Here is a 57,671-nt window from a genome sequence, read left to right as displayed (position 1 = left end):
ACGGGAACGTGCTCGGCGTAGGAGCCGGCCGTTGCGTTAATAGCGGAAAGCTCACCCACCCCGTAGGTGGTCACCAGGGCACCAATACCGCCCACGCGGGCGTAACCGTCCGCCGCATACCCGGCGTTGAGCTCATTCGCGTTACCTACCCAAGTCAGCTGCTCGTGGGCAATCACATGGTCAAGGAACTGCAGGTTAAAGTCGCCGGGCACACCGAAAATATCGGTAGCGCCCAGGGAAACAAGACGGTCAAGCAGGTAGTCGCTAACGGTGTAGGTCATGGGTGGTGTCCTTATAAATCTAAGAAGAGGAGCAAGGGGTCTTTTGCATGAGATACCTGCGGGGTGTTGCGGGTATCACTTCTATAAGAATGTTAGCGGTGAATGGCTCTATGCCTCTACATTCCATGTTTGAGAGCTGAACGGTGGAACCGAAATCATGTATTCACCCAGGCCAACACGGCGGCACGGATAGCTTCTGAACGGTTAAGATGCTCAACCTCAGCCTTATGTAAGAGGGCTGCAAGGAGCTCCTCCTCCATACGGACGGGAATGACCGATGCAGGAGCGCTCCCGAGGCTTGGGCGTCCGCGTTTCTTAAATTTTTCTACTGCGTAGCCTGCTTCAGCCTCGTCAGCCCAGGCTTGAATCTGCTCTTCTGTTACCGGGGTGCCGTTGATAGTTTCCATATAAATATCGTAATACGAAAATGCGCGCGAGAGTATAGTGGGTTTTATGACACAGCCAGACATTCTCGGTGCCCCCTACACCGCCGAAACCATCGACCTGGGCCACGACACAGAAGGCCCCCTCGTCGCCACCCTCGTCCACCGGCCCGCAGATATCAGCGGGGCGGACGCGGCTCCCCAGCTACCGTCGTCCGCGCAGGGGCAAGACGGGGCAGGCAAGCCCGCCGTTCTCTACCTCCACGGCTTCGTAGACTACTTCTTCCAAAAAGACCTCGGCGACTGGTGGGCTGAGCGCGGCCACGACTTCTACGCCCTTGACCTGCGCAAATACGGCCGCTCCCTGCGTCCGGGCCAAACCCCCAACTACACCGAAAACCTCAACGACTACTTCGATGACCTTTCAGCTGCCTGGCAACTCATCACCGGCCGCGACGGCCACCGGCAGGTCATCCTCATGGCCCACTCCACCGGCGGGCTCATCGCCTCCCTCTGGGCTGACCGCACCGCCCCGCCCGAGCTGACCGCCCTCGTCCTCAATTCCCCCTGGCTTGACCACTTCAACAACCCCCTCGAACGCGCCCTCATGACCAGCGCCGTCACCGCGCTCGCCCGCCTCAAGCCCCGCGCGATTGTGCAAAAGGAGCAGGCAGACGCCTACGCCCGCTCCCTCCATGCCGACCACGCAGGCACCTGGCAGTTCAACACCGACTGGAAAACCCTCAACTTCCCGCCCATCTACGCAGGCTGGCTAGCGGCAGTACGCCGGGCCCACCGGCAACTCCAGCGCGGCCTCGATATCCAGGCCCCCGTCCTGGTGCTCACCTCAGCCCGCTCCGGCACACTCAAAAACCCCACCGACCGCCACGACTTCGACGCCGTCCTCAACGTGCAGGGCATCCGCCGCTGGTCCCCGGGGTTGGGAAAGCACGTCACCAGCCGGGTTATCGAAGGAGCCACCCACGACGTCTTCCTCTCACCCGAACCCGCCCGCACAGCCGCCTACCGGGCCATGGGCGAGTTCCTCGACCGCCTCTAGGTAGCCCAGCCTAGCCTCACCCGCCGGTTAAGCCCCGCCGAACATGGGGTAACTGGGTACTCGCTAGAAAGCACCCGCGAGCCGGTCTAGAGTAAAGGCATGACGAACCAAGCGAAGGAAACCGCACCCCACTCCCACACCGGTGAAGCCCACGACATGGGCGGTGCCTACCAAGAGAAACTGAACCGCCTACGGGCCGCCGTCCTCGGCGCTAATGACGGTATTGTTTCGGTGGCCGCCACTGTGGTCGGTGTTGCCGGTGCAACTACCAGCACCTCGGCTATTGGCGTGGCCGCAGCGGCCGCCGTGGTCGGTGGTGCCATTTCTATGGCCCTGGGTGAGTACGTTTCAGTCTCCTCCCAGGTAGACAGCCAGGAAGCCCTGATTGCCAAGGAAAAGGCTGAACTGCGCGACATGCCCGAGCATGAGCTGGATGAGCTGACCGAAATCCTAGAAGAGCGCGGCATCTCCCCGGAAACCGCCCGCAAGGCGGCTATCGAAATGACCGAGAAGAACGCCCTCAAAACCCACCTGCACTTCGAGCTGGGTATCGACGATGAGGATATTCCCTCCCCCTGGTCAGCGGCCTTCGCGTCAGCCGGTGCCTTCCTGGTCGGCGCCCTGCTACCCACCCTGCTGATTCTGGTTTTCCCCGAGTCGATTCGTATTCCGGTGACCTTCGCCGGTGTGCTGATCGCCCTGGCTGTCACCGGGTCGCTGGGCGCTCGGTGGGGTGGCTCCCCGCACTACGGCAAGGCGGCTCTGCGCGTCGTCGTCGGTGGCGCCCTGGCCCTGGCCGTTACCTTCGCTGTGGGCTCCCTGCTGGGGGCAAGCGGCGTCGTCTAGGCCAACGAGGCTTCGCGAGTTGCGGGGTTTCTTTCGAAATGCGGTGATTCTATCCGCAGTTCGAAAGAAACCCCGCATTTCGTTTAAGCGGTCCCCTGAACGAGGCTGACGACCTCCCAGCTGAAGGCGGGGGCGTCGTCCTTACCGCAGGACGCCGGACGCGGCGCTAACTCGGTGCGGCGGGCAGTTGCCACCCAGAAGCGGCCGTCGCGGTGGGCGACGTGGGCGGCATACAGGTCAGGCTCAGTGGCGGTCATTTCACCGGGGTTCAGGTCGTCGGGGCCGGGGCGCTCGCCGACGTCGGCAAGGAGGGTGCGGACGGCTACCTCGGCTACCTGCTCCATGGGGGAGTGGGAGGAGCGTCCGCGCAGGCCAGTGAGTTCTACCTGGCCGGCTTGGGCCTCCTGGGCCAGGGTGAGGGCCTGCTCAAAGGTCAGACGCCCGTAGGTGTAGCCGGTGGGTAGGCTGATGGCAACCGGGGCGAAGCGGTGCCCGCCGGTGTGGGAGCACTCCCAGACGCTGCCGTCCGCGAGTTGCTCTGCCAGAAAGGACGCGATGGGGCGGCCCCGCACCGCGCAGCAGCGGTCACGCTTGGAGTGGGTGCAGACCAGGGTCAATGTTTCACGTGAAACAACTGCCCCGGGTATGTTTTCAGGGGTTTCGAGGGGGAGGGAGAGTAAATCCTCTGCGCCGGTTACCTCAAAGGAGTAGAGCCGGGCGGGTGAAAAATCCCGGCCCCCGGTGGCGGCTAGAAGGGCACGACGGCGGGCACCGGCGTCCTTGATTTTTTGCCCCTCACGGCCGGGCTGGCGGATCAGGAGTAGGCGGGCACCGAGCTGCGCCATCTTCTCCTTGAGGGCGGTGGAGAGATCGGGGCCAAAGACGGTGCCATCGAGAATGTCGCGGCCCCAGCCGCCGGGGTGTTCCAGCAGAACCCAGAGTGTCTCGCGGGCGGCGGTGCCCGGCAGGTTTTCATCGACCGGCAGGGAGCAGGAATCGGTGGGAATGGCAGGCGCAACAGGGGTCATCATGGGCACCAGTGTACGGGAGAAAAAGCAGGGTAGCCCAGGGGTGTCTCAGGGGTAGAAGGGGCCTCCCACTAAAATAATGTTGGGCCAGAAATTAAATAATCTTCTGCGGCGACTCGAAGGAATATAGGTTTCACAAGGGGAAATGGTCGGTCAGACTTAAATAATGAAAAGTGGCCTCTTAAATAATGGTGCATAGTGCAGAAGGTGAACCCCTGCGAAGATTGCTTGTCTCTAGAACATATATTCGCACAAAAATCGAAACTTTGTACTATATTTAAAGCATGAAAGCCGTACTCGTAGGCCAGCTGCACCCCGGGGCGCCCTGGCCTCTACGCACCAGCCCCACCAGAATCCCAGCGGGTTTCCCCTCGCCTGCCCAAGATTATTCGGCCACCCACATCGACCTCAACGAGGTGCTTATAGCTGACCGCAACTCCACCTACATTTTGCGGGTGACGGGTTCGTCCATGATCGACGCGGGTATCGCTGACGGCGACGAAATCATCGTCGACCGCGCCCGGCGCCCCACTGAGGGGTCTGTTGTTGTGGCGGCTATCGACGGTGAATTTACCGTCAAACGCTTCCACATTGACCGTTCGGGGGCTGGTTGGTTGCTCCCCGAAAACTCCGACTACCCGCCCATTCCCATTCCGGCTGAATCAGACTTCATGATTTTCGGGGTCGTCACCCGCTGCCTGCACAAGGTGTAGAAAAGGGCGCGGGGTTGGGGAGGGTCCAGCGGGTTGTGCTCGGCCAGATTCAGTGAAAGGAGGATCCATGAGCGGAAGGCAGATTGTTCACGTTGATATCAATTCCTGCTATGTCTCGTGCGAACGAATTTTTGACCCTCGGCTTGAGGGGCGCCCGGTGGTGGTGCTCTCAAACAATGACGGCTGCGTAGTGGCCCTCTCGGCCGAGGCCAAGGCCCTGGGTTACCACATGGGCGATCCCTGGTTCATGATTGAGCACCGGGCCCGAACCCAGGGCGTCATTGCGCGGTCGTCTAACTACGAGCTCTACGGGGAAATCTCAGCGCGGGTGATGCGGGTGCTGGCCGCCCGCGCCGCTGACTTCGAGCAGTATTCCATTGACGAAGCCTTCCTCACCGTGCCCCTGGAACCTGACCGGGCGCGTCCTTTTGCCCGCAGTATTAAGGCTGAACTGGCCCGTACCGTAGGCGTACCCGTCTGCGTCGGCGTGGCGTCCACGAAAACCCTCGCCAAGCTGGCCAATAAAACTGCCAAGAAAATACCTGCCTTGGGCGGGGTGTGCGTCTGGGGGGCCCTGCCCCCTGAACGCAAGGACGCCCTGCTGGCAGCCCTGCCGGTCTCAGAAGTCTGGGGTATAGGAGGGCAAACCACCAAGAAACTAGCTGGCATGGGCATCGTCTCGATTGCTGATTTAGCTGCTGTTCGGCCGGATGTCATCCGCAAGAAGTTCTCGGTCGTCCTCATGCGTACAGTTTTGGAATTACAAGAAATTCCGGCCCTCGACCTTGAAGAGCAGCGCCGCTTCAAAGACCAGCTGATTTACTCCCGGGCCTTCTCCCAGCCGGTGGCAGACCAGGATTCTTTACGCCAGGTGCTTAGCATCTACGCCCAAAAGGCCGCCTCCCGGCTAGCCCGGCACGGCCAGCTAGCTGGCCTGCTCACCGCCTTCTGCGGAACGGCAGTGTTCGGGGGCGGGCAACAGCACCACCCCGCCCTGCAGGTGCGCCTGCCGGGGTATACGTCCGACCCCGTCATTCTCACCAGGGCCGCCCACCAGCTTCTAGGGCAGGTCGATTTCTCGACCGTCTCCTACGCCCGGGCGGGCATTATGCTCACCGACCTGCGGCCGTCAGGAGGGCAGGAGCCCCTCATAGGGTTGGAGTACCGTCACGAATCCCGCGATATCGCCGGGCTCCTAGCCCGGGTGCAGGAACACTGCGGGGAAGGCTCCCTGGGCCTGGGCTACGCCGGGCTAGCCCGCCCACCAGAATGGCAGATGAAACGGGCCATGCTCTCCCCCCGGGCGACCACCCACTGGGACGAACTCGTGACAGTGCAGGTGGGCTCATGAGGCACGGTAGCCTAGAAACATGACCTCCCCAGTAGAGAGCCCCCAGACAGAGCCCCAGGTGCCCGTCCGGCTGGACGCCTGGCTCTGGGCCGTGCGCGTCTTCAAAACCCGCTCCCTCGCCTCCACCGAAGTCAAGGCCGGGCACATCAGACTCAACGGCGACCACACCAAACCCTCCCAAAAAATCAAACCCGGCGACACCGTCACCGTCCGCTATCCCGGGTGGGAACGCGTCCTGATCGTCCGAAAAACCATCGCCAAACGCGTCGGTGCCCCCATTGCCGTCACCTGCTACGAGGACATCTCAGCCCCCAAGCCCGCCTACCTCACCAGCGGCGTCCTGCCCAAACGTGACCGCGGAACCGGCCGCCCCACCAAAACTGAACGCCGCGCCCTCAACAAACTCCGCGGCTATGAAAAGGAATAAGCATGACCTACACAATCCGCCCCGCCACCAGTAGCGACGCCGCCGCCCTCGCTCAGCTTGCCGCTGCGACCTTCCCCGACGCCGCCCCACCCGTCATTCCGGTTGAAGCCGTCCAAGAGTTCATCGCTACCCAGCTCACCGACAAAGCCTTTGGCCGATACCTGCGCCCCGGAGTCTGGGCAATCACCGTTGCCCAGGATTCCGACGGCCACCTCGTTGGCTACACCGCCCTCGACCAGCAAGAACCCCAGCCCGAGTCCGTCCCCGGGGAAGCTATCTACCTCAGCAAGTTCTACCTGCGCCCCGAAACCCGGGGAACCAGCTTGGCCGCCGACCTACTCGCAGCAACCCAGGCCCTGGCCCGCACCCTCGGCAAAACTGCCCTGCACCTGGCAACCCACGAAGACAACATTCGGGCCCAGAAGTTCTACGAAAAGAACGGCTTCACCCGCTACGGCACCCGGGATTTTCAGCTCACCCCTGAAATCGTCGGCCACGACTACACCTACTACCTGCCCCTCAGCTAAAATCTCCTTGTCAGGGCAACATTTGGGCCTGCCTGCCTAAATTCACAGTGTGGTCCCTTTAGTTACAAGGAGGTGCAGGAGTATCATTGCCCTAAGTAGACCCGGCTGTCCCTCGCTTCACTCGCACAGGGCCGGGGCACAAGGAGAATCATGAATTACGAGATTCGCCCACCCCTGCCTGAGGAGGCCCTGGAGTGGGAGAAGCTACGGATGGTGTCGTGGCGGGAGGCCTACGCTGGCACCTTCACCCCCGAAATGTTTGCTAAACAGGACGCTCAACTTCAGGCTCGCGCCACCGGCTTCGCCGAATGGATTGACGGGACAGGAGGCACTGGGGAGGACGTCCAACCCCGACTAGGCCAGCGTCGTCGCGCCCTGGTTGCGGCCCGTCCGGCCCTAGCCCTACCCACCTTGGCTGAATCACCTGCCGCCCTTGAGGAGGACTCAGCCCTGCTCGCCGCTGGGGGTACCGCCCTGGCGGCACCACCTGAAACCTCCCCCCTGTTGGGCCTGGCCTTTGCCTCCCAAATGCCCTACGACGTGCAGAAACTTGAAATGCTTTACCTGCATCCTGAGGCTTTTGGTACCGGGGTCGCCCAGGCCCTGCTCGGCCAGATTCTGGACGCAGGACCAGCCGAACTTGAGGTGCTCACCACCAACGCCCGCGCCATTCGCTTCTATGAAAAAGAGGGCTTCACTATTGCCAGCACTGACGAATTCGCCGGCCGTAAAACCTACATTATGACCCGCCCCTAGCGGTCCGTCCGCCAGGATGCCGGTAGGGTGGTTTTATGCCCTCCACACCGTCTTCTTCGTCCCGGCAGCCTTCGCTTAACCGCCAGATTCTTGCCCTGGCGGTGCCCGCCTTTGGTGCCCTCATCGCTGAGCCCCTGCTGGTGCTGGCCGATTCTGCCATCGTGGGCCACCTAGGGAGCGCCCCGCTGGCTGGTCTGACGCTGGGTTCAACCGTGGTGCAGACCCTGGTGGGCTTCATGGTTTTTCTGGCCTACTCCACCACCCCGGCGGTGGCCCGGGCCGTGGGGGCAGGCGATACCCCCAGCGCTTTCGCTGCCGCCCGCAATGGCCTGTGGGTGGCGGCTGGCCTGGGCCTTTTCTTCGCAGCCCTGCTGGCCCTGACCGCCGACCCCCTGCTGCGGGTGCTGGGGGCGGGCGGGGACGTCCTGACCCATGCCACCGCCTACCTGCTGCCCTCCCTGGCGGGCCTGCCCGGCATGCTCCTGGTGCTGGCGGCGACCGGTGCCCTGCGCGGGTTCCAGGACGCCACAACCCCCCTCTACGTTGCTACCACCGGCGCTGCCCTCAATGTGCCGCTGAGCTGGGCCCTGGTCTACCCGGCAGGCTGGGGTGTGGCTGGCTCGGCGGTGGCGACGGCGGTGGTGCAGTGGGGCATGGCCCTGGTGCTGACCTGGGCTGTTATCGGTAAAACCCGCACCCAAGCCGGGGCGGGGGCGTCCTTACCCGGCAGCTCAGCCCGCCGGATCTGGCTGCCCGACCTCGCCGGTCTTAAGGCGGTCTTTAGGGTGGGGGCCTGGCTGATGGTGCGGGCCGCCTGCCTGCGCCTTGCCTTGCTGGCTACTGTCTTTGTTGTGACCAGCCAGGGGGAGAAAAACCTGGCCGCCTACCAGCTGACGATGGCTTTCTTTAACCTGCTGGCTTTCGCCCTGGACGCCCTGGCCATTGCCGCCCAGGCCCTGCTGGGTAAGGAGATGGGTGCGCAGGATCTTTCAACCCGGCAGGGGCAGGGCGCTGTGGTTCAGCTCAAAAACCGCCTGGTGCGGTGGAGCCTGGCCTTTGGCCTGGTTACGGCCCTGGTTTGCCCGGCGGTCGGGTTTGGCCTGGCCTGGGTCTTTACCCCCGACCCCGAGGTGCAGCGCCTCTTTGCCCTGTCGTTGCTGGTGCTGGCGGTGGGCCAGCCCCTGGCGGCCTACGTTTTCATTCTGGACGGCGTGCTCATCGGTGCCCAGGACGTCCGCTATCTGGGTCTGGCGGGGCTCTTCACCCTGGTGGCCTACCTGCCGGTGCTGGCTGGTCTGTACCTCTGGTTCGGTGCCGGTGCGGACGCTCCCGCCCCGCTTGCCGGGGGCACCTCCTGGGGCGGTCTGTTCGGTGGCCCGACCCTGGCCTACCTGCTGCTGTGGTGCTCCTACGCCCTGTGGTACATGGGCGCCCGCGCCCTCACCCTAGGTCTGCGCGCCCGCAGTGGGGTTTGGGTGGCTTAGGGAGACTTGAGTTATAAGAAGATGACCGATAAATCCCCAGGTTGGTTATAAAATCAGCTCTATGGAACTAAAGAATTTGGAATGGTGGTGTAAAAACTCTAATAAGTCAAAATTTCAACAAATAACCCATGGTGAAGTGACTATTAATGGAAAGACCATAAGAACTGTTGTGCAGGCGGCGAAAAAATGAAAACTGCGACTACTGATATTTCAGATTTTATCTACATAGTTTTGCATATCCCTTTTGGGGATGTATCAGTTGCAGCTGTATATTCCAGCTACCAGAAGGCAGAGAAATACTGTCAGGTCTATCGTGAGACAGAAAAATCTGTGGCCCCCTGGATTATCTGTGCACCTAAAAGAACCAGGCTCTATAATCTTTACCCCCAGACCATGGGGCAGATGGGAGCAATACGGGAAAAAATATCGGCAAACCCTTACTCTCAGGAAGGGGTGGATTCTGATGTCTCTCCCGGAGAAGTTGTCCATGATGGTTACATTCTCTTAGTGGAAGGTGGCCCTAATGCCCCTCACATCTTGGGTGTTTCCCCCAGTGCAAGTTGGGGGGAGGCTGACCTCTATACGGATGAATACCTTGCTGTCCACCCTAAACAGGTTATTGAATTTTGGGATTACACTATAGATACTATCTATTTTCCTTTATTGGAATATGATGATGAGAGAAAAGTTTTCATCAATAAAATAGATGGAAGTATTTGTTAAGGTCAAGACGTAGAAATTTATCGCCAAAATAAAATTTAGGCTCAGAAAGAGGATTGCTCATAAGGGGTGCCCAGTACATATCAGATAGTGCGAATAACCTGATGGTTGAGAGATATGGTAGAACCCTGCTAGTAGTTCTTCAGTCAGGTTATGTCGGTGGTAGGTCAGTGTTAGGGCTCCATGAGCTCAGCCAGCAGGGCTTCGACGCGGTGTTCCTGGCCGGTGGCCCGCAGGGTTTCCAGGGCTGAGTCCAGGGCGGCGGCCGCTGAAGTGGGCAGGTGGGCGTCCTTGAAGATGTCCCGGGCGGTCAGAAAAGCCTGGATCGCGGCCTCAAAGTTGCCCCGCTCCTGCTCCACCTCGCCGATGAGGACGCGCAGGGCCCCGGCCCGGCGCGGGGAGCCCAGCTCAAGGTAGGTGGTGGCAAGCTCCCCCAGCAGGGCCTCCACCGGTTCTCCTGCGGGGTCGCCGGCCGCAATGAGGCGCCCGGTCAGCTCCTGGGCCGTCAAAAAGAGAAGCAGGCTCGCCTGGTTTTGCGGGCCAGAGTCAGTCACCGTGAGGGCCTGTTCGGCCCGTTCCAGGGCCAGGGAGGCGGCGTCCACTACCTCATCGAGTCGCCCGGTTTTTTCGGCAGCCAGGCACCAGAGCCGCACCGTCTCTACCAGGTAGGCCGGGTCGGCGTCCTGCCCTGCCAGCAGGGTGAAAGCCCCGGCAAAATCCCCGGCCCCCAGCAGGTTTTCGGCCTCGGCGAGTACAGGGTCGGCGGGTTCTGAAAGGACGGCCGCGCCCCCGGTGAGGGGCTGGGGTGAGGACGGCGCGGGGGCGGCGCTGGTGCCAGGGCCACCTGCCCCGCTGGGAAGGACCAGGGGGGCCAGGGCTGGGGCCCCGGTGGCGTCGTCGAGGTTCTCGGTGAAGCGGGTGTTCTCGGCCCGGCGGTCAAAGGCCTCTGATAGGGGGCGGGCTTCGGTCAGGGCCCAGTCGTAGAGCTCCCGTAGGGTTTCACGTGAAACATCGGTTTTCGGGTTGTTTTTCTGGCTTCCACCCGGCCCCTTTCCCTGGGCCCGGTAGGGCGGCAGGCCGGTGGGCATATCCCCGTGCTCCTCTAAAGCCCAGGCCAGGCCTGCAACAAGGTAGCGCAAGAAGTTCCGGTTATCGCCGGGGTCCCCGCCCAGGGCCAGGGCCCGTCGCCCCTGCTCAGCCAGCAGGGCAAAGGCCCGCTCCAGCAGGCCGCCGCGGGCCAGGATCTCAAACTCAACCCCCAGGTCGTCCGGGTCGTACTGGTCAGAGGTGGCCTGGGCCCGCAGGAGGTGCCGCCCAGCCTCCTCTCCCCGGCCCAGGTGCAGGTAGGCGATCGCCAGCTGTCGGTGGGACGAGGACGGCTCCCGGTTGCAGAGGTCCTCGGTGGGCGGGCCCATCTCAACAGCCCGCTCAAAGTCCCCGTCAGAAACGTAGTCGCGCAGGATCCCGCCGTGCTTGCAGGAGCCGCAGTCCATCTCGTCCTCCCCGTGGGAGAGCCAGCGGGCCCGCCATTCTTCTGCCTCCTCGTCGCGGCCCAGGTGGGCTGCCCACATGTATTCGGCCCGGTCGGGGGCGGTGTCCCCCAGCCCGGCTAGGCGGTAGCGTCGACGCATTTCGTCGAGCAGGCCCCGGGCCTGGGCCTGGGAAATCTGGGGGTAGGCGGCCATGTCACCGGCGATCCACTTGAACTGCCAGAAGAGCACGTTGGTGGTTTCGGCATCAAAGTATTCAGGGTGGGCATCCCACAGGCGCAGGAGCTTAGAGAAGACGGCAAAGGAGGCCGGGCTGGGCTGCCCAAAGACGTAGGCCTCGATCAGGGCCAGATAGGCGGCGGGGAGGGCCGGGGCCGGGCCTTCCTTTTCGAGGGTGCGGACGATGTGTTCGGCAGCGGCGGTACGGGCGGTACCCAGGGGCATACCGCGCACGGTGTCAATTTTCTGGTGGGCTTCGTCAATGGACCACACAGTGTTCTCCCTTGTAGTTCTAGGATTCTGCGCGGAGGGCGCTGTCGAGTAGGGTAGCGAGGCTGTCGCTGAGGAGGCGGGTTTCAGCCCCGTGCAGGCCCTCCCCGGCCAGCATGAGGGCCGAGAGGTAGAGGGTGGTGAGCCCCGGTTCGAAGGCAGGGTTGTGGGGCTGGTGGAGCAGGCGGCGAACGTTATCGTTGGTGTCGTTGAGCACCAGGGTGCGGGTCGGCTCTGCCCGCTCCTCGGTGAAGGCCCCGAGCAGGCCGCTAAAGACGTCGTCGGCAGCTTCAGCTTCGGTGGCCAGGTCGCGGGCCCGTTCCGCCTCGGCGTCGCGGAGGAGGACGGCGGGCACGTCGGCCGGATCAAAGGCCCGCAAGAGAACGCCGCAGTCGTGCTCAGCCAGGACGGCGCGGGCCCGGTCCAGCCCGGCCAACACCTCGAACTCACGGGCCATATCGACCGGGGTGAGGGTCTGGGAGACGTCAGAGCTGGTGAGCTCAGCGACCTCCCAGGACGGGCGGGTAGCCAGCTTAGCGAGGAGGTCAGCGTCGTAGACGTAGCCGCCGTTGACGACCCAGAGCCCCTGGGCGCGGGCAACCGGGGCAATCCGCCGGTAGGCCTCGGTGGTGGGGGTGTAGAGGATACGACCGGCCTGTTCGGCCACGTCAGCGAGGGTTGCTGGCCCGCCGGTGGTTTCAAAGGGCAGGGCGCGGGCTACGACGTCGAGCATGTCATCGCTGGCGAGGGCGACGGCGCGTAGGGCCAGGGAGTGAGTCTCGATAAAGCGCAGGCTTTCGGGGCTGGGTTCGGCCAGGGTGGCGGTAATCCAGGCTTTGAGCTGGTCGCCGATAGCTTCGCGGGTCAGCAGGAGGATTTCATCCTCCCGCAGCTGCTCGCGGGAAGCCGTGGGGGTCAGGGCCTCGGAGTTGACGACGGCCCGCACGAAGAAGGCCCAGTCGGGCAGGAGGGTGTCTTCACGGGTATTGACCAGCATGTTCTTGACGTAGACGCGGTGGCGGCCAGAGCCGGGTGACACCGCCTGGGGCAGGACGTAGGCGACCCCGCTGGTGCCGGTAGCCGGTACGTCCAGGTCAATGGTGGCCAGGGGGTTTAGCCCCAGGGTTTTGTCGGCGTAGGTTGCCAGGGCCAGGGCGCGTTCGTGCTGGTTGGGCTGGCCGGGTTCGGTTCCGGACGCCGCCCAGGGCAGGGTATGGTGGGAGATCCGGCGGGGCACGCGGCGGCTGCCTGCCGTGACCATGACCGACACCTCTACCGGCAGCATGTCAGCGTAGTCCCTAGCCAGGGTCAAGATGGTTTCTTCAGCCACCCAGTGCTCAGCGTCGCGGCGGGCCTTGAGGCGGATAGTGGTGCCAACCTCGGTGCCGGGGCCGGTGCCGTCCTGCTGGGGGGCCAGCTCTTTCACCTCAAAGGTGCCGTCGGCGTGGCCCACCCACCGCACCGGAGAGGAGCCGGGCCGGGCGCTCAGGGAGGTCACCTCAATCTGGTCAGCAATGAGGAAGCAGGCCAGCAGGCCAATACCGAACTGGCCCAGGTACTCAGCCCGGCCCTCGTTCAGCACCTCATCCCGCTTGGAGGTGCGGCCAATCGTGGCCAGGAACTCTTCAGCCTGCTCGGCTGTCAAACCCACCCCGGTGTCGGTAATGGTGACGCCGCTGCCGTCCTCCCAGGGGTCAAGGACGACGCGCTCCGGCGCCTGGGGGTCAAGCTCCCGGCGGGCGGTGATAGCGTCCACCCCGTTTTGAATGGCCTCACGCAGGTAGACCTGCGGCCCGGAGTAAAGGTTCTTTGACAGAAGCTCAACCAGGCCACCCAAATCAACCTTAAACCGCTCTGACATGCGCCTATTCCCCCTCGTCGCCGAAGGCTGCGGCCACTGCGTCAAAGTATTCCAGGGAGGTCTGCACCGCTGCTTTCAGGTGCTCCTCAAGCTGGTTGTTGGTCACCCCACCTGCATAAACCATGGACAGCTCGGTGGGGAGCACCAGGAACCCACCCTGATCCCCCTCACGCACCGCATGAACAAGGACCTTGGGGAAGAGATTCTGCTGGTTCCAGTAGTTGGTGAACTCAGCCAGCGGCCCCGCCATATCCAGGGGGAAGGTGCCCCGATAACTGCCCCGGACACTAAAAAGGCAACCGGTGGGAAGCTCCGTGAGGGTGTAGTAGAGGTAACCCCGCGCAAAATGCACGACGGCGGTGCCTGCCTCGTCAAGTTCAGGGTTCAGCTCTAAGCGGTTGAGGGCTTCAAGGACGCGGTCGTCCGTCAGCGGGGCAGGGGCAGTAGCCAGGGGCTGCACGGTATCAAAGTAGCCCATGTTTCCTCTTTCGACGGTGGAAGGTAACGGCAGGGACTTCTCTATCCTATAGGTTCAGCCCCACCCCCGGCCTGCCCCGGCAGGTGCGGCGGATAGAAGTGAACTGCGGGGTTCCTTTCGAGATGCGGATAGAATCACCGCAGTTCGAAAGAAACCCCGCAGTTCGCAGAAGGACGGACGACGGCGTCGGGCGGCGCTTAGGCGCCAGCTAGGGCGGCGCGTCGGGCCTGACGCTCGGCCTCGGCCTTGTCCTCGCGGCGGTGGCGGATCCAGATGCTCAGGGCAGTGCCCGCAACAGCCAGGGCAATCCAGCCCAGCAGCCAGACGATACCCGCTGCAATACCGATGGAGCCACCGGCAATCAGGGAGCGGAAAGCCTCCAGAGCGTGAGTCAGCGGCAGCCAGGGGTGGATAGCCTGCAGGAAGGCCGGGGCCGTCTCAATCGGGTAGGTGCCACCCGCCGCACCGATTTGAACCACGGTCAGAATCAGGGCGATGAAACGGCCGGGGGCATCCAGCAGGGCGATGAGGGCCTGGTTGATAGCCAGGAAGGTGATAGAGGTCAGAATAGCGAAGCCGGTCAGGCCCCAGAAGTTCACCTCTTCAATGCCCACCCAGTAGTGGATGATGAGCGACATGACGGTTCCCTGCAGAATACCCATGAAGAGTACCGGCACCAGGGCCCCGCGCAGGGTCCGCAGGCCGGAGTGGCCGCCACGGGCGAACTTGCTGGAGATCGCCGGGTACATCATGAAGTAGGCGATAGCACCGACCCACAGGCCCAGGGTCATGAAGTAGGGGGCCAGGCCGTGGCCGTAGGTGGCCACCTCATTCAGGCGGGTTTTCTCAATGGTGACGGGGTCGCTGGTGACCGCGCTGAGTTCACTGGCCTGGTTGGTGGTATAGCTGGGAACCTGCCCCACGGCCTCCCCCAGGGAGGTCGCTAGCTGGGTGTTGCCGTCCTCTAGCTCGCCCAGACCGCTGGCCAGGGAGGACGCCCCGTCCACGGCTGAGCCGGCCCCCTCATCGAGGGTTGCGGCGCCGCTGGCAAGTGTTCCTGCGCCGGACGCCAGGGAGTTGGTGCCGTCGGCCAGGGTGCCTGCACCGGTGGCGAGGTCATTCGCACCGGACGCCAGGGTGCTGGTTCCACCTGCGAGGGTTTCTGCGCCGGAGGCCAGGGTGCTGGTTCCGTCAGCCAGGGTTCCCGCACCCGAAGCCAGAGTGCTGGTTCCGTTAGCCAGGGTTCCTGCACCCGAAGCCAGGGTGCTGGTTCCATCAGCGAGTGCCCCCGCACCGTCCGCCAGTGTGCCCGCACCGTCAGCGAGCGTCCCCGCGCCGGTAGCCAGGGTGCTGGTTCCATCCGCGAGGCTGTGCGCTCCAGAAGCCAAAGTGCCCGTACCATCTGCCAGGGCAGAGGCGCCATCATTAGCCTGAGAAATTGCAGTGGCCAGAGAGCTCAACCCGCCCGCCATAGAACCGGCCTTGTCATTGAGGGTGGCAGCCCCATCGGCCAGGGCGTCGGCCCCGTCAGAGAGGGAGGTCGCACCAGAGGCGAGCTGCCCGGCTCCGCTTTCAAGAGCGGCAGCGCCGGCGGCAAGCTTAGTCAACCCGCCCGATTCGTTGCCGACGAGCGAGGTCGCACCGGTAGAGAGGTCGCCCGATGCGGTATCCACTGCGCTCGCACCCTCAGAGAGGGTGGTGGCGCCGTCGTGAATCTGTTGGAGCGCGGCAAGCTTTTGAGCGTCACTGAGGGAACCCCAGTTATCGATGAGCTGCTGGGAGCTGCTGGCCAGGTCACCCGCGCCAGATGCGAGGGTGCCGGTGGCGGTATGGAGAGCCTGCGCCCCGTCGGCAAGGGCCTGTGCACCCTTGACCGCGGTGTCGGCGCCGTCAGAGACGGCGGTGCTTCCAGTGGCGAGCTGCCCGGCGGCGTCCTCAAGGCTCTGAGCGCCGGTAGCGAGGCTGTTCGCGCCGGACGCCAGGGAGCCCGTTCCGTCGGTGAGGGCCGGTAGCTGGGAGGGTAGGGCAGAGACGCCGTCGTTGATCTGGTTCAGGCCGTTGGCGAGGGTTGCGGCTCCGCTGGCGGCTCTGTCGGCACCGTCCGCCAGGGAGGTCGCCCCATCATTGACCCGGGTTGCGCCGGACGCCAGGGAGGACGCGCCGTCCTTGACCTGGGTTGCACCGGACGCGAGAGATGAGGCTCCGTCGTTCACCTGGGTTGCGCCGGACGCCAGGGAGAAGGCGCCGTCGTTCACCTGGGTTGCGCCGGACGCCAGGGAGAAGGCTCCGTCCTTGGCCTGGGCTGCACCGGATGCGAGAGATGAGGCTCCGTCGTTCACCTGGGTTGCGCCGTCCGACAGGGACGCTGCACCCGAGGCGAGGGAGGTTGCGCCATCATTAACCTGGGTCGCACCGTCCGCCAAAGAGGTCGCGCCCGAGCTCAACTCGCTCGTACCGGACTTCAAATCGTTCAGGCCAACCACCAGCTCATTCGAGCCATCCTTGGCGCTGGTGGAGCCATCGGCGAGCTGGCTGGCACCGTCCGCCGCCTGCCCCAGGGAGTCATGGATATCGGTGAAGCCTGCGTAAATATTGTTGAGGTACTCGGTTGATACCTTGCTGGCTAGGGTATCGGTGACCGCCGTACCCAGGGAGCTGGCGATATTGCCCGAGATGATATTTGAACCGTCATTGGTGGTGATATTTAGCTTGGCGGTCTGGGCTGCCGCCGCATCGTTTTCAGACACTGACGCGACGTTCGCAGAGAAGTCAGACGGAATCGTCAAAATAGCCTGGATGTCACCGTTTTCGAGCTTGGTCTGCGCTTCGCCGGCGCTCATGGTCGACCAGTCAAAATTCTGTTTGCTGTCGTTGCTCAGCAGCTCGTCGGTGAGGTCTTGACCCAGGTTAAGGGTGCTGCCGGTGGAGGTTGTTGCCGGTGAATCTTCGTTCACAATGGCAGCCGGAACGGCGTCGATGGTGCCCGTGGGGTCATAGTTAGCCCAGGTTAGAATGCCTGAGTAAATCGAGGGGATGATAATGACGGCCAGCAGCACCAGGTACTTCATGGGGCTGAAGCGATGCGGGTGCAGTTTGGGGCGTTTAGCGCGTGTTGAGGGCACGGGATTTCACCTGCTTTCAGATCGTAGGGTCAGTATAAGTCAAAGGGGGCGGGCTAGGAGATAGCTGCCCGCATCATCTGGGCCAGGCGCTCGCCGGTGGCTTCTGCGGTGTTTTCGCCGGTGAAGTCGGTGGCCAGCCAGCGGACGGCCAGCCAGGCAACTCCGGCAGCAACGAACTGGGTGTAGTCGCTGGTTAGATCGGGGTTCTTGGTGATGAAACGTTCGGCAACGGCCGGTCGGCTGAGAAAACGGTGGCTGAGGAAGTCGATGAGTTCGGCGACCAGGGAGGAGTTGCCCGAGATAGCCAGCACGTTGCGGTAGAAATCCGCGTCGACCTGCAGCTGCTTGAGTAGGTTGGTGCTGACCTCGCTGGTAAAGACAGCGACGGACGCGGCGGGGTCGGTGGGCAGTAAGGCGTCGAAGGCGGCGCTGAGCTTGGTGAGAGCCGCGGCGTGAATGAGCTCGTGCACGTCGGTGAAGTGCTGGTAGAAGGTGGGGCGGCTGACCCCTGCGGCCTTGACGAGGGCGGTGATGTTGAGGTTGCCGGGGTCGCCGGTGCCCAGGGCCTCGGTGGCTGCGTCGATGAGGGCTGCGCGGGAGCGGGCCGGACGCGGGTCGGCGGCTCGTGCATCCTCGGCGGTGGGTGCCAGGGTGGTAGACACAGCGGGGTTTCCTTTCGCTCTTCATTTTTCTTACAGATGTAAAGTTTACGCCTGTAAGAAAAATTGGCAAGCAGGGGTGTGAAAAACGAACTGCGGGGTTTCTTTCGAGATGCGGATAGAATCACCGCAGTTCGAAAGAAACCCTGCAGTTCGCAGAAGGACGGACGACGGCACCGTCCGGCACAATGAGCTGGGCGTCGCCGTCCTGAGGGAAAGAAAATGGAAGTGGTGCGTTTCTACCAGTTCATCACTTCGGACTCAACGCCCATGATGATGCGGTCAGCGTCGCGTCCTTCGCGCAGGAACTGGGTCATGCGGTCAGGGGCGATCGCGATACAACCCCAGGACTGGTAGGCAGCCACACTCGCGGCGGCCCCGGAGTAGGGGATGGTGTGCAGCATGATAGCGAAACCGGCGGTACCTGAGGGGACGGATCCGTCCAGGTTGCGGTTGTAGTTAATCATGAGGCCCTGGCGGTAGTCGCCACGGGTCATGTAATTCCACATGTTTTCGTTGGGGTAGCCCAGGGCGCCGTTTTCGATGTACCTGTTGTAGTACCAGGTGTTGCGGTCGCCGCCCCAGCGGGAGTTACGGTTGATGGTCTTGTAATCGCTGAAGCCGCTACCGGGGTTGGCTACCCCGAAGGGGGTGGAGAGGCTGAAGGAGCCGGTGGGGCTGTAGGCGCCGGCGGTATTGCCGGTGACGCCAGCGGGCAGGAGCTCACCGGTCTCGTAGTCGCGGATGCGCTTCCAAGGGGCGAGGAAACCGCTTTCACCGAAGGCGGCGGGGGTGCTCCACTTGAGGGTGTACATGCCGTGGGTGTTCTGGCAGGAGTAGAACATGCCGTGTGAGCCGACCGGGTCGTTGCGGTAGGCGGAGTAGCGCGGGGCAAGGGCCAGGGCTACCTGACGGGCTCCCTGGGCTGAGTACTTGGAGCGTCCGTTGTTGAGGGCGTGGCACTTCTGGGCCTGGTGGCCGTGGGTGCCGCCGCCGTAGTTGTCCCAGGTTATGACGCCGAATTCGTACTTTTGGTAGCAGCGGCCATTGGAGCAGGTTTCGGCTGAGGTGGGGAAGCCGTAGCGGCGAGGCGTGTCTACCCCGCCCGCACGGAAGTTACCGTTGGACGCCCAGTAGCTGCCGATGGCGCCACCGAAGTAGACGTAGTGGGTGCCGGTACCCCAGGCCGTCCAGTAGATGCCGCCGTCCTGACGGGTGGGGCTGTAGAAGAGCTGTTCTGCGGCCTGCCCGTTGTGGTGGGAGATTTCGTCGCTGACAGGAATGCCGTAGCTAGATTTCATGCCGCCTGCGGCTTTCCAGGTAGCGCGGATGGCACCGAAGAGGCCGTGGGTGCCGTAGCCCGGTGACCAGACCACCGTGCCGTGCTGGAAGTCCTGGTAGCAGGAGTTGTGGATGAAGCCGCACTGTTCGTCGCTGGTGGGGTAGCCGTAGGAGCTGCCGGTGGCGCCGAGGCGGTTCCAGAGTCCGCCGATGGCTCCGCCCAGGTTGACGTAGTGGGTGCCGGTGCCCCAGTTGGTCCAGTAGAAAGCGCTGATTCGGCCGTGGGGGTTGAGGAAGTATTGTTCGACGGCTTGACCGCCGGAGCGGGCAATTTCTTCGGTGGTGGGGATTCCGTAGCCGGAGGTCATGCCGCCAGCTGCCAGCCAGGTGCTACGAATGGCGCCAACGAGGAGGCGGGTTCCGGTGGAGGGTGACCAGACGAGGGTGCCTCGCTCGAAGTCCTGGTAGCAGGAATTGTGCATGAATCCGCACTGTTCGTTGCTGGTGGGGTTGCCGTAGACAGCCTTGGTGAGGCCGCCGTCTGCCTTGTAGCGTTGGCCGATGGCCCCTGTCCAGTGGACGGTGTAGGTGGGGTTGGCGGCGGCTGCTGCTACCGGGGTTTCGGTTGCTGGGGCCGGGGCGGTAGGTGCCTGGTCAGTAGCTGGTTCGCTGGTTTGCTCTTCAACTGGGGCTGCCGTCGGGGTAGGGGTGGGGGCGCTGCCCTGTTCTGTGGGCGCGGGGGTTGCTTGCTCAGTGGGTGAAACGCTTGACGTGGCACCTGTGGCCTCAGCTTCAGTCGGGCTGGTGCTGATGGTCTGTGCCGCCGGGGTGGCGGGCGTGCCGTCCTGGGCGGTAGCGGGTGTTGCAGCCCAGCTGAGCCCTGTGAGCAGGGCGAGGGAGAGGGCGAGTCCCTGGGAGAGTTTCATGGGTGTTCTTTCTCTGGGGTGCGTGTGTGATGTGGTTAGAAATCTGTTTCGACGGTGAGGGTTTGGGTGGGCTCAAGGGGGTTGAGCAGGGTGATGGACAGGACGCTGGGGGTTTGGTCGGTGGGGAAGAAGATGGTGAGCTCTTCGCTGGCGCCGGGTTCTATGAGGCCGTAGGTGGTTTCGGCTCCGTCGCTGGTCATGGCGAAGCCGGTGACCTCGGTGCCGTCGTCAAGACCGAGGGTGGGGAAGCTGAGGGGGGCGGCGTCGATGGCCTGCTCGGAGGTGTTGGTGATGTCGAGGTTGACCTGGATGCCTGCGGTGCCTGCTAGGGTGCGGCCGGTGGTGCGGCTGAGTTCAGTTTTTTGGGCGTTGGTGATGTCGATGCTGACGGCGTCGATGCTGAGGGTGGTGGGGGTTGCTGTGGCGCTGGTGTCGGTAGCCTCTGCCGTGCTCTCGGAGGTAGCGCTTTCGCTGGCGCTTGTGCTTGAACTGGCACTCGCGCTGGTGGACGTGCTGGAGCTGGGGGTGGAGGGGGCAGCGCTCGACGTGCTGCCGCAGGCGCTGAGAGCTAGTAAGAGTGCTGTGGCTAGGGTAGCCCGTAGGGTGTGGGTGTGCATGGCTGCCTTGGGTGGTGCGTGTGTTTTTCTTATTCTAGGACGTGAGCTACGAGATAGTTTCGAGTACACGCGAGTTGCGGGGTTTCCTTCGAGATACGGATAGAATCACCGCAGTTCGAAAGAAACCCCGCAGTTCGCAGAAGGACGGACGTCGCCACCAGGTCAATCAGTAGGCTTGCTATACTGGTGGTAGGGGCAGGCAAGGGCGCCTACCCTATTACCTTAAGAAAGGACGCAGCCGTGAACCCGCACACTGACGCCACACGCCCCCAGTGCCAGACCAAGAAGTCACCCCGCAGGTTCGCTACCCTGCCCGCACTCGTGGCGGCGGGCGTCCTCACCCTCGCACCCCTGACCCTAACGGCAGCTGCAGCAGCAGACCTACCTGCCGCCCCGGCGTCCGGCAACATTCGCGACGACGCCAACCTGCTCACCGACGCCCAAGAGAACACCCTCAACGGCCTCATCGACCAGAAAAACCGGGGCACCGACCGCGCCCGCTTCGCCATCTACACCACCGACCAAAGCCCCGGTGACCTGCCCGACTACGCCACTGACCTGGGCAACACCTGGGGTGTCGGCGACCAAGGCAAAGATAACGGGGCTGTGCTGGTCATCGACATGGAGGGCCGTGAAACCTTCATCGCGGTCGCCGACGGCGCCGGGGCCTACATCAGCGATTCCGAGGCAGAAACCATCGCCAACGACGTCCTAGGCCCCTACCTCACCGACGGCAACTACAGCGCCGGGCTTGAGGCTACTATCAACGAAATCTACGCGGCAGCAGAAACCGAAAGTGCCGACAACAGCCTTGTGATCTGGGGTATTGCAGGAACCCTGGGCACTGTTGCCGCGATAATCGTCGGGTGGCTTAGCCTGGACTACCGCAAGGTCAAGCGGGCCGCCGAGGACGAGATGCGCCGGGCTCAAGAGGAAAACCCCGGCCTGAGCATTCCCGACGATATGCGCCGTGACTACATCAAATACCGCTACGCCAACCGCACCGCCCCGGCAGACCCCGACCAGCGCGAGGCCGAGCTGGCCGAGCAGGAGGCGGAGAACCAGGAAACCTACACCCGCTACGCCCCCACCTTTAACACCTGGCTACCCCTCTATATCGCCATGCCCCACCTGTATGCGGGCAGTAACTATGTGCCGGAAAGCTCAGCTGCGTCGAGTAGTTTCTCAGGCGGCTCCTCCTTCGGGGGCGGCGGGGGCTTTAGCGGCGGCGGGGGAGGCGGCCGCTTCTAACCAGCCTCAGCACACGGAAAACTTCACCTGCATGTTCTGTGAACGCGCAGGTGAAGTTTTTACTGTTTTATAAGGGGTAGGTTTAGGACGCCCCCGCCCGGCTGGCTAGGTCCAGCAGGGCCTCGTGGACGGTGGTGTCGCCGGTGAGCTCCGGGTGGAAGGAGATACCCAGCAGGTGGCCCTGTTGCACCCCGACCACCTGCCCGTCGTGGTGGGCTAGGACGGCGACGCCCTCACCCACCCGGGTCACAATAGGGGCGCGGATGAAGGCAGCCCGAACCGGCACCTGCTCGTCTGCCTCGGCAGGCCGACCGAAGCCGTCCGCCCCGGCAGAACCCCAGGCCAGCTCGGTTTCCGCCGAATCAACCTGGGAACCAAAGGCGTTACGGCGCACGGTCACATCGAGCAGGCCCAGGGTCTGCTGGCCGGCGGCCGGGTCCTCAATCTCACGGGCCAGAAGAATCAGCCCGGCGCAGGTGCCCAGGGTCGGCAGGCCACCCGCAATAGCGTCAATTAGGGGCTGGCGCAGGCCAAAAATCCTGGTCAACCGGTCAATAGTCGTCGACTCCCCACCAGGAAGAACCAGGGCATCCAACCCCACCAACTGCTCAGGACGCTTAACCAAAACCACCTGCGCCCCCAGCCCCTCCAGCAAGGACGCATGCTCAGCCACCCCACCCTGCAGGGCAAGAACACCAACAATGGGGCAGTATCCAATCATGGAAATCCTATCTCTCAAAAGGTCTAGAGGAGCTCGCTACGCTCGCCCTGTCCTCGGCTCGCCGCTGCGCTATGCTCGCCGGTAACAATGATTTTTTGATTCGCCTGGGGACGGTAGGAGCTCGCTACGCTCGCGCACTTCTCGCCTCGCCGCTACGCTCGCGCACTTCTCGCCTCGCCGCTACGCTCGCGCACTTCTCGCCTCGCCGCTACGCTATGCTCGGCGCTGGTAGTGAATTTTTATTTCCTCGCTCGCGCTGTCCTCGGCTCGCCGCTACGCTATGCTCGCCGGTAACAATGATTTTTTGATTCGCCTGGGGGCGAAAAATCATTGTTACCAGCCTCGCTCCGCCAAACGGTGAGGGGCGGGCAGGTCTGCCACGTTGATACCGACCATAGCCTCGCCCAGGCCGCGGGAAGCATCCGCAACAGCAGCCGGATCATTGTAAAAAGCAGTCGCCTTGACAATAGCCTTCGCACGGGCCTCGGGATTACCCGACTTGAAAATACCCGAGCCCACAAAAACACCGTCCGCACCCAGCTGCATCATCATGGCAGCGTCAGCCGGAGTTGCCACACCACCAGCAGTGAAAAGCACCACGGGCAGCTTGCCAGTCTCAGCAACCTCACGCACCAGCTCATAAGGGGCAGCAAGCTCCTTAGCCTTGACATAAAGCAAATCCGGGGCGGTAGCGTGCAGGGCCTGCAGTTCAGCAATCTGGGTCTTGATAGTACGAATATGCTTGGTGGCTTCAGAGACGTCACCGGTACCAGCCTCGCCCTTGGAACGAATCATGGCAGCGCCCTCGGTGATACGGCGCAGGGCCTCACCCAGGTTGGTGGCACCGCAGACAAAAGGCACCTTAAAGGCGTGCTTATCGATGTGATTGACGTAGTCAGCGGGGGAAAGAACCTCAGACTCGTCGATGTAGTCCACTTTGAGGTGTTCGAGAATCTGGGCTTCCACAAAGTGGCCGATGCGGGCCTTGGCCATGACGGGAATAGAGACAGCGTCGATGATTCCCTCGATCATGTCGGGGTCGCTCATGCGGGCTACGCCGCCCTGGGCGCGGATATCGGCGGGGATACGTTCGAGGGCCATGACGGCCACGGCGCCGGCGTCCTCGGCGATTTTGGCTTGTTCGGGGGTGACGACGTCCATGATGACGCCGCCCTTGAGCATGTCGGCCAGGCCGCGCTTGACGAGGGGGGATCCGGTGATGGTCTTGTTTTCAGTCATGGTTTCTAGGGTGCCCCACCTAAGTGGTCTAAGAATAGAGCCACTTTTGAGCAAAGTTTTTAGACCATAGGCGGCTGCTGGTTTGTGGGCTGGTGGGTGGAAAGGGTGGACGCCCGCCTGTCGGTTTGGGGGACACAATAGGGGACAAGGCCACAGGATGGGGACTGATGGGGGATATTTTTGTGGTCTTGTAGCAGTTTTGGGGGACAAAACCACCAGCTTGTTCTTGAAAAATACCGTAAAAAAGACCAAATAAGGCCCTTTGGGGGACATGAGTAAAAATTAATCCAAAAATTTTTTCCACCCAACAACCCACACATGACAAGGCAAAATGAAAACACTTTCACATGAAAGCATCAATTTTGTCCCCAAACTGACTTGTTTTGTCCCCCAAACGTCCGTAAAGTTTTCTACCGAAGCACGACGGGCTCCCCAAGCCCGGGTTCCTCCCCAAGGAATCAGATCCTCCCCAAGGATCACAAACACCCCAGGGTTCTCCCCAAGAACTCACCGCCCAAACAACACATACGAAACACGAAAGAGACCCAAACAATGCTTTCCGTATCACGCCGCAACTTCCTGTCCCTGACTGCCGCAACCGCAGTTGCAACCGCGCTGTCCACCCAGGCTGCCCAGGCCGCCACCGTCGTTACCCCCATGAACGGTGCCAACCTCAAGTCAGGCGTCCTGCGCGTTATGCCCCTGACCGACGTGAACTACACTTCACCTTTCGCTCAGGCTTTCACCAACGCCGGTTCCTTTACCCCCTCCGGCGTCAAGACCTCCGACGCACTCGTTGAGGCCACCTTCACCACCTCCATCCCCGCCACCGGCGCCATCTACACCCGTGTTCTGGCTCGTCGTTCAGCTAACGGCCGCGACTTCTACGCTGGCCTGCTGGAAATCACCAACACCGGCCGCCTGCGCATCGTCATCGAGCGCGTAATCAACCACCGCACCGTTGTTGTTGCTCAGAAGTTCCTCACCATCAAGGCACCCGCTGGCACCTTCTCCTTCGACCTGGCCCTCTCCGTCCGCGCCACCCGCCTCGTTGCCCAGGTCCTGGTTCCCGGCGCAGCCGCTGAGACCCTTGTTTTTGACGACGTCAACGTCCCCCTCGCTTCTACCCCCGCAGGTGTTGGCACCGCAGCTTCTGTCTACGCCGGTCGCACCGCTCCTGCCGCTCACGCTATTGAGCTGACCGCCGCTAAGGCTGACAACTGGGGCGAGCACCGTGGTGCCCTGACCGCCGCTGGCTGGGGCAAGATGATTTTCGAGGACGACTTCAACAACGGCGCCATCGACGGCACCAAGTGGAACGTCCGCGATAAGAAGTACCTGAGCTACGACTCCGGTGTGAACCTCAAGGAAGCTGTCACCATGGGTGACTCCTCCACCAAGATTTGGCTCAAGAAGCTGGCTACCCCCGTCACCTACAAGGACGGCAAGGTTCGCGAGTGGGCTACCGGTTACATCGACACCATCGGCAAGTTCTCCTCTGAGTACTTCCGCCTGGAATACCGCGCCAAGCAGCCTGCCTCAACTCCCGAGCACATCGGCGCCTGGGGCGGCATCTGGATGCGCCCCGACAAGACCTCCCTGCTGGGCGAGATCGACATCTCTGAGTCCTACGGTTACACCTCCGGCAAGCAGAAGATTGACATCTCCAACCGCTCTGAAGGTACCGTCCACTACGGTCAGCAGCAGGGCAATACTGCCAAGAAGAACGCTCTGATCCCTGTTCTGGGTCAGAACCTGGCAGATGAATACCACACCTGGGCTATCGAGAAGACCCCTGCTGGTATCAAGTTCTTCTTCGACGGTGTTGAGTACCTCTTCGTGTCCTCCACCGATCCTCGCTACCAGGCCGCTCTGCCGGTCGGCGAGAAGTTCAACATCCGCCTGTGCATGCAAGCAGGCAACGCGTACTGGGGCGGTCTGGCTTCCACCACCGCTGACTGCGCGATTGAAGTTGACTACGTACGTGTTTGGGAGTACGTAGGCTAGTCAGATTCCCTGGGAAGAATCTGGTGCAAGTGAGGCGTCGGAGCCAGCAGCTCGGCGCCCCGCTTGTTTAATAATTGAATATATTGGGTGAAGATGTCTACCGCTGTTTGGGTGCGGTAGGCATCTTCGTTTGTGTGGGGTGGTTGTTTGGGGTGAGGCGGTAGTATCAGGGGTAGGACGCTGGCTGGCCTGCTGGTTGCGATGAGAAGGAGGGGCTTGTGGCTGGTTTTGTGCGGGGGGACGGGCTGCCGGTGAGGGTGGTTCGGTCGGCGCCTGGGTCTTTGCCGTCGCAGATTGCGGAGCAGGTGAGGTCCCTGATTACGGATGGTTTTTTGGTGGCTGGTGATGTGCTGCCTTCGACCCGTTCCCTGGCTGAGAGGCTCGATGTTTCACGTGGAACGGTTGTTTTTGCGTATGAGCAGTTGGTGGGGGAGGGGTACCTGGTCACGGCCCGTGGGGGGACGCGCGTCGCCGAGGGTCTAACCTTCGGGGCTGGTACCAGCCCGGTTCGTCCAAGCCAGGACGGCCCCGTCCTGCCCCGGGGGGATAGCCAGCCCTACCCTGCCAAGGCTCGGGCTACCCGCCCCCAGCCTGAGCGACAGACCCAGTCCACCCAAGCCCTGCCTGTCCAGGCCGGGGCCCAGAACCCCCTCATTGATTTACGGCCTGGTGCCCCCGATACCTCCCTGGTGGCTTCAGCTACCTGGCGGGCTGCCTGGCGGGAGGCTGCCGCAACCCCCGGCCCGGCCTACCCGCCAGCTGGCTCCCCAGCCCTGCGGGTGCAGCTGGCTGACCACCTGCGTCTGATGAGGTCGGTGCTCCGCAGCCCCGACGACCTGATCGTCACCGCCGGTGCCCGCGACGGCTTCCGCCTGATCCTGACGGCCCTGCGGCAACGGGTGCGGTCCCGGCCCCTGCGGGTAGCTGTTGAAAACCCCGGCTACCCTTCCCTACACCGAATCCCGCTGGCCTTTGGGCACGAGCTGGTGCCCGTTCCCGTCGATGAGCACGGCCTGAACCCGGCCTACCTGCCCACCGGGGCGTCGCGTCCGGATCTTGTGCTGGTCGCCCCCAGCCACCAGTACCCCCTGGGGGCTTCTATGCCGGTGGCCCGCCGCCTGGAATTGCTTGCCTGGGCGCGGGAGCACGACTCCCTCATCGTTGAGGACGACTACGATTCCGAGCTGCGGTACACCGGCGACCCCCTACCCGCCTTGGCCTCCCTGGACCGGGCCGGGGGGCCGGGTGCGGAGGACTTTGACCGGGTTTTGACCCTGGGGTCCCTGTCGAAGACGGTGACGGGGGGCCTGAACCTGGGGTTTGTGGTGGCCCCCCGGCACCTGCGGGCTGACCTGCTCGATTTGCGGGCTGACCTGGGTAATCCTGTGTCCTCCCTGGTGCAGGACGCCATGACCTCCTACCTAGCTGTGGGTGGTTTGCGCCGCCATACAGCCCGCATGAGGCGTATCTACCGGGGCCGCCGGGAGCGGGTGGTTGAGGCGCTGACCGGCCTGCCGGGCGTCCAGGTGTTGCCTATGGACGGGGGGTTGCACGCCGTGGTTCACCTGCCTGCGCTTGCCCCGGCCGATGAGGACGCCCTGGTTGCCCGCGCTGAGGCCGCCGGGGTGCTGGTAGCGCCCTTGGGAGCCTACTGGTCGGCCTCGTCCGTGACTCCTGCGGCCGCCGGGGCCGCCGGGGCCGCCGGGGCTGCCGGAGCCGGGGCATCCCCAACCCGCCCGCGTCCCCTCACTGGCCTGGTGCTTGGTTTTGGTGGGGTGCCAGACCGCAAACTTGACCTGGGGCTGGACCTGGTGCGGACGGTGCTCCAGGGCTAGGAGCGCACCCGGCCTGTTTCCTGGGCTTAGGCGCTTCATACGGTGGGCTGGCCCTGCTGGTGTGGTTAGACTGGTGGGGTGACTTCTCAAGATCAGTTCCCCGAATCTGCCCGCCCTAGCTCCCTTGAGGGGGGCGGGGCCCTGGCTGGCGCCCTGGTGCGTCCGACCCTGCTTCATACCCTGGTTTTCCTCGCCTTTGGTTTGACGACGGTGTTTTGGCAGGAGCCAACCCTGGGCGTTATCACCGTGATGTTGGGCCTCTACCTGCTGGGGTATGCGGGGGCGTCCTATCTGACGTCGGTGACCTGGCGACGGGCTACCGGGGATGGAGCTACTGCCCAGGCCTTGATGTCGATCGCTATGGTGCAGGCTGCCGGTGGTGCGCTTGCCTTGATTGCTGCGCGTAGTGAGTTCTGGCTGACGGTGATTGCCTCGTGTGCCTTGGGTGTGGCCGGGGTGCTGAAACTCTTGGCTGGTATGCGAACTAAGGACGCGAACCCGGCAGCCCGTGACTGGCAGCTGGAGGGTGCCGTGGTGACCTTGTCGGCTGCTGCCCTGCCGGTGGTTTCTGAGATTGGTGATAAGGCGATTATGGGGACGGCCGCTGGTGGCGCCCTGATTGCCGGTATTTTCCTCCTTATCGGGGCCCTGTCCCTGCGGGGAGAGGCCCGGCGCTCCTAGTTGTTGAAGAGTTGTTTAAGGGTTGTTTCTCTTTCTCATCCGACCTTGACCTGGGTAAATGATCCTTGTGGGTGGTTTTTGCGCCCTTGGGTTGCAGGGAGTTGTTTAATAGTTGTTTTCATATACTTGCTCATAAAACTTAAAACAACTCTTCTATACTGATAGGTATGACCCTCGTCGATACAGCTTCTGAGAACGTACCAGATCATATTTACCAGGCTCTTGAACGTGTCTGGGAAGGGGCATCTGGGGAATCTGTCGAATCTGACATCTTGGAACTTAAAGAAGACCCTTCCTGCATACCTGCTTCACCGAAGGGTGCTCGTGCTGGGCTCATCGAAAAACTCATTGACGAGTCCATCTGTTTTGCTAATAGTGATGTGTCAGAGGGGTATATCCTCATCGGGGTGAGCGACAGGCAACGGGGCCCAGAGGCTTTTACAGGAACCAATTTAGAAACTGATGACCTTGAGAAGAAAATCTACCAAGGTACTGTTCCCAACCTTCGGGTAGAAGTTTCTGTGGTGGTATATCGTGGGGTGCGGTTGCTGTGTATCCGTATCCCTGAAGGTTTAGCCTTATACGCGCGTACCAGAGGTCAGGCTGGTCGCAGGGTGAAAACTAGTTGTGTTCCTCTGAGTGAAGAAGAGCGCCGGTATATTGCCTCGAACCGGGCTAATCCGGATTACTCAAATTCTTTATCGTGTGTGTCAGTGGATCAGGTTCCTGCGGAATCTATTGCTGAGCTAGCCAGGCTTTTGAATTCTCGTAAAGGCGCAGAGGGTAGAGGTGTTTCCTCTTTCACCCGCCATGAAATTTTGCGGGAACTAGGCCTTCTTGATCAGCGCACTGGTTATGTGAGGCGGGCTGGAGAAATTTTACTCTTGCCTGCTGAGGGGGCAAACATCACCATTCGGCACTTGTGGAGGCCCATGGTGGGTGCTGATCCGCAGGTCAATGAGTTTTCAATGCCGCTGATTCTTGCTCTTCCTTCGGTGCGGCGGTTGATTGGTGAACAGGCTTCTCGTGAGGTGGAACGTATTCAGTTTCCGGACGGCCAGGAATATCGAGTCCCTCGCTTTCCGGAGTCGGCCATTGATGAAGCGCTGACGAATGCGGTAATTCACCGTGATTGGCAGCTTGCTGCTCGGCCTATTGTGATTGACCAATCACCTGGGGTGCTAAAGATTTGGTCACCGGGTTCCCTGCCTGTGGGCGTGAGTGCTGACAAGATTCTGGTGACTCAGTCAATGCCTCGGAATGCTCGTTTAATGACGGCTATGAGGGTGTTGGGTCTTGCTGAAGAGTCTTCTCGTGGGTTCGACCGTATGTGGGTTTCTATGATCTCGACGGGACGGCCGGCACCGGAGGTTATCTCCGGGGAGGACTTTGTTGAGGTTGTAATGTCTGCTGCTGCGCCTGATACTGACTTTATTCGGCTGGTCCATGCTGCTCGGGAGGCCTTCCCTGACTATGTGTGGTCTAGCGTTAATACTTTGATTGTTGCTTGGGCCTTATGGCACCATCCTGTGATTACTTTTCAGCAGGTGGTTAAGCAGACTCAGGTGACTGAGCTTGAAGCCCGTGAGCTTATGGGGTTCTTGGCTAATGTAGAAATTGTTGAGGCCCTGTCCCGTGATGAGTGGGGGTGGGGTTCAGCTATGCAGGATTATGTTTCCTTGCCCTCTGGGGCTGAGAGGCTTATCAGTATGGAGGCATGGGTTCGTGAAAGGGCTCATAACGGCGGGGTGACTGCGGCTGAGGTCGCCTATAAGTACGGGGTGGAGCGCCAGGAGGTCACTGCCTTGTTACGGCGATTGCGCGGGCAGGGTCTTGTGAGAATTGATCCCTCTGGGCCGCAGCGGGGGCCAAATACTCTTTGGGTTTCTTCGGGTGGTGGCAGGGCCCGGCGCTCCTAGTTGTTGTAGGAGTTGTTTAAGGGTTGTTTCTCTTCCTCATCCGGCCTTGACTTGGGTAAATAGCCTTTGTGGGTGGTTTTTGCGCCCTTGGGTTGCAGGGAGTTGTTTAATAGTTGTTTTCATGTACTTACTCATAAAACTTAAAACAACTCTGGTGCGGTGTGGGTCTGGTGGGCTGTAGAAAGCCCTGGGTGGGTTTGGTGCCTGAGCAAAGTGGGGCTTGACCCCGTAGACTGGTGGGTAGTTTGTATTCAGGAGGATTGGTTTAGTGACTGAGAAAGATAAGGCCCCGCAGGGTAAGTTGAAAGCTCAGGTGAGCGGCCCGCTCATTATTGCTTTTGTGCTGGCGCTGGTGGCTTTTGGTTGTATTTCAGTGTTTGGTGCCGGTGGAACGAATAACACCCCGAATTTTGCCCTGGCGGCAACTGTTGCGGGTGCTGTTTTTGTGGTCACCCTGGTAATGTGTGCGACTCTGATTTTGGTGGAGAAGCCGAATGACCCGTCTTTGGGTGAGGGCACCGGGATTAACCGGTCGTCTGCCAAGCTGTATGCTGAGGCTAAGGCCCGCCGTGAGGCTGAGGCTAAGCGTCGGGAGGCGGAGGAGAAGGAGCGCCTGGCTCAGCGCATTGATGAGGCGAATGCTGCCCAGGACGGCCAGCAGTAGGCCCGCGCGGTAAAAGCTAGAAAGGCCGGGGGCAGGTACCAGTGGTGGTACCTGCCCCCGGCCTTATTTCTTAAGGTTCTTAGGCCTCGGGGGTTCGGAGGACCCCGTCGAAGTAGGCCGCTAGGGCTGCGTGGTCTGTCAGGGGCAGGACGGCGCCGACGTACTGGTCGGGGCGCACGACGACCACAACGCCGTCGCGGGAGAGCTTACGCTCCTCGAAGATATCCTCGTCAGGTAGGGCGCAGTAGATGTTCTCCCAGTACTCAATCTGGTAGGTGCCAACCAGCGGGCGGAAAGCTGCTGGTACATCGGTCACCTCAAAATCAGTGTAGTTCTGCTGGTAGACCACCACCGGCTCAATCAGGGCGTCAAAATCTTCCCCTTCAGCCCGGTAGCGTACAAAGGGGGAGGTGGCGTCCTTGGTCAAAAAGTCACTCAGGGCCCGCACCGCAGAGTCGGCGGACGCAGGGTGGGCGGCGTCCGCAAAAACATAGAGGCGGTAGCGCCCATCGGCCATAGCCTCGTGGCCCAGGTGGCGGGCAAAAGCATTCTCACGGCGGTTGACTCGCGCGGAGCGGAACCGCTTACCCACGGGGAAGCCCTCAGCCAGGTGCTGGTGCTCAGTGCCACCGGTCAGAAGAGAGGGCTTGTACTCGGTCATGAACCCGGCCGGGAACTCGGCGGTCTTGACGTAGAACTCCTCAAGGTACTCGGGGCTGGGCAGGTCCTCGGGCTTGGTGGCCATGAGGGTAGACCACTCTTTATCGAAGTCAATCAGGTTCTTGGCGATCTCCTGGCGCTCGCCGGAGTAGGTGTCGAGCAGGGCCTCGGGGGCGCGTCCTGAGAGCACATGGCCAAGCTTCCAGGCGATGTTGAAGCCGTCCTGCATGGACACGTTCATGCCCTGGCCTGCCTTGGCTGAGTGGGTGTGGCAGGCGTCGCCGGTAATGAAGACGCGGGGGGTGCGGGTGCCCCGATCACAGGTGTCGACGTCGTCAAAGTGGTCGGTGAGGCGGTGACCCACCTCGTAGACCGAGTGCCAGGCCACGTTCTTCACGTCGATGGAATAGGGGTGGTAGATGGCGTTGGCGCGGTCGATAATTTCTTCGATGGGGGTGGAGCGCACGGCATGGTTGTCGTCGAGGGGGACTTCGCCCAAGTCAACGTAGACACGGGCCAGGTGGCCACCCTCGCGGGGAATGTGCAGGATGGAGCCCTTGGTGGAGGTGATAGCGCACTTCATGCGCCAGTCGGGGAAGTCTGTATTGACAACGACGTCCATGACGCCCCAGGCGTGGTTGGCGGCGTCGCCCGAGAGGGTGCGGCCAATGGCCTTGCGGACGCCGGAGCGAGCCCCGTCGCACCCAATGACGTACTTGGCTCGCACGGTGCGCTCTTCGCCGTAGCGTTCGCCGGTGGTGTGGCGGACGGTGACTTTGACGGGGTAGTCGTTCTCTTCTTCGATGGTGAGCCCGACGAACTCGATCCCGTAGTCGGGGGTGATTTTGCCGGGGGAGTTGCGGGCAAAATCGGCAAAGTAGTCGAGAATACGGGCCTGGTTGATGATGAGGTGGGGGAATTCGCTGATGTTGTGGGGGTCGTCGGGGGTGCGGGTGGTGCGGATGATGTTGTCGGGGTTGGCCGGGTCGGGCTTCCAGAAGCTGGTTTCGGTGATGTGGTAGGCCTCGCGGATGACTTCTTCGGCGAAGCGGAAGGCCTGGAAGGTTTCGACGCTGCGGGCCTGGATTCCGTCGGCCTGGCCGAGTTCGAGGCGGCCTGCCCGGCGTTCGATGATTCGGGTGCTGACGGTGGGGAATTGGGAGAGCTGGGCGGCGGCGATCATGCCGGCGGGGCCGGAGCCGACGATGAGGACGTCCATTGTCTCGGGGAGCTGGTCTGGGCGGTTGATACCGTGCCCGGCTGCTTCTTCGATTCGGGGGTCACGGGAAACGTAGCCGTTGTGGTGGAAATGCATGGGTGTCTCCTTGGGCGGGTGCGGCTTTGCACCGGACTGTGAGTGTGATGGGTAGCACCTATTGTGCTTGAATCATATACGATATGGGTTTGGGGTGGCAAGGGTTTAAAAGATGGGATTCTTGTTGGCGCACCCCTGGTGTGCCCTGGGCTGCTGCCCTGTGCGGTCACCGCCCGTCTTGGTGCGAGTGGTTTTTCAGTGGGTCTTGATATGACCTAGGTTACTTGCTAGGCTGGGGGCAATCATATACGATTTCTCGTGAAGTCCACCGAGCTCAAAGAGGAGGCTCAATGACCACCGCCCCCGTTCCCGTCACGCCCGGCAAGATCATTGCCGTCCATGTGGCCTACGAATCCCGTGCTGCCCAGCGCGGCCGCCGTCCGGCCCAGCCCTCCTACTTCTTCAAGCCCACCAGCTCCCTGGCAGGCTCCGGCGCCCCCGTCGAACGCCCCGAGGGCACCGAGCTCCTCGCCTTTGAGGGGGAAATCGCCCTGGTCATCGGCACCCCGGCCCGCCGTGTCTCCCTCGATGAGGCCTGGAACCACGTCGCCTATGTCACCGCCGCCAATGACCTCGGTATCTACGACTACCGCCCCGCTGACAAGGGCTCCAACGTGCGCTCTAAGGGGCGCGACGGCTACACCCCCCTCGGCCCCGGCCTTATCGACGCCCGCACGGTGTCAGAAGACCAGCTGCGTCTTCGCACCTGGGTCAACGGCGAGCTGGTGCAGCAGGACGACACCGCTGCAGCTAACATGATTTTCCCCCTCTCCCAGTTTGTCGCCGACCTCTCCCAGCACATGACTCTTGAGACTGGGGATGTCATTCTGACCGGCACTCCGGCAGGGTCTTCCGTACTTGCTCCCGGCGATACGGTGGAGGTAGAGGTAGACGCCCCTGACGCTCCCGGAGCCCCCACATCAGGCCGCCTGGTCACCCCTGTTATCGCAGGTGAGGGCGGGTTTGACGAGGCCATCGGCACCCTACCCGCCGTAGACGAGAAACAGACTGAAGAGGCCTGGGGCTCCCGCGAAGCTGCCGGCCTGCCCCCGCTTGCTGAACCGGCCCCCGTCCTGACCGACGACCTGCGCCGTCTCCTACAGGCCGTACCCACCGCCGGGCTCTCCGCCCAGCTCCGCGCTCGCGGCCTCAACAACGTCGTCATTGAGGGCGTCTACCCCCAGACGCCCGGCACCAAAATCGTCGGTACCGCCAAGACCCTACGCTTTGTGCCCAACCGCGAAGACCTCTTCAAGACCCACGGCGGCGGCTACAACGCCCAAAAACGCTGCTTTGACGAGGTCGCCGAGGGCGAGATTATCGTCATTGAGGCCCGCGGGGAGTCCGGCTCCGGCACCCTGGGCGACATCCTGGCGCTGAGGGCGAAAGGACGCGGGGCCGCCGGCGTCATTACCGACGGCGGGGTGCGCGACTACGCGGCCGTCAAAGAGATCGGTCTGCCCGTCTTCACCCAGGGACCCCACCCGGCCGTCCTGGGACGCAAGCACGTCCCCTGGGAGGTCGATGTCGCTGTGGCCTGCGGTAACGCCACCGTCCTGCCCGGTGACATCATCGTCGGCGACGACGACGGCGCCATCGTCATCCCCCCGGCCCTCGCCGCCGAAGTCGCCCAGGCAGCCTTCGAGAAAGAACATGAGGATGCCTGGGTCGCCGAGCAGGTAGCCGCCGGGCACCCGGTGGACGGGCTCTTCCCCCCTACAGGAGAATGGAAAGAAAAGTACGCCGCCTGGCGCGAACACAATCCGCCCGCCCAGCCCTAACCCCTGTAGGAACCAGCTGTGACCACCACTGACTCCCGCCGCCCCCTTCCCCACTTGCACCCCGACTACATCGCAGTCCCTCCCAGCCTCTCTAAGGTTGAGGTCGCCTACCAGAAGATTCGCGAGAGAATCGTCTCCCACGAACTAGCCCCCGGGCACCGCCTCACCCTCTCAACCCTGGCTACCGACCTCGACATGTCAGTAGTACCCGTGCGCGAGGCCATCAGGCGGCTGGAAGCTGAAGGGCTGGCAACCTTCGAACGGAACGTCGGTGCCAAGGTGGCCATGGTCGACGAGTCAGCCTACACCCACAGCATGCAGTGCCTCGGGTTGCTTGAGGGGGCAGCCACCTCAAAATCTGCCCCCTACCTCACCGCCCAAGACCTCCAAGAAGCCAAGGACCTCAACGCCCAACTCGAAGCCCTCCTGGAAGACTTTGACCCCAAGGCCTTCACCGAGATCAACCACCGCTTCCACCAAAAACTCTGCTCAGCCTGCCCCAACGACAGGCTCCTCGAATTGGTCGAGGCCGAATGGAGCCGCCTGGGAAACCTGCGAGAATCAACTTTCTCCTTCGTTCCCACCCGGGCCGCCCAATCGGTCGCTGAACACGCTGAAATCATCCGCCTCATCGAAGACGGGGCCAGCGAGCAGGAGATCGAACGGGCCGCCCGCGACCACCGCAAAGCCACCCTCGCAAGCTACCTCACCAGCAAAGAACCCCAACTCACTAGCCCCTAAACCACCAGCTCTTATCAGACAAAGGAGTTTATCCATGAGCACCCCCACCCCCGCCAAGCCTGCCGGGCTGCCCGAGCGCATCCAGCACTACATCAACGGCCAGTTCGTCGACTCCATCGACGGTGAAACCTTCGACGTGCTCGACCCCGTCACCAACCAGCCCTACATCCAGGCTGCCTCGGGCAAGAAAGAAGACATCGAAGCCGCTGTAGCTGCTGCCCGCACAGCCTTCACCGAAGGCCCCTGGCCCCGTATGCTCCCGCGCGAACGCGCCCGCGTGCTCATGAAGATCGCCGACATCGTCGAATCCCGCGAGGACGCCCTCGCCCAGATGGAATCCTTCGACTCCGGCCTCCCCATCACCCAGGCCAAGGGCCAGGCCCGACGCGCCGCCGAAAACTTCCGCTTCTTCGCCGACCTCATCGTCGCCCAGACCGATGACGCCTTCAAGGTCCCCGGCCGTCAGGTCAACTACGTCAACCGCAAGCCCATTGGCGTCGCCGGCCTGATCACCCCCTGGAACACCCCCTTCATGCTGGAGTCCTGGAAGCTGGCCCCGGCCCTGGCCACCGGTAACACCGTCGTCCTCAAGCCCGCCGAATTCACCCCCCTCTCCGCCTCCCTCTGGGCCGGAATCTTCGAAGAAGCAGGCCTACCGGCTGGCGTCTTCAACCTGGTCAACGGCTTCGGCGAAACCGCAGGTGACGCCCTGGTCAAGCACCCCGAGGTCCCCCTCATCTCCTTCACCGGCGAATCCAAGACCGGGCAAATCATCTTCGCCAACGCAGCCCCCTACCTCAAGGGCCTCTCCATGGAACTCGGCGGCAAGTCCCCGGCCGTTGTCTTCGAAGATGCCGACCTTGAAACCGCCATCAACGCCACCATCTTCGGCGTTTTCTCCCTCAACGGTGAACGCTGCACCGCAGGCTCCCGCATCCTGGTCCAGCGCAGCATTTACGACGAATTCGTTGAACGCTACGCCGCCCAGGCCAAGCGCGTCAAAGTCGGTCTGCCCTCAGACCCCGCCACCGAAGTCGGCGCCCTGGTGCACCCCGAACACTACGAAAAGGTCATGTCCTACGTAGAAATCGGTAAGACCGAAGCCCGCCTCGTCGCCGGCGGCGAACGCCCCGCTGACTTCCCCGAAGGTAACTTCGTCCTCCCCACCGTCTTCGCCGACGTCGCCCCCGACGCCCGAATCTTCCAAGAAGAAATCTTCGGCCCCGTTGTCGCTATCACCCCCTTCGACACCGACGAAGAAGCCCTGGAACTGGCTAACAACACCAAGTACGGCCTCGCCGCCTACATCTGGACCTCCAACCTGCAACGCGCCCACAACTTCTCCCAGGCCGTCGAAGCAGGCATGGTCTGGCTCAACTCCAACAACGTCCGCGACCTCCGTACCCCCTTCGGCGGCGTCAAAGCCTCCGGCCTCGGGCACGAAGGCGGCTACCGCTCCATCGACTTCTACACCGACCAGCAGGCCGTCCACATCAACCTCGGCGAAGTCCACAACCCCGTCTTCGGCAAGGCCGACTAAAACCCCACCACACACTCGCGGCCGCCGGGCAGGCACCGTAGCCTCCCGGCGACCGCCCCACCCAAGAAAGCAAAAACCATGTCACCTACCTTTGTTGACTACCCCGTCATCGTCCCCGACGAAAACGCACCTGACATCGTCCGCTGCGCCTCCATGGAACTGGTCGTCACCGACCTCGAACGCTCCCGCAACTTCTATGTCGACGTGCTCGGCCTCGTCGTCACCGAAGAAGACGAGAACACCATCTACCTGCGCTCCCTTGAAGAGTTCATCCACCACAACCTAATCCTCCGCAAGGGCGACGTTCCCGCCGTCGCCGCCTTCTCCTACCGCGTCCGCACCCCCGAAGACCTCGACAAGGCCGAAAAGTTCTACACCGCCCGCGGCTGCGAGGTACGCCGCAAGAAGGACGGCTTCGTCAAGGGCCTCGGCGACTCCGTGCGCGTCCTCGACCCCCTCGGCTTCCCCTACGAATTCTTCTACGACGTCGACCACGTCGAACGCCTCGCCTGGCGCTACGAACTCCACACCCCCGGCGCCCTCGTCCGCCTCGACCACTTCAACCAGGTCACCCCCGACGTCCCCAAGGCCATCGAATACATGGAAGACCTCGGCTTCCGCGTCACCGAAGACATCCAGGACGAAGCCGGCACCTCCTACGCCGCCTGGATGCGCCGCAAGCCCACCGTCCACGACACCGCCATGACCGGCGGCGACGGCCCCCGCATGCACCACGTCGCCTTCGCCACCCACGAAAAGCACAACATCATCGCCATCTGCGACAAACTCGGTGCCCTGCGTCTTTCCGACCACATCGAACGCGGCCCCGGCCGCCACGGCGTCTCCAACGCCTACTACCTCTACCTGCGCGACCCCGACGGCCACCGCGTCGAAATCTACACCCAGGACTACTACACCGGCGACCCCGACAACCCCCGCGTCACCTGGGATGTGCACGACAACCAGCGCCGCGACTGGTGGGGCACCCCCGTCGTGCCCTCCTGGTACACCGACGCCTCCCGCGTCCTCGACCTCGACGGCAACCTGGTACCCCTGGTCGAACGCACCGATGACTCCGAAATGGAACAAACCATCGGCGCCGACGGCTTCTCCTACACCCGCGCAGGCGAAGAAGACATGCCCGACTGGAAGAAGGGCGAATACAAGCTGGGCCACCAGCTGTAAAGACTGAAATACATAAGTTCGGTGCTTCGGGATATGCTCTAGCCGACTGACCCTCTTGGGGCTCGCGCGGGGCGCTCGCCCCAATTCACGCCAGACCCAGCCAGTCGGCGGCGAGCATATCCCTCAAGCACCCCCGCAGTATTGAAAGCTAGCTATGCTCACTCAAGAACAGCTCACCCAAATTGCCGATGACCTGGCCGAGGCCGAGGCCAATCGCACCATGATTCCGCGCCTGACCGCCACCTACCCCGACATGACCGTTGAGGACTCCTACGCGGTGCAGAACATGTGGCGGGCCCGGGGCGAAGCCGCTGGCCGCCGCCTCGTTGGCCGCAAAATCGGGCTGACCTCCAAGGTCATGCAAGAAGCCACCGGCATTACCGAACCCGATTACGGGGCCATCTTCGCTGACCAGGTCTACGAAAACGGCTCGGTCATTGAGCACTCCCAGTACTCCAACGTGCGTATTGAGGTTGAGCTGGCTTTCGTGCTCAAGGACGACCTGACCGGCCCCAACGTCACCATTTTCGACGTGCTGCGGGCCACCGAATATGTGGTTCCAGCCCTAGAAATTCTGAGCTCCCGCATTGAGATGGAGGGCCGTACTATCGTCGACACCATCAGCGACAACGCCGCCCTGGGCGCCATGGTCTACGGGGGTAATCCGGTTGACCCGGCCTCTATTGACCTGCGCTGGGTTTCGGCCCTGCTCTACCGCAACGAGCAGATTGAAGACACCGGGGTGGCCGCCGCCGTCCTGAACCACCCGGCCAACGGTGTTGCCTGGCTGGCCAACAAGCTGGCTGCCCACGGGGATTCCCTCACAGCCGGTGAGATTATTCTGGCCGGTTCTTTCACCAAGCCCATGTGGGTGTACCCGGGGGATACCGTCCATGCCGACTACGGGGATCTAGGGGCAGTAACGTGTCGCTTCGTCTAGACCCTCCTTTCGGCCAGCACCTGCACACCCTCGGACGCCCCGCCGTGGGCATGTGGGTTTGCTCAGGTTCACCGGTGGCCGCCGAAATCTGCGCCGGTTCCGGCCTGGACTGGCTACTCATTGACGGGGAGCACGGGGTTGCCAGCCTTGAGACGGTGCAGCAGCTCCTGCAGGTGACGGCCGCCTACCCGGTGCAGACCATGGTGCGCCTGCCCTCCCTGGACGTTGTCGCTGTTAAGCAGTTCTTGGACGCCGGTGCCCAGAACCTGCTCATTCCCATGGTCGATACGGCCCAGATGGCCCGGGACGCGGTCGCTGCTACCCGCTATCCCCCGGCGGGGGTGCGCGGGGTGGGGTCTGCCCTGTCCCGTTCAGCCCGCTGGGGCGGGGTGCCCGGCTACCTGACCGAGGCTGAGAAGTACATTTCGCTTTTTGTGCAGATCGAGTCAGCGGCTGCCGTGGCGAATGCTGAAGAGATTTGCGCGGTGGACGGCCTGGCCGGGGTTTTCATCGGGCCTTCAGATCTGGCTGCCTCCATGGGGTTGCTGGGCCAGCAGAACCACCCGCAGGTGGTGGACGCCGTGAAGCGAGTTATCGCGATAGCTCGTTCTGCCGGGGTGAAGGTTGGTGTGAATGCTTTTGACCCGGCGCAGGCAGAGGACTACCTGGCTGCTGGTGCTGATTTTATTCTGGTGGCTGCTGACGTGCAGCTGTTGGCTTTAGAGTCTAAGAAGCTGGCTGCCCGCTTTGTTCAGGACGCCGCCCCCGGCTCCACTGACGTGGGCTACTAGGGCCGAGCCCCCGCGTCCTACCCCCGCCCCACACACGAACTGCGGGGTTTCTTTCGAACTGCGGTAAGAATATCCGCATCTCGAAAGAAACCCCGCAGTTCGCGCTCTTTGCGATCTTCGCGCTCAGGGCGCTCCGGGCCTACTTACCCCGAAACACCGGCGTCCGCTTCTCTGTGAAAGCGGCGAAGCCTTCGGCGTAGTCCGCAGAGGAGCACAGGTCGCCCTGGGCCTTGTTCTCAGCTTCAACAGACTCCCAGAGGCCGACCCGGGCGTCGCGCACCTGGGCCACCAGCTGCTTCGAAGCAACAAAAGCCCCGGTCGCCCCGGCGGCCACCTTGGCCACCTTCTCGCGGGTAAAGTCCAGGAGCTCCTCGGCGGGAACAGCCCGGCTAAAGAGCCCAGCAGCCACAGCCTCAGCCCCAGAAATCAGGTCAGCCGTGTAAATCAGGTCCAGGGCCCGGTGGGCGCCCAGCCGCTCCACAAAGAGGGCGTGCCCGCCAGAATCCAGGGTGGCACCCAGGTTGGCAAAGGGGGAGCCGATCTTGGCGTTCTCAGCCACATAGACCACGTCCGTAGCAATAGCCAGACCCAGCCCAACACCCAGGCAGGGGCCCTGCACCGCTGCGAAAGTCGGGGCAGGGAAGGCGCTCATCTTCTTCAGCAGCGGGGTTACCTGCCCGGCCAGGTAGCCGTAGGCGTCGTCCTCAGCAGGCACCAGACCGGCAATGTCGCGCCCGGCGCAGAAACCGCGCCCCTCCCCGCGCAGAAGCAGGGCGCGGACGCCCGCCGCAGCTGCCTCGTCGTAGGCGGCAGAAAGCTCGGCCAGGGCAGCCTCGTTTACGGCGTTCATTTTCTCGGGGGCGTTTAGCACAACCTCGGCAACAGCGCCCTCAATGGTCAGATCAATCACGGCTACACCCTTCCTAGGCGTCGAAGTCCACGGTCACGGCGTCGGAGCAGGGGCGGGTCTGGCAGGTGAGAATGTAGCCGGCCTCGACCTCGTCCTTTTCCAGGGCGTAGTTTTCTTCCATCTTCACGTCACCTGAAACAACCTTGGCGCGGCAGGTTCCGCAGACGCCACCGGCGCAGGCGAAGGGGACGTCGGCCCGTACGCGCAGGGCGGCGTTGAGGATGGTCTCGTTGGCGGAGATGGGGGATTCAACGGAGGAGGAGGTGCCGTCCAGGTTGAAGGAGATAGCGTAGTTAGCGCCGGACGGGTCAGCCTCCACGGCCCGGCCCTGCTGGCCTGCGGGGGTTTCGGGCTTGCCGGTGGTGAAGAGTTCGAAGCGGACGTCGTCCTCGCGCACACCGCGCTCGGCGAGGGTGTCGCGGCAAAGCTGCACCAGTTCAAAGGGACCGCAGAGGAACCACTCGTCGGCCTTGTCCACCTGAATGACGTGGTCCAAGATAGCGTTGAGTTTCTCATCATCAATGCGGCCGCTCATGAGCGGGTTGATGCGCTGTTCGCGGGAGAGTACGTGGTGGACGGCGAAGCGGGTGGGGTAGCGGTCCTTGAGGTCGCCGATTTCTTCGGCGAACATGACGTCCATGGCCGACTTATTGGCGTAGACCAGGTCAAAGGTGCTGGTGGGGCTGGCCTTGAGTACGGTGCGGGCAATGGCGATGATGGGGGTGATACCTGAACCGGCGGCGAAGGCGACCATGTGCTGGCCGCCTGCTTCGGTGGCGTCCTCGGCGATTTTGTCGGGGTCGTTGAGGCTGGTGATGGTGCTCTTGGAGACGAAGGCACCTTGGGGGTTCATGACGTCGATCTGGTAGCCGGGTTCGAGGGTGTCGTTGGCCCAGTTAGAGAAGAGGCCGCCGAAGTCGCGCTTGATGGCGACGCGGATTTCGCCGGGGGTGGGTTCGGCGCAGATGGAGTAGGAGCGGCGGACTTCTTGCCCGTCAATCTGGGCGCGGAGGGCGACGTACTGGCCGGGCAGGTAGTCGTAGTCGGCAGCGAGCTCGTCGGGTACGGCGAAGGTGACTTCGACGGAGTCTTTGGTGAGTTTGCGGACGCCGGAGACGGTCAGGGTGTTGAAGGTTGCCCGGCGGCGGGTGCTGGTTTCGGTCATGACTTTTCTCGTTTGTGCTAGTGGATTTTGAAGTAGTCGAAGGGCTCTGAGCAGGAGTCGCACTGGTAGAGCGCCTTGCAGGAGGTGGAGCCGAAGCGGGTGAGTTCGCGGGTGGCGAGGGAGTGGCAGCGGGGGCATTTGACGGCTAGGCCGAGGGATACGGGGCCTGCGGCGGTGGTGCCGGTGGGAGGGGCTATTCCGTATTCGGCTAGGCGGGCTTTGCCTGCTTCGCTCATCCAGTCGGTGCTCCAGGCGGGGGAGAGGACGGTTTCAATGCGGGGCGCCGGTGCCCCGTGGGCGGTGAAGACCTGGCGGATGGTGGTGGTGATGGCGTCCATGGCTGGGCAGCCGGAGTAGGTGGGGGTGATGGTGACCACCGGCTGGTCGCCCTCGTAGCGGGTGGCCCGAAGAATCCCGAGGTCTGCGATGGAGAGGACGGGGATTTCGGGGTCGGCTACGCGGGCGGCCAGGTTCCACAGGGTGGGGTCGGAGCCTTCGGGGGCGGGGACGCTGCTGTCGGTTTCGAGGGCGGGGGCTGTGTAGCCGGAGTCGGTGTCGAAGCCGAAGCTGAAGTCGACGCCTGCGCTGGCTTCTTCGCTGCTGACCTTGGGGGTGGGTGGGGTCATGGGCTGCCTCCTGTGGGGTGGGTGGTGTGGGGGTGAGGACGCGGTCCGCCCGGCTTTACCAGGTGGCGCCGGGGTGGGCGCGGGCGAGGACCTGGAGCTCGGTGAGGATGTGGCCGCGGGCTTCGGAGAACTGGCCGGAGCGGTCGCCGCCGCGGGCCTGGGGTACGTCGGGTACCTTCAGCTGGGCTTCTTCGATGATGGCGTGGAGGCGCGTCTCGAAGTTCTCGCGCAGGGTGGAGGGGAGGACGGCTACGCCGGGGAGGGCTACGGCGTCTTCGAAGTCGTAGAAGAGTTCGTCGATGTAGGGCCACATGTAGTAGAGGCCTTCTTGCATGCGGCGGTTGGATTCTTCGGTGCCGATACCGAGGCGCAGGGTCCAGGCGGTGGCGTGGTCCTGGTGGTAGGCGACTTCTTTGAGGGCTTTGGCGGCGATGGCGGCCAGGGTGGGGTCTTCAGACTTCACTAGGGCTGAGTAGAGTTCGTGCTGGTAGTAGCTGAAGATGAGCTGGCGGGCGATGGTCTGCCCGAAGTCCCCGTTTTCTTGTTCGGGTAGGCGGGCTGAGCGGAATTCTTCTTCGTCGCGGAAGTAGGCTAGGTCGTCCTCGGTTTTGCCCCAGGCGGTGCCTGCGTAGGTGAGGAAGAAGCGGGCGTGGCCGATGAGGTCGAGGGCGATGTTGCCCAGGGCGATGTCTTCTTCGAGTTCGGGGGCGCGGGAGATCCAGTGGGCCAGGCGCTGGCCGAGCATGAGGGCGTCGTCGCCCAGGGCGAGGGCGTAGCGGGCTACGGCGTCACTGGCCTGTACGCCGGAGGCGGCGATGTCTTCGGCGATGATGGATTCGCCTTCGCTGTGGCGGGTTGCTGATTCGAAGGAGGCGTAACTCATAGGTGCTTCACCCCTTCGCTCTTGGTGTAGTAGGTGGCGTGGCGGTAGCTCTTGCCCTGGGAGGACTCAAAGAAGCCGCCCTTGGAGTCGGGGTCGGAGGCCAGGATCGCTTCGGCGGGGACGACCCAGACGCTGGTGCCCTCGTTGCGGCGGGTGTAGAGGTCGCGGGCGTTGCGGAGGGCCATGGTGGCGTCGGGGGCGTGGAGGGAGCCCGCGTGGACGTGGGAGAGGCCGCGGGAGGACCGGACGAAGACCTCCCAGAGGGGCCATTCGTTGGATTCGGGTAGGTGTGTGATGTTGTCGGTCATGGTTAGGCTCCTAGCAGTTCGGAGTGCTGTTCTGCGGTTTTACGGGCGTAGGCTGCTGCGGCTTCGCGCACCCAGGCGCCTTCTTCGTGGGCGGCACGGCGGCGTTGCATGCGCTGGACGTTGCAGGGGCCGTTGCCGGAGATGACGGAGTTGAATTCGTCCCAGTCGAGCGGGCCGTAGTCGTAGTGGCCGCGTTCTTCGTTCCATTTGAGGTCGGGGTCGGGCAGGGTGAGGCCGAGGGCTTCTGCCTGGGGGACGAGCATGTCGATGAAGCGCTGGCGCAGCTCGTCGTTGGAGAAACGCTTGATGTTCCAGGCCATGGACTGCTGGGAGTTGGGGGAGTCGGCGTCCGGCGGGCCGAACATTTGCAGGGCGGGGCCGTAGAAGCGGTTGACGGCGTCCTGGGCCATCTTCTTCTGGGCGGGTGTGCCGTGGGAGAGTTCGTAGAGGATCTCCCAGCCCTGGCGCTGGTGGAAGGATTCTTCCTTGCAGATACGAACCATGGCGCGGCCGTAGGGGCCGTAGGAGGCGCGGCAGAGGGGCACCTGGTTGCAGATGGCGGCCCCGTCGACCAGCCAGCCGATAGCGCCCATGTCAGCCCAGGTGCGGGCGGGGTAGTTGAAGATGGAGGAGTACTTGGCGCGGCCGTCCAGGAGCTGCTCGTTGAGGATATGACGGGGGGTGCCGAGGGTTTCGGCAGCGGAGTAGAGGTAGAGGCCGTGGCCAGCTTCGTCCTGCACCTTAGCCATGAGAATGGCCTTGCGCTTGAGGGAGGGGGCGCGGGTGATCCAGTTGGCTTCGGGCTGCATACCGATGATTTCGGAGTGGGCGTGCTGGGAAACCTGGCGGGTGAGGGTCTTGCGGTACTTTTCGGGCATCCAGTCGCGGGGTTCGACGCGGGAGTCGTCGGCGATGAGTTGGTCGAAGTAGGCCTGCTCGGCGGTGGTGTCGGCGGGCGCGACGTCCGCTACGGCGGTGAGGCCTTGGCTCTTCGTCGTTGAAGTCATGAGGGGCTCCTTGCGGGTGAGGGGGTGTGGTTCCCTAGTCTCAAATAATTACTGACCGTTCGTTCAGAATATATTGCGGACGGGGTCAGGTCAAGACCGTGGGGCGTCATACGTTACACGCGCCGCCCGTCCGCCCCCGCTTCAGATGTGGCACCCCACCAGGGCGGGTACAGGCAGAGGTGGAAGGCTGGGTGAAAAAGACCAGACCTGCCCCGCGTAATATCTCGGGTGACTCTAGGAACTCACCCCCTTTTTATGTATCGTGTGAGCTGATGCACAGCCACATGTGCTCCCTCCCACTGAAAGGAGCTTCAAGGATGAAGCAGCTCACCCACTACGTCGGCGGCGCCCACCGCGAAGGAACATCAGGCCGTTTCGCCGACGTCTACAACCCCAGCACCGGCCAGGTCCAGGCCCAGGTGCCCCTAGCGTCCGCCGACGAAGTCCGCGACGTCATCGCCAACGCCGCAGAAGCCCAGGTCAAGTGGGCCGCCACCAACGCCCAGAAGCGGGCCCGCATCCTGCACCGCTTCGTCGACCTGGTCAACCAGAACGCCGACGAACTAGCAGAAATGCTCTCCCTCGAACACGGCAAGACCGTCGCCGACGCCCACGGCGACATCCAGCGCGGCCTCGACGTCGTCGAATTCGCCACCGCCGCCCCCCACCTACTCAAGGGCGAATACTCCGACGCCGTCGGCACCGGTATCGACGTCTACTCCATGCGCCAGCCCCTGGGCGTCGTCGCCGGTATCACCCCCTTCAATTTCCCGGCCATGATCCCCCTCTGGAAGTGCGGCCCCGCGATTGCTGCCGGTAACGCTTTCGTCCTCAAGCCCTCAGAGCGTGACCCCTCCGTGCCCCTGCGCCTGGCCGAACTCTGGACCGAAGCCGGCCTGCCCGACGGCATCTTCAACGTCGTCAACGGCGACAAGGAAGCCGTCGACACCCTGCTCGACGACCCCCGCATTAAGGCCGTCGGCTTCGTCGGCTCCACCCCCATCGCCCAGAGCATCTACGAGCACGCAGCCCGCACCGGCAAACGCGCCCAGTGCTTCGGCGGCGCCAAGAACCACCTCATCATCATGCCCGACGCCGACCTCGACCAGGCAGCTGACGCCCTCATCGGCGCCGCCTACGGCTCCGCTGGTGAACGCTGCATGGCCATCTCAGTAGCCGTACCCGTCGGCCAGGCCACCGCCGACGCCCTAGTCGAAAAGCTGGTCGAACGCACCAAGACCCTCAAGGTCGGCCACGCCCTCGACCCCGAAGCCGACTTCGGCCCCGTCGTCGCCGCCAGCGCCCTCGAACGCATTGAGGGCTACATCGCTGCCGGTGAGAAGGAAGGCGCCGAACTGCTCGTCGACGGACGCGGCGTCAAGGTCGAAGGCCACGAGGGCGGCTACTACGTCGGTGCCACCCTCTTCGACAAGGTCACCACCGACATGTCCATCTACCGCGAAGAAATCTTCGGGCCCGTCCTCTGCGTCGTCCGCACCGAAAGCTTCGAAGAAGCCCTAGCCCTGCCCACCAACCACGAATTCGGCAACGGCGTCGCCATCTACACCCGCGACGGCGACACCGCCCGCGAATTCGCCCGCCGCGTCGACGTCGGTATGGTCGGTGTGAACGTGCCCATCCCCGTGCCCATTGCCTACTACACCTTCGGCGGCTGGAAGGCCTCCGGCTTCGGCGACCTCAACCAGCACGGCCCCGACGCCTTCCGCTTCTACACTAAGACTAAGACCGTCACCAGCCGCTGGCCCTCCGGCATTAAGGAAGGCGCCAGCTTCATCATGCCCACCGGCAACTAGGAGGCCCCCGTGACCGACCAGCTACCCGAGAGCGTCCTCGTCGAACGCAAGGGTTCCCTGGGGGTTGTCACCCTCAACCGCCCCCGCGCGGTCAACGCCCTGAACTACGAGATGATGCAGCTCATCAACGCCGCCCTCGATGATTTCGAAGCCGACGACGCCGTCCGCGCGGTCCTGCTCCGCGGGGCCGGGGAACGGGGCCTGTGCGCCGGTGGCGACGTCGTAGCCCTCTACAAGGCCACCGGCGAAGACCCCGCCCAGGGTGTCGAGTTCTTCCGCGTAGAGTACGCCCTCGACCTGCGGATCGCCCGCTACCCCAAGCCCTTCATCGCCCTCATGGACGGCCTGGTGCTGGGCGGCGGCGTCGGCGTCTCAGCCCACAGCGCCTACCGGATCGTCACCGAACGCACCCGCACCGGCATGCCCGAAACCGTCATCGGCTTCTGCCCCGACGTCGGCGGCCTCAACATCCTGGCCCGCGCCCCGCAGAACCTGGGCACCCTCATGGCCGTCACCGGCCTGCACGTGACCGGGGCGGACGCGCTCGCCGTCGGCATGGCTGATTATTTCGTGCCGTCTGAGAAGCTTGATGAGCTGGCTTCTGCCCTGGAGAAAGTCACCGGGGCGGACGCTGTTGAGCAGGTAATCTCCGGGTTTGCGCAGCAGGCCCCCTCATCCCAGCTGGTGGAGAACGCCTCCTGGATTGAGGGCGCTTTTGCCGCAGATTCCGTGGAAGAGATTATTGAGGCGGTTCGGGCGGTGGCTGAGTCCGGTGAGGACGGGGCCGAGTACGCTGGTACGGTTCTGGCAGCCCTACAGAAGAACGGGCCGACCGGTATGAAGGTGGCCCTGGAAGCTGTGCGTCGGGCCGGTACCCAGACCCTGGCAGAGACTCTGAACCAGGATTTCATCACCTCCTGTAATGCCCTGGCCCATCACGATATGCGTGAGGGGATCCGGGCCCAGGTGGTGGATAAGGATCGTAACCCGCAGTGGTCCCCGGCCAGCCTGGCTGAGGTACCGCGCGAGAGCGTCCTGGCCTTCTTTGAGCCCACAGAAGCAGGTGAACTGGGCCTGATCTAGGCCCAGCTTCTTAAGACCCCCTCGGTTCTCTCATGACCCCCGTGATTCTCTCGGGGGTCATGAGAGAACCGAGGGGGTCTTTTGTGTGGGCGGCCCGATCTTTAAACGAACTGCGGGGTTTCTTTCGAGTTGCGGTAAGAATATCCGCATTTCGAAAGAAACCCCGCAGCTGGCGGGAGCTCTCTCTCTGCTCGACCTAGCCCTTGAGGTCCGGGAAGTCGGTGTCGGCGAACTCGTGGCCGTAGCCCTCGGTGGTGGTGCGGGCAGCGAGGGCGGCGGCGGTCTTCTCACCGTGACGGCCGTGGAACTCATTCTCACGGGCACGCAGCTCCACGCGGCGGATCTTACCCGAGATGGTCTTGGGCAGCTCGTAGAACTCAATGCGGCGGATACGCTTGTAGGCGGCAAGGTTCTCACGCAGGAAAGCCAGGATGTCCTTGGCGGTTTCAGCGGTCGGCTCGTGGCCTGCTGCCAGCACAATGTAGGCCTTGGGCACGGCCAGGCGGATCTCGTCGGGCGACGGCACGACGGCCGCCTCAGCAACCGCAGGGTGCTCAATCACCACAGACTCCAGCTCAAAGGGGGAGAGCTTGTAGTCGGAGGCCTTGAAGACGTCATCGGCTCGGCCCACATAGGTGAGCACCCCGTTCTCGTCGCGTTCGGCGATATCGCCGGTGTGGTAGTAGCCGTTCCGCATGGTGTCAGCGGTTTTTTCCTCGTCGCCCTTGTACTGGGTCATGAGGCCCAGCGGACGCTTGGACAGGTCAATGCAGATCTCACCCTCAGTCTCGGAAATCTCGTCGGTGGCCGGGTCAATCAGCACGATCTCGTAGCCGGGCAGGGGCTTGCCCATGGCACCGATTTTGATGGGCTGGCCGGGGGTGTTGGCGATCTGAACGGTGGTTTCGGTCTGGCCGAAGCCGTCGCGAATGTCGACGCCCCAGGCGGACTTGACCTTGGAAATAACCTCGGGGTTCAGGGGCTCACCTGCGGCAACGACCTTGGTGGGCGGGGTCTTCAGCTGGCTCAAATCAGCCTGAATGAGCATGCGCCAGACGGTGGGCGGGGCGCAGAAGCTGGTGACGCCGAACTTTTCCATGTTCTGCATGAGGGCGCCTGCGTCGAAGCGGGAGTAGTTGTAGATGAAGACGGTTGCCTCAGCGATCCAGGGGGTGAAGATGTTGGACCAGGCGTGCTTGGCCCAGCCGGGGGAGGCCACATTCAGGTGGACGTCGCCGGGGCCCATGCCGATCCAGTACATGGTGGAGAGGTGGCCTGCCGGGTAGGAGGTGTGGGTGTGCTCTACCATCTTGGCGCGGGAGGTGGTGCCGGAGGTGAAGTACCAGAGCAGGGGTTCGTCGCCGCGGGTTTCGGCGTCGGGGGTGAAGTCTTCGGACGCGCCCGCCGCGTCCAGGTAGGACAGGTGGGGGTGCTTGGTGATGGCGCCGTCGGTCTTGCCGTCGGTCTGAATGACGGTGAAGTCACCCTCGACGCGCTCGAACTTGGCGACGTTCTTGCCGTTGGTGATGACCCAGGCAACTGAGCCGCGGGTGATGCGTTCGTCCAGGTCGATGGGTTCAAGCATTTCGGTGGAGGGCATGAGAATGACGCCGAGCTTGATACCGGCCAGCATGAGTTCCCAGAGCTCGACCTGGTTGCCGAGCATGAGGATGACGCGGTCGCCCCGCTTGACGCCGACGGACCGGAGCCAGTTGGCAACCTGGGAGGAGCGGGCTGACAGTTCGGCGAAGGTGCGCTGGATATGGCTGCCGTCCTGTTCGGCGATGATGAGGGCGGGGGCGTCCTTTCGTTCCTCGCTTTCGGCGATCTTGTCGAACCAGTCGAGGGCGAAGTTGAAGTGTTCGAAAGTGGGCCAGACGAACTGTTCGCGGGCGGCGGCGTAGTCTTCACGGAGGGCGACGAGCTGGTCGCGGGCGGCGCGGAATTGTTCTGTAACGCTCATGAGGGAACCTCTTCCTTGGGGTCCACCTGCTTGGGGCAAGTGGTTCGTATCACTTTGGGGTGCTGTGTGTCACTATAGGGCACAGGTGGGGGTGCCTCAAGCACTTTTCAAAAATCGCTACATATGCCCTAGACGCCTTCGTAATGAAGTCGCAATTTTCCTGACAGGGTTCAAAAACCCGCGTAGGGGCGGTAGATTCTGTGCTAAATATGGCTTGACTCACAAATGTTCTGGGGCTGAGACACGGCCCTAGCGTCAAGTGGCAGACGACGACGTTGCACTAGATCAGGAGAACCCCACCTATGAGTACCCACATTCGAGGCATGGTACAGAATCCCCCCGAAAAGCCCCTGCCCTTTCCCGATATTGACCCCTTTGGCGTCCTGAACCTCCTCCCTGAGCACGAAAAAGAGTGGTTCTTGAAGATCCGTAAGTACCTTCAGGAGGAAGTACGCCCCCAGATTGTTGACTACTGGAACACTGAAGAGTTCCCCCTGCACCTGCTTGAAGGTATGGCTGAGGTGGGCCTGGCCCGCCTGGAAACCAGCGGTACGTCCTGGCTTTTCCGTGGCCTGGCCTATGCTGAGGTGACCCGTGTGGATGTCTCCCTCTCGGCCCTGGTGGGTATTCATAATGAGCTGGTGCTGGGCATGATTAACCAGCTGGGTTCAGAAGAGCAGAAGGCTGAGATGCTGAAGAAGCTTGAAACCTTTGAGCTGACCGGCGCTTTTGCCCTGACCGAGCCTGATCATGGTTCGGATATTGCTGGTGGTCTAGAAACCAGTGCCACCTTTGATGGTGAGAACTGGGTGATTAACGGTGCCAAGCGCTGGATTGGTATGGGCACTATTGCCGACTTTGCCCTGGTCTGGGCCCGGGACACCGCCGACCAGCAGATTAAGGCTTTCATCGTTCCCACCGACGCTGAGGGCTACGAGGCTGAGAAGATTCGCAACAAGATTGGCCTGCGCGTTATGCAGAACGCCCACATTACCCTCAATAATGTGAAGGTTCCTGCCAGTGCCCACCTGCCCGGCACCACCAATTTTGACGCCGCTAATGAAATGCTCCGCAACTCCCGCGCCTGGGTGGGCTGGCAGGGGTACGGTATTCAGCTGGGTATTTTCGATATTGCCCGCGAGTACGCTATTACCCGCCACCAGTTCGGCAAGCCCCTGGCTAAGTTCCAGCTAATCCAGCGGAATATTGCTGAGATTATGAGCAACACCCAGGCTGCTTTGGGTCTGATGATGAACTGCGCCCGTATGCAGGAGAACGGCACCCTCGATATGGTTCACGCGGCGATGGCTAAGGCAACCACCACCAAGCTGGCCCGGCAGAGTGCCTGGCTGGGGCGTGAAATCCAGGGCGGTAACGGCCTGACCACCGACTATGAGATGGCTAAGTTCTTTGGCGACGCCGAAATTCTGTATACCTATGAGGGAACCTACGAGATTAACTCCCTCATTGTGGGCCGTGCCCTGACCGGCTACTCAGCTTTCGTCTAAACCTTTGTGAGGAGCACACTATGGATTTGAAGAATACCCTTGCCCTGGTCACTGGTGCGGCGTCAGGTATTGGGGCGGCGACTGCGTCCGCCCTGGTGGCCCGCGGGGCCCACGTTTACGGCCTGGATTTGCCGGCCGGTATTGAAAAGGCTGGGGAGGTTGAAGGAGTCACCTTTATTCCCGCCGACGTCACCGACTATTCGGCGGTTGCGGACGCCCTGGCGCAGGTAGCGGAGGACGGCCGACCCCTGCGGGTGGCGGTGAACTGTGCCGGTATTGCCCCGGGTGCCCGGATTCTGTCGAAGAGGGGCCCGCATGATCCGGCGGTCTTTGCCCGCACGGTCAATATCAATATGAATGGCACTTTTAACGTGCTGACGGCCGCAGCTGCGGTGATGGCCGAGCAGGAGCCTACTGAGGGCACCACCTGCCGGGGCGTCATTATTAACACCGCTTCTATTGCCGCCTTTGAGGGGCAGATTGGGCAGATTGCCTATGCCGCGTCGAAGGGCGGGGTGGTGGCCATGACCCTACCGGCTGCCCGCGACCTGGCCCAGTACGGTATTCGCGTGAACACGATCGCCCCCGGCATTGTGGACACCCCGCTCATGGCCGGTATTACCGAAGAGTTCCGCGAGGAGCTGGCGAAGAACGTCCCCTTCCCCCAGCGCCTGGCCCAGCCTGCTGAGTTCGGCCAGTTGGCCGTCTTTATTGCAGAACACGACTACATCAATGGCGAGACAATCCGTATGGACGGCGCCCTCCGCATGGCCCCGCGCTAAAGCCCCACACATTTGAAGGAGTAAACAATGACTACCCTACCTACCGTCGCCTTTATCGGCTTGGGCCACATGGGTGGCTACATGGCGGCCAACCTGGTTAAGGCAGGTTACACCGTCCACGGTTTTGACCTGGTCCCGGCTGCCCTAGAAGTGGCTGAGTCTAAGGGAATTAAGGTTGCTGAGAGCGGGGAGGCCGCTGTGGCCGCCTCTGACCTTGTGATTACCATGCTGCCTGCTGGCCAGCATGTTCTGGGGGCCTACCGGGGTAAGGACGGCGGGGGCCTGCTGGCTGCCGCCAAGCCCGGAACCCTCTTTATGGACTGCTCAACTATTCAGGTAGACCACTCCCGTGAGGCTGCTGCCCTGGCCCAGGAGGCCGGTATGCGGGCGGTGGACGCCCCTGTCTCTGGCGGCATGGTTGGTGCCGAGCAGGGCACCCTCACCTTTATGGTGGGCGGTGCTGAGGCTGACGTGGACGAGGTGCGCCCCGTCCTTGAGGCCATGGGCAAGAAAATTGTTCACTGTGGCGCTAACAGTGCAGGTCAGGCCGCAAAGATCTGCAATAACATGCTGCTGGGTATCACCATGGTGGGTGCCGCTGAGGCCTTCCTGCTCGGTGAGAAGCTGGGCCTGGATGCCCAGGCCCTCTACGACGTCATTTCAACCTCCTCGGGCTACAGCTGGGCTGTTAACGTCAACTGCCCCGTGCCCGGCCCCGTGCCGACCTCCCCGGCCAACCGCGACTACGAGCCCGGTTTCGCAACGGCCCTGATGAGCAAGGATATGGGCCTGGCCGTGGCTGCCCTCGAAACCGCTGGCGTCAAGGGCGAACTGGGCAACCATGCCGCCGATATTTACGCCGCCCTGGTTGAGGCTGGCCGCGGTGGCAAGGACTTCTCTGACGTTATTAACGCAATCCGCGAGGCAAGCAAGTAGAAAGGGCTGAGCGTATGACCGCCTATGAGAATATTCTGGTTGAAACCCGGGGCCGGGTAGGGTTGATTACCCTCAACCGCCCCAAGGCCCTGAACGCCCTCAATGACGCCACCATGCGTGAGGTTGTTGCGGCGGCTACCGAGTTTGACCGTTCGCCCGAGGTGGGGGCTATCGTCCTGACCGGTAGCGAAAAGGCTTTCGCGGCCGGGGCTGACATTAAGGAAATGTCTTCCCAGACCTACGCCAGCATGTACGAGGCTGACTGGTTTGCCCACTGGGATAACCTGACCCGCCTGCGTACCCCCATCGTCGCTGCCGTCAACGGCTATGCCCTGGGTGGCGGGTGCGAGCTGGCCATGATGGCTGACATGCTGGTAGCCGGGCCCTCCACCAAGTTCGGCCAGCCCGAAATTAACCTGGGCGTCATTCCCGGTATGGGTGGCTCCCAGCGCCTGACCCGGGCTGTCGGCAAGGCTAAGGCCATGGACCTCTGCCTGACCGGGCGCTTTATGGACGCTGAGGAAGCCGAGCGGGCCGGGCTAGTCTCCCGCCTGGTGGAGCAGGACGCGGACGTCCTCCCCACTGCCCTTGAAATGGCAGAAACTATCGCTTCTAAGTCAAAGTTCGTGGCCCAGGTCTGCAAGGAGGCCGTTAACGCCGCCTTTGAGACCACCCTGGCCCAGGGTATCCAGTTTGAGCGCCGCACCTTCCACGCCCTCTTTGCAACCCACGACCAGAAAGAGGGCATGGCCGCCTTTGTTGAGAAGCGGGAGGCTGAATTCAAGCACCGCTAGGGTCTTCTGACTGAGGACGGACGTGCGGGGCACCTTTCCTGCCTCACGGCAGGGGAGGTGCCCCGTCCCGCGTCCTTGTTTTTGCTGCCGGGCAGGACTATCACCCCTAGCCAATTCCAGTGTTGCACGTTACATCAAAATGTGTCAGGCTTATGGGGAGATGAATAACTGACCAAATGTTCACTAAATCTGCAAGGAGGCAATGTGGCCACTGCACCCCCCATGCTTAAAGGCGATTACGCCACCGAATGGATGGGAATCCGCCTCGTCCACCTAGAAGAAGGGCACGCCATCATCGAGATGGACGTCAAACGAGACATGCTCAACGGCTTTGGCTTCATCCACGGCGGCATGACCTTCGCTTTTGCAGACACCGCCTTTGCCCTGGCCTGCAACCACCTCGACCCCGAGGAATACGCCAAGAGCATTACCGTCGGCGCCGGCGTCGACATCAACTACATTGCCTCAGCCTACGAGGGGCAGACCCTCCGGGCTGAATCCCGGCTGACCGCCCGGTACGGCCGGAACTCCATTGTGGACGTTACCGTAACCTGCGGCGAGAAACTCATCGCTGAGTTCCGAGGCCGCGGCCGATCCATCAACCCTCCAAACCCCACGGAAGGATAGCCTCCCCATGAGCACCTACAAGGCCCCTACCTGTAGCGTAGAGAACCCCTACACCCCGGCCCCCCGCGCCACCGACCCTGGCGCCCCGGACCCCGAGGAGTTGATGAGCCGGGACCAGATCGAATCCCTCCAGTTCGAGCGCCTGCGCTGGACCCTGCACTACGCCTACGAAAACGTCCCCGCCTACAAGGAACTGTTCGACAACCACGGCGTCCACCCCGGTGACTTCAAGGAGCTCGACGACCTCAAGCTCTTCCCCTACACCGACAAGGAATTCCTGCGGAAGGCCTACCCCTTCAAGGCCTTCGCCGTGCCCATGACCGATGTGCGTCGTATCCACGCCTCCTCCGGCACTACCGGCCAGCCCACCGTCGTCGGCTACACCGAAAACGATCTCGCCACCTGGAGCTCCCTGGTAGCCCGCTGCTTCCGCTTCTCAGGCATTAAGCCCGGCTACAAGGTACACAACGCCTACGGCTACGGCCTCTTCACCGGCGGCCTGGGCGCCCACTACGGTGCTGAACGTCTCGGTGCAGCCGTCATTCCTATGTCTGGTGGCCAGACCGAGAAGCAGGTGCAGCTGATCCAGGACTTCCAGCCCGACGCCATTCTCTCCACCCCCACCTACCTGCTGACCATCGCCGACGCCTTCCGCAAGCTGGGCATCGACCCCAAGGAAACCTCCCTCAAGACCGCCGTGCTGGGCGCCGAGCCCTGGACCGAAGAAATGCGCCGCGAAATCGAGGTCACCTTCGGCACCCTCAAGGCCTGCGATATCTACGGCCTGTCTGAGGTCATGGGCCCCGGCGTAGCTGGCGAGTCCTTTGAATCCCAGGACGGCTCCCACATCTGGGAAGACCACTTCCGCCCCGAAATCATCGACCCCTTCGACGACACCGTGCTTGATTTGGGCCGCCCCGGCGAGCTGGTCTTCACCTCCCTGACCAAGGAAGCCCTGCCCATCATCCGCTACCGCACCCACGACCTGACCCGCCTGCTGCCCGGCACCGCCCGCCCCGGCCACCGCCGCTTGGGCCGTATCACCGGCCGAAGCGACGACATGATTATCCTGCGCGGCGTCAACCTCTTCCCCTCCCAGGTTGAAGAACTGGCCCTGCAGCAGCCCGAGCTGTCGCCCCACTTCGCCCTGGAGCTCACCCGCCCCGGCCGCATGGACGAAATGACCGTCCGCATTGAACGCCGTGAGGACGCCAGCATGGAAGCTGCTGAAGAGGCCGGCAAGCGTCTGCTACACGACATCAAGACCAAGATCGGTTCTACCTGCCGGATTGAGGTGCTGGACCCGGACGTCCTGCCCCGCTCCGTCGGCAAGATCCGCCGTATTTACGATTACCGTAACAAGCCCAAGGGTAACGAATAAGCCCACCCGCCTGCGGGCAGGTTTGTTAGCATGTAGGGAGCTCCCGTGCGGGGGCTCCCTACAGTGTCTGTGCAAGGAGATGAACCACCTGTGAGCAACCGCGTGTTATCACCCGCTAAGAGGGGCCGTCCCGGTTATGACCGCCAGGAAGTGTTGCGGGTGAGTGTTGAGGTCTTTAATGAGCACGGCTATGACGCAACCAGTATGGACATGCTGGCTAAGCGCCTGGGCTTGACGAAGAGCGCGATTTATCACCACGTTTCCAGTAAGGAAGAGATCCTTAAGGTCGCCCTTGACCGGGCCTTGGATGCTCTGGAAGAGGTTTTTGAGGCGGGTGAAAGCCTGGAGGCGGACGCCCGCGAGCGGCTGGAGTTTGTGGTGCGGCAGACGGTGTTTGTGCTGGCTGAGCACCTGCCCTATGTGACCCTGCTGCTGCGGTTGCGCGGTAATTCTCCGGTGCAGCAGGCTGCTTTGGATAAGCGCCGTGCCCTGACCGGCCGCCTGGCTGCCCTGGTGGGGGCGGCTCAGGAGGCTGGGCAGGTGCGGCAGAGCGTGGACGAGCGCACCCTGGCCCGCCTGATTTTCGGCATGATTAACTCCCTGGCGGTCTGGTACGACCCGGCCCGCGGTGGCGACATCGAGGCCCTGGCCGACACCGTGGTGGATATGGCCTTTAGGGGAATTGCGGCAGACTCCTGAGATTAAGGGCGAAGCAGGCTCACATCGAGTGTGAGCCTGCAAAGCCTTGGTAAATATGTCGCTTGAATCGGGTCTTATTCGGCTGTCTCGGCCATCGGCCAGGTCTTGGCCACCAGGGTCAGCACGTCGTAGGTAGCGACGATTTCGTCCTTCTGGTTGTGCAGCACCGCGTCCCAGGTGACCTCGCCGTACTCGTCGGTCACGCGCGGGGTAATCTTCTTGGCGGTCAGCGTCACGCGAATCGAATCATCGTAGGTGACCGGGGTGATGAAACGCAGGTTCTCCAGGCCGTAGTTAGCCAGAACCGGGCCCGGGGCCGGGTCAACGAAGAGCCCGGCAGCCCACGAGACCAGCAGGTAGCCGTGGGCCACACGACGGGGGAAGAAGGGGTTAGCCGCCGCAGCCTCCTCGTCGGTGTGGGCGTAGAACTGATCCCCGGTTTCGTTGGCGAAATCAGTGATGTCTTGTAGCGTAACCTCGCGCAGGTCAGAAGCGAACTGGTCGCCGATGGCCAGCTCGGCCAGGGACTTGCGGAAGGGGTGTACCCCCTCGCCCGACTCTACTTGGGCGCGGGTGACGGTTGCGGCGTCCGCCCCGGGGTGCCACACCCCGGTCAGGGCAGTGAGCTTATTGGGGGAGCCCTGAATAGCGGTGCGCTGCATGTAGTGCTTCACGGCGCGCACGCCACCGAGCTCCTCACCGCCACCGGCGCGACCCGGGCCGCCATGCACCAGGTGGGGCACGGGGGAGCCGTGGCCGGTTGAAGTTTTGGCGTCCTCGCGGTCCAATACCAGGACGCGGCCGTGGTGGGCTGCAATGCCCAGGGCCAGCTGGGCGGCGGTGGCGTCATCGTGGGTGCAGACCGTAGCCACCAGGGAGCCCTCGCCCAGGGCGGCCAGTTCAACGGCCTCGGTCAGGTCGGTGTACTCCAGCACGGAGGTCACAGGGCCAAAGGCCTCAACGGCATGAACCTCGGGGGTGCGGGCGTCCTCAAAGGTCAGCACCGTGACCGGGTAGAAAGAGGGGCCCTCGGGGGCCTCGCCGCGGAAGGCAATCTTACCGCCGGCCTCCACCAGGCGGGTCACAGCCTTTTCAACCTCGGCCTTCTGCTCGGGAGAGGCCAGCGAGCCCATGGTTACGCCCTCTTCGCGCGGGTCGCCAACCACCACGCGTCCGGAAATCTTACCCGCCAGGGCCTCGACCACCTCAGCGGAGCGTCCGGCAGGCACCAGAACCCGGCGGATAGCGGTACACTTCTGGCCGGCCTTAGCGGTAATCTCCACCATGACCGACTTGATAAAGGCCTCAAACTCGGGGGTGTCGGAGGTGGCGTCCGGGCCCAGAATGGCGGCGTTCAGGGAGTCAGTTTCGGCAGTAAAGTGCAGGCCCTTGGTCTGCACGCTGGGGTGCTGGCGT

Annotated in this window: 51 protein-coding genes (2 of these 51 running past the window's edge); 30 read left to right on the top strand and 21 right to left on the bottom strand. The window is 62.8% G+C overall.

Going from position 1 to position 57,671, the window contains the following annotated elements; all coding sequences use genetic code 11:
• Positions 1-281 carry the 5' portion of an alpha-keto acid decarboxylase family protein gene (locus tag L7A15_RS07795; protein WP_237208558.1) on the bottom strand. Its footprint begins 1,375 nt before the window's first position, so 281 of the gene's 1,656 nt are visible here — the first part of the coding sequence; the start codon lies at positions 279-281; the stop codon falls past the left edge of the window.
• Positions 282-436: 155 nt separating this feature from the next.
• On the bottom strand, positions 437-688 hold the full coding sequence (locus L7A15_RS07790) for a ribbon-helix-helix protein, CopG family (protein WP_237189275.1): 252 nt from the start codon (positions 686-688) through the stop codon (positions 437-439).
• Positions 689-734: 46 nt separating this feature from the next.
• Between L7A15_RS07790 and L7A15_RS07785 the strand changes: the two genes are divergently transcribed.
• Both L7A15_RS07785 and L7A15_RS07780 read left to right on the top strand, forming a co-directional pair.
• Positions 735-1,724: an alpha/beta hydrolase gene (locus tag L7A15_RS07785; protein ID WP_237189276.1), complete on the top strand. Its 990-nt coding sequence runs from the start codon at positions 735-737 to the stop codon at positions 1,722-1,724.
• 99 nt (positions 1,725-1,823) lie between these two features.
• Positions 1,824-2,570 (top strand): VIT1/CCC1 transporter family protein, encoded by a 747-nt coding sequence (locus L7A15_RS07780; protein ID WP_423816873.1) that lies wholly within the window; start codon positions 1,824-1,826, stop codon positions 2,568-2,570.
• A gap of 83 nt (positions 2,571-2,653) precedes the next feature.
• Here the strand turns inward: L7A15_RS07780 and L7A15_RS07775 are convergent, their stop codons facing one another.
• A complete protein-coding gene (locus L7A15_RS07775) occupies positions 2,654-3,601 on the bottom strand; it encodes a sucrase ferredoxin (RefSeq protein WP_237208557.1) in 948 nt (315 codons plus the stop codon).
• Positions 3,602-3,882: 281 nt separating this feature from the next.
• On the opposite strand from L7A15_RS07775, the gene L7A15_RS07770 reads away from it, so the two are divergent.
• The 7 genes from L7A15_RS07770 (at position 3,883) to L7A15_RS07740 (ending at position 9,579) form a co-directional block, all read left to right on the top strand.
• Positions 3,883-4,311 (top strand): LexA family protein, encoded by a 429-nt coding sequence (locus L7A15_RS07770; protein ID WP_237208556.1) that lies wholly within the window; start codon positions 3,883-3,885, stop codon positions 4,309-4,311.
• A 67-nt stretch (positions 4,312-4,378) separates the two neighbouring features.
• Positions 4,379-5,662 carry a Y-family DNA polymerase gene (locus L7A15_RS07765; RefSeq protein ID WP_237208555.1) on the top strand — a complete coding sequence of 428 codons (1,284 nt, stop codon included), beginning with the start codon at positions 4,379-4,381 and terminating at the stop codon, positions 5,660-5,662.
• 19 nt (positions 5,663-5,681) lie between these two features.
• Entirely contained in the window at positions 5,682-6,089 is a 408-nt protein-coding gene (locus L7A15_RS07760) for an RNA-binding S4 domain-containing protein (RefSeq protein WP_237201148.1), read from the top strand.
• Between the two features lie 2 nt (positions 6,090-6,091).
• Positions 6,092-6,616 (top strand): GNAT family N-acetyltransferase, encoded by a 525-nt coding sequence (locus L7A15_RS07755; protein WP_237208554.1) that lies wholly within the window; start codon positions 6,092-6,094, stop codon positions 6,614-6,616.
• A 150-nt stretch (positions 6,617-6,766) separates the two neighbouring features.
• Entirely contained in the window at positions 6,767-7,372 is a 606-nt protein-coding gene (locus L7A15_RS07750; RefSeq protein ID WP_237208553.1) for a GNAT family N-acetyltransferase, read from the top strand.
• A 35-nt stretch (positions 7,373-7,407) separates the two neighbouring features.
• Positions 7,408-8,856: an MATE family efflux transporter gene (locus L7A15_RS07745; RefSeq protein WP_237208552.1), complete on the top strand. Its 1,449-nt coding sequence runs from the start codon at positions 7,408-7,410 to the stop codon at positions 8,854-8,856.
• A 186-nt stretch (positions 8,857-9,042) separates the two neighbouring features.
• Positions 9,043-9,579, top strand: a complete 537-nt coding sequence (locus L7A15_RS07740) for a hypothetical protein (protein ID WP_237208551.1) — start codon at positions 9,043-9,045, stop codon at positions 9,577-9,579.
• Between the two features lie 170 nt (positions 9,580-9,749).
• Here the strand turns inward: L7A15_RS07740 and L7A15_RS07735 are convergent, their stop codons facing one another.
• The 7 genes from L7A15_RS07735 to L7A15_RS07705 form a co-directional block, all read right to left on the bottom strand.
• Positions 9,750-11,558 (bottom strand): soluble NSF attachment family protein, encoded by a 1,809-nt coding sequence (locus L7A15_RS07735; protein WP_237208550.1) that lies wholly within the window; start codon positions 11,556-11,558, stop codon positions 9,750-9,752.
• Between the two features lie 19 nt (positions 11,559-11,577).
• On the bottom strand, positions 11,578-13,416 hold the full coding sequence (locus L7A15_RS07730; protein ID WP_237208549.1) for an HSP90 family protein: 1,839 nt from the start codon (positions 13,414-13,416) through the stop codon (positions 11,578-11,580).
• Between the two features lie 4 nt (positions 13,417-13,420).
• Positions 13,421-13,894 carry a YbjN domain-containing protein gene (locus L7A15_RS07725; protein WP_237208548.1) on the bottom strand — a complete coding sequence of 158 codons (474 nt, stop codon included), beginning with the start codon at positions 13,892-13,894 and terminating at the stop codon, positions 13,421-13,423.
• 197 nt (positions 13,895-14,091) lie between these two features.
• Complete coding sequence (locus tag L7A15_RS07720) at positions 14,092-17,016, bottom strand: YhgE/Pip domain-containing protein (RefSeq protein ID WP_237212392.1); 2,925 nt, start codon at positions 17,014-17,016, stop codon at positions 14,092-14,094.
• Between the two features lie 53 nt (positions 17,017-17,069).
• A complete protein-coding gene (locus L7A15_RS07715; RefSeq protein WP_237208546.1) occupies positions 17,070-17,678 on the bottom strand; it encodes a TetR/AcrR family transcriptional regulator in 609 nt (202 codons plus the stop codon).
• Positions 17,679-17,914: 236 nt separating this feature from the next.
• Positions 17,915-19,882, bottom strand: coding sequence for a hypothetical protein (locus tag L7A15_RS07710; RefSeq protein WP_237208545.1), 1,968 nt, complete (start codon positions 19,880-19,882; stop codon positions 17,915-17,917).
• 35 nt (positions 19,883-19,917) lie between these two features.
• Positions 19,918-20,499 (bottom strand): hypothetical protein, encoded by a 582-nt coding sequence (locus tag L7A15_RS07705; RefSeq protein ID WP_237208544.1) that lies wholly within the window; start codon positions 20,497-20,499, stop codon positions 19,918-19,920.
• A 240-nt stretch (positions 20,500-20,739) separates the two neighbouring features.
• On the opposite strand from L7A15_RS07705, the gene L7A15_RS07700 reads away from it, so the two are divergent.
• Entirely contained in the window at positions 20,740-21,750 is a 1,011-nt protein-coding gene (locus L7A15_RS07700; protein ID WP_237208543.1) for a TPM domain-containing protein, read from the top strand.
• A gap of 82 nt (positions 21,751-21,832) precedes the next feature.
• Here L7A15_RS07700 and pdxT read toward each other — a convergent pair whose 3' ends face one another.
• On the bottom strand, positions 21,833-22,471 hold the full coding sequence (gene pdxT / locus L7A15_RS07695) for a pyridoxal 5'-phosphate synthase glutaminase subunit PdxT (RefSeq protein WP_237208542.1): 639 nt from the start codon (positions 22,469-22,471) through the stop codon (positions 21,833-21,835).
• Between the two features lie 333 nt (positions 22,472-22,804).
• Positions 22,805-23,710, bottom strand: a complete 906-nt coding sequence (gene pdxS, locus L7A15_RS07690; protein ID WP_237208541.1) for a pyridoxal 5'-phosphate synthase lyase subunit PdxS — start codon at positions 23,708-23,710, stop codon at positions 22,805-22,807.
• Between the two features lie 552 nt (positions 23,711-24,262).
• Between pdxS and L7A15_RS07685 the strand changes: the two genes are divergently transcribed.
• The 5 genes from L7A15_RS07685 (at position 24,263) to L7A15_RS07665 (ending at position 30,816) form a co-directional block, all read left to right on the top strand.
• Positions 24,263-25,717 (top strand): glycoside hydrolase family 16 protein, encoded by a 1,455-nt coding sequence (locus tag L7A15_RS07685; protein WP_237208540.1) that lies wholly within the window; start codon positions 24,263-24,265, stop codon positions 25,715-25,717.
• A 218-nt stretch (positions 25,718-25,935) separates the two neighbouring features.
• Complete coding sequence (locus L7A15_RS10685) at positions 25,936-27,552, top strand: PLP-dependent aminotransferase family protein (RefSeq protein ID WP_272878639.1); 1,617 nt, start codon at positions 25,936-25,938, stop codon at positions 27,550-27,552.
• Between the two features lie 78 nt (positions 27,553-27,630).
• Positions 27,631-28,233 carry a DUF308 domain-containing protein gene (locus L7A15_RS07675; protein WP_237189440.1) on the top strand — a complete coding sequence of 201 codons (603 nt, stop codon included), beginning with the start codon at positions 27,631-27,633 and terminating at the stop codon, positions 28,231-28,233.
• A gap of 167 nt (positions 28,234-28,400) precedes the next feature.
• The gene (locus L7A15_RS07670) at positions 28,401-30,152 is read left to right on the top strand and encodes an ATP-binding protein (RefSeq protein ID WP_237189441.1); all 1,752 of its coding nucleotides are present in this window, start codon (positions 28,401-28,403) and stop codon (positions 30,150-30,152) included.
• A 268-nt stretch (positions 30,153-30,420) separates the two neighbouring features.
• Positions 30,421-30,816 (top strand): hypothetical protein, encoded by a 396-nt coding sequence (locus L7A15_RS07665; protein WP_237189442.1) that lies wholly within the window; start codon positions 30,421-30,423, stop codon positions 30,814-30,816.
• 79 nt (positions 30,817-30,895) lie between these two features.
• Here the strand turns inward: L7A15_RS07665 and L7A15_RS07660 are convergent, their stop codons facing one another.
• The gene (locus L7A15_RS07660; RefSeq protein ID WP_237208539.1) at positions 30,896-32,791 is read right to left on the bottom strand and encodes an FAD-binding monooxygenase; all 1,896 of its coding nucleotides are present in this window, start codon (positions 32,789-32,791) and stop codon (positions 30,896-30,898) included.
• A 290-nt stretch (positions 32,792-33,081) separates the two neighbouring features.
• On the opposite strand from L7A15_RS07660, the gene L7A15_RS07655 reads away from it, so the two are divergent.
• The 6 genes from L7A15_RS07655 to L7A15_RS07630 all read left to right on the top strand — a co-directional run bounded on the left by L7A15_RS07655 (position 33,082) and on the right by L7A15_RS07630 (position 39,769).
• Positions 33,082-34,572 (top strand): fumarylacetoacetate hydrolase family protein, encoded by a 1,491-nt coding sequence (locus L7A15_RS07655; protein WP_237208538.1) that lies wholly within the window; start codon positions 33,082-33,084, stop codon positions 34,570-34,572.
• 69 nt (positions 34,573-34,641) lie between these two features.
• Complete coding sequence (locus L7A15_RS07650) at positions 34,642-35,313, top strand: GntR family transcriptional regulator (protein ID WP_237208579.1); 672 nt, start codon at positions 34,642-34,644, stop codon at positions 35,311-35,313.
• 34 nt (positions 35,314-35,347) lie between these two features.
• Positions 35,348-36,853 (top strand): 5-carboxymethyl-2-hydroxymuconate semialdehyde dehydrogenase, encoded by a 1,506-nt coding sequence (gene hpaE / locus L7A15_RS07645; RefSeq protein ID WP_237208537.1) that lies wholly within the window; start codon positions 35,348-35,350, stop codon positions 36,851-36,853.
• A gap of 78 nt (positions 36,854-36,931) precedes the next feature.
• Positions 36,932-38,038: a 3,4-dihydroxyphenylacetate 2,3-dioxygenase gene (hpaD, locus tag L7A15_RS07640; RefSeq protein ID WP_237208536.1), complete on the top strand. Its 1,107-nt coding sequence runs from the start codon at positions 36,932-36,934 to the stop codon at positions 38,036-38,038.
• Positions 38,039-38,192: 154 nt separating this feature from the next.
• The gene (gene hpaH, locus L7A15_RS07635) at positions 38,193-38,978 is read left to right on the top strand and encodes a 2-oxo-hept-4-ene-1,7-dioate hydratase (RefSeq protein ID WP_237208535.1); all 786 of its coding nucleotides are present in this window, start codon (positions 38,193-38,195) and stop codon (positions 38,976-38,978) included.
• Complete coding sequence (locus L7A15_RS07630; RefSeq protein ID WP_237208534.1) at positions 38,963-39,769, top strand: HpcH/HpaI aldolase family protein; 807 nt, start codon at positions 38,963-38,965, stop codon at positions 39,767-39,769. Before hpaH ends, L7A15_RS07630 begins: the two co-directional genes overlap by 16 nt.
• Before the next feature lie 139 nt (positions 39,770-39,908).
• On the opposite strand, the gene L7A15_RS07625 is transcribed toward L7A15_RS07630, so the two are convergent.
• The 6 genes from L7A15_RS07625 to paaA are packed head-to-tail and all read right to left on the bottom strand — an operon-like array spanning position 39,909 to position 44,668.
• Positions 39,909-40,679, bottom strand: a complete 771-nt coding sequence (locus L7A15_RS07625; protein WP_237208533.1) for an enoyl-CoA hydratase/isomerase family protein — start codon at positions 40,677-40,679, stop codon at positions 39,909-39,911.
• Positions 40,680-40,692: 13 nt separating this feature from the next.
• Positions 40,693-41,844: a 1,2-phenylacetyl-CoA epoxidase subunit PaaE gene (gene paaE, locus L7A15_RS07620; protein WP_237208532.1), complete on the bottom strand. Its 1,152-nt coding sequence runs from the start codon at positions 41,842-41,844 to the stop codon at positions 40,693-40,695.
• A 17-nt stretch (positions 41,845-41,861) separates the two neighbouring features.
• The gene (paaD, locus tag L7A15_RS07615) at positions 41,862-42,470 is read right to left on the bottom strand and encodes a 1,2-phenylacetyl-CoA epoxidase subunit PaaD (RefSeq protein WP_237208531.1); all 609 of its coding nucleotides are present in this window, start codon (positions 42,468-42,470) and stop codon (positions 41,862-41,864) included.
• Positions 42,471-42,525: 55 nt separating this feature from the next.
• Positions 42,526-43,353 carry a 1,2-phenylacetyl-CoA epoxidase subunit PaaC gene (gene paaC, locus L7A15_RS07610; RefSeq protein WP_237208530.1) on the bottom strand — a complete coding sequence of 276 codons (828 nt, stop codon included), beginning with the start codon at positions 43,351-43,353 and terminating at the stop codon, positions 42,526-42,528.
• Entirely contained in the window at positions 43,350-43,661 is a 312-nt protein-coding gene (gene paaB, locus L7A15_RS07605; protein ID WP_237189717.1) for a 1,2-phenylacetyl-CoA epoxidase subunit PaaB, read from the bottom strand. The genes paaC and paaB overlap by 4 nt, the downstream gene beginning before the upstream one ends.
• 2 nt (positions 43,662-43,663) lie before the next feature.
• Positions 43,664-44,668, bottom strand: a complete 1,005-nt coding sequence (gene paaA, locus L7A15_RS07600) for a 1,2-phenylacetyl-CoA epoxidase subunit PaaA (protein ID WP_237200719.1) — start codon at positions 44,666-44,668, stop codon at positions 43,664-43,666.
• Between the two features lie 317 nt (positions 44,669-44,985).
• Between paaA and L7A15_RS07595 the strand changes: the two genes are divergently transcribed.
• Entirely contained in the window at positions 44,986-46,482 is a 1,497-nt protein-coding gene (locus L7A15_RS07595) for a CoA-acylating methylmalonate-semialdehyde dehydrogenase (protein WP_237189719.1), read from the top strand.
• Positions 46,483-46,491: 9 nt separating this feature from the next.
• Positions 46,492-47,565: an enoyl-CoA hydratase/isomerase family protein gene (locus L7A15_RS07590; protein ID WP_237208529.1), complete on the top strand. Its 1,074-nt coding sequence runs from the start codon at positions 46,492-46,494 to the stop codon at positions 47,563-47,565.
• 196 nt (positions 47,566-47,761) lie between these two features.
• Here the strand turns inward: L7A15_RS07590 and L7A15_RS07585 are convergent, their stop codons facing one another.
• Positions 47,762-49,528 (bottom strand): AMP-binding protein, encoded by a 1,767-nt coding sequence (locus L7A15_RS07585; RefSeq protein WP_237208528.1) that lies wholly within the window; start codon positions 49,526-49,528, stop codon positions 47,762-47,764.
• Positions 49,529-49,830: 302 nt separating this feature from the next.
• On the opposite strand from L7A15_RS07585, the gene L7A15_RS07580 reads away from it, so the two are divergent.
• From L7A15_RS07580 to L7A15_RS07550, 7 genes are all read left to right on the top strand, one after another.
• Positions 49,831-51,036 (top strand): acyl-CoA dehydrogenase family protein, encoded by a 1,206-nt coding sequence (locus L7A15_RS07580; protein ID WP_237200713.1) that lies wholly within the window; start codon positions 49,831-49,833, stop codon positions 51,034-51,036.
• Positions 51,037-51,056: 20 nt separating this feature from the next.
• The gene (locus tag L7A15_RS07575; protein ID WP_237189723.1) at positions 51,057-51,818 is read left to right on the top strand and encodes an SDR family oxidoreductase; all 762 of its coding nucleotides are present in this window, start codon (positions 51,057-51,059) and stop codon (positions 51,816-51,818) included.
• A 27-nt stretch (positions 51,819-51,845) separates the two neighbouring features.
• A complete protein-coding gene (gene mmsB / locus L7A15_RS07570) occupies positions 51,846-52,754 on the top strand; it encodes a 3-hydroxyisobutyrate dehydrogenase (protein ID WP_237189724.1) in 909 nt (302 codons plus the stop codon).
• A gap of 14 nt (positions 52,755-52,768) precedes the next feature.
• The gene (locus tag L7A15_RS07565; RefSeq protein ID WP_237208527.1) at positions 52,769-53,548 is read left to right on the top strand and encodes an enoyl-CoA hydratase; all 780 of its coding nucleotides are present in this window, start codon (positions 52,769-52,771) and stop codon (positions 53,546-53,548) included.
• 204 nt (positions 53,549-53,752) lie between these two features.
• Positions 53,753-54,175, top strand: a complete 423-nt coding sequence (locus L7A15_RS07560) for a PaaI family thioesterase (RefSeq protein ID WP_336603515.1) — start codon at positions 53,753-53,755, stop codon at positions 54,173-54,175.
• A 7-nt stretch (positions 54,176-54,182) separates the two neighbouring features.
• Positions 54,183-55,556, top strand: a complete 1,374-nt coding sequence (locus L7A15_RS07555) for a phenylacetate--CoA ligase family protein (RefSeq protein WP_237204427.1) — start codon at positions 54,183-54,185, stop codon at positions 55,554-55,556.
• 90 nt (positions 55,557-55,646) lie between these two features.
• The gene (locus L7A15_RS07550; protein ID WP_237212391.1) at positions 55,647-56,255 is read left to right on the top strand and encodes a TetR/AcrR family transcriptional regulator; all 609 of its coding nucleotides are present in this window, start codon (positions 55,647-55,649) and stop codon (positions 56,253-56,255) included.
• A 74-nt stretch (positions 56,256-56,329) separates the two neighbouring features.
• Here the strand turns inward: L7A15_RS07550 and paaZ are convergent, their stop codons facing one another.
• Positions 56,330-57,671, bottom strand: the 3' portion of a protein-coding gene (gene paaZ / locus L7A15_RS07545; protein ID WP_237208524.1) for a phenylacetic acid degradation bifunctional protein PaaZ. The gene runs 737 nt beyond the window's last position; only the last 1,342 of its 2,079 coding nucleotides appear in the window; its start codon lies off the right edge, out of view; the stop codon is at positions 56,330-56,332.

This window comes from Rothia nasimurium (assembly GCF_928391935.1).
GTDB lineage: Bacteria > Actinomycetota > Actinomycetes > Actinomycetales > Micrococcaceae > Rothia > Rothia nasimurium_D.
This window is presented reverse-complemented; position numbering and strand designations above follow the sequence as displayed.

Bases quoted from the DNA above. Each gene is read 5' to 3' on its own strand.
- hpaE (WP_237208537.1), top strand. From the start codon at position 35,348: ATGAGCACCCCCACCCCCGCCAAGCCTGCCGGGCTGCCCGAGCGCATC.
- L7A15_RS07685 (WP_237208540.1), top strand. From the start codon at position 24,263: ATGCTTTCCGTATCACGCCGCAACTTCCTGTCCCTGACTGCCGCAACC.
- mmsB (WP_237189724.1), top strand. From the start codon at position 51,846: ATGACTACCCTACCTACCGTCGCCTTTATCGGCTTGGGCCACATGGGT.
- pdxS (WP_237208541.1), bottom strand. From the start codon at position 23,710: ATGACTGAAAACAAGACCATCACCGGATCCCCCCTCGTCAAGCGCGGC.
- L7A15_RS07710 (WP_237208545.1), bottom strand. From the start codon at position 19,882: ATGAAACTCTCCCAGGGACTCGCCCTCTCCCTCGCCCTGCTCACAGGG.
- L7A15_RS07670 (WP_237189441.1), top strand. From the start codon at position 28,401: ATGACCCTCGTCGATACAGCTTCTGAGAACGTACCAGATCATATTTAC.
- paaA (WP_237200719.1), bottom strand. From the start codon at position 44,668: ATGACTTCAACGACGAAGAGCCAAGGCCTCACCGCCGTAGCGGACGTC.
- L7A15_RS07745 (WP_237208552.1), top strand. From the start codon at position 7,408: ATGCCCTCCACACCGTCTTCTTCGTCCCGGCAGCCTTCGCTTAACCGC.
- paaD (WP_237208531.1), bottom strand. From the start codon at position 42,470: ATGACCCCACCCACCCCCAAGGTCAGCAGCGAAGAAGCCAGCGCAGGC.
- L7A15_RS07740 (WP_237208551.1), top strand. From the start codon at position 9,043: ATGAAAACTGCGACTACTGATATTTCAGATTTTATCTACATAGTTTTG.
- L7A15_RS07585 (WP_237208528.1), bottom strand. From the start codon at position 49,528: ATGAGCGTTACAGAACAATTCCGCGCCGCCCGCGACCAGCTCGTCGCC.
- paaB (WP_237189717.1), bottom strand. From the start codon at position 43,661: ATGACCGACAACATCACACACCTACCCGAATCCAACGAATGGCCCCTC.
- L7A15_RS07750 (WP_237208553.1), top strand. From the start codon at position 6,767: ATGAATTACGAGATTCGCCCACCCCTGCCTGAGGAGGCCCTGGAGTGG.
- L7A15_RS07775 (WP_237208557.1), bottom strand. From the start codon at position 3,601: ATGATGACCCCTGTTGCGCCTGCCATTCCCACCGATTCCTGCTCCCTG.
- hpaH (WP_237208535.1), top strand. From the start codon at position 38,193: ATGCTCACTCAAGAACAGCTCACCCAAATTGCCGATGACCTGGCCGAG.
- L7A15_RS07580 (WP_237200713.1), top strand. From the start codon at position 49,831: ATGAGTACCCACATTCGAGGCATGGTACAGAATCCCCCCGAAAAGCCC.
- L7A15_RS07790 (WP_237189275.1), bottom strand. From the start codon at position 688: ATGGAAACTATCAACGGCACCCCGGTAACAGAAGAGCAGATTCAAGCC.
- L7A15_RS07785 (WP_237189276.1), top strand. From the start codon at position 735: ATGACACAGCCAGACATTCTCGGTGCCCCCTACACCGCCGAAACCATC.
- L7A15_RS07755 (WP_237208554.1), top strand. From the start codon at position 6,092: ATGACCTACACAATCCGCCCCGCCACCAGTAGCGACGCCGCCGCCCTC.
- L7A15_RS07705 (WP_237208544.1), bottom strand. From the start codon at position 20,499: ATGCACACCCACACCCTACGGGCTACCCTAGCCACAGCACTCTTACTA.
- L7A15_RS07575 (WP_237189723.1), top strand. From the start codon at position 51,057: ATGGATTTGAAGAATACCCTTGCCCTGGTCACTGGTGCGGCGTCAGGT.
- L7A15_RS07655 (WP_237208538.1), top strand. From the start codon at position 33,082: ATGACCACCGCCCCCGTTCCCGTCACGCCCGGCAAGATCATTGCCGTC.
- L7A15_RS07760 (WP_237201148.1), top strand. From the start codon at position 5,682: ATGACCTCCCCAGTAGAGAGCCCCCAGACAGAGCCCCAGGTGCCCGTC.
- L7A15_RS07780 (WP_423816873.1), top strand. From the start codon at position 1,824: ATGACGAACCAAGCGAAGGAAACCGCACCCCACTCCCACACCGGTGAA.
- paaE (WP_237208532.1), bottom strand. From the start codon at position 41,844: ATGACCGAAACCAGCACCCGCCGCCGGGCAACCTTCAACACCCTGACC.
- L7A15_RS07595 (WP_237189719.1), top strand. From the start codon at position 44,986: ATGAAGCAGCTCACCCACTACGTCGGCGGCGCCCACCGCGAAGGAACA.
- L7A15_RS07730 (WP_237208549.1), bottom strand. From the start codon at position 13,416: ATGTCAGAGCGGTTTAAGGTTGATTTGGGTGGCCTGGTTGAGCTTCTG.
- L7A15_RS07765 (WP_237208555.1), top strand. From the start codon at position 4,379: ATGAGCGGAAGGCAGATTGTTCACGTTGATATCAATTCCTGCTATGTC.
- L7A15_RS07660 (WP_237208539.1), bottom strand. From the start codon at position 32,791: ATGCATTTCCACCACAACGGCTACGTTTCCCGTGACCCCCGAATCGAA.
- L7A15_RS07770 (WP_237208556.1), top strand. From the start codon at position 3,883: ATGAAAGCCGTACTCGTAGGCCAGCTGCACCCCGGGGCGCCCTGGCCT.
- paaC (WP_237208530.1), bottom strand. From the start codon at position 43,353: ATGAGTTACGCCTCCTTCGAATCAGCAACCCGCCACAGCGAAGGCGAA.
- L7A15_RS07565 (WP_237208527.1), top strand. From the start codon at position 52,769: ATGACCGCCTATGAGAATATTCTGGTTGAAACCCGGGGCCGGGTAGGG.
- pdxT (WP_237208542.1), bottom strand. From the start codon at position 22,471: ATGATTGGATACTGCCCCATTGTTGGTGTTCTTGCCCTGCAGGGTGGG.
- L7A15_RS07555 (WP_237204427.1), top strand. From the start codon at position 54,183: ATGAGCACCTACAAGGCCCCTACCTGTAGCGTAGAGAACCCCTACACC.
- hpaD (WP_237208536.1), top strand. From the start codon at position 36,932: ATGTCACCTACCTTTGTTGACTACCCCGTCATCGTCCCCGACGAAAAC.
- L7A15_RS07725 (WP_237208548.1), bottom strand. From the start codon at position 13,894: ATGGGCTACTTTGATACCGTGCAGCCCCTGGCTACTGCCCCTGCCCCG.